At 71.2% G+C, this 44,518-nt stretch carries 43 protein-coding genes; 33 read left to right on the top strand and 10 right to left on the bottom strand.

Translation table 11 applies throughout. From position 1 onward, the window contains the following. The 3 genes from VHU88_01925 to VHU88_01915 all read left to right on the top strand — a co-directional run. Positions 1-280 (top strand): protein translocase subunit SecF (locus tag VHU88_01925; protein HEX3610422.1); only part of this gene is annotated, 280 nt, incomplete at its 5' end. 15 nt (positions 281-295) lie between these two features. Beyond that, positions 296-811: an adenine phosphoribosyltransferase gene (locus tag VHU88_01920; protein HEX3610421.1), complete on the top strand. Its 516-nt coding sequence runs from the start codon at positions 296-298 to the stop codon at positions 809-811. A gap of 94 nt (positions 812-905) precedes the next feature. Beyond that, complete coding sequence (locus VHU88_01915) at positions 906-3,254, top strand: bifunctional (p)ppGpp synthetase/guanosine-3',5'-bis(diphosphate) 3'-pyrophosphohydrolase (protein HEX3610420.1); 2,349 nt, start codon at positions 906-908, stop codon at positions 3,252-3,254. A gap of 28 nt (positions 3,255-3,282) precedes the next feature. On the opposite strand, the gene VHU88_01910 is transcribed toward VHU88_01915, so the two are convergent. From VHU88_01910 to VHU88_01895, 4 genes are all read right to left on the bottom strand, one after another. After that, positions 3,283-3,543: a hypothetical protein gene (locus tag VHU88_01910; GenBank protein ID HEX3610419.1), complete on the bottom strand. Its 261-nt coding sequence runs from the start codon at positions 3,541-3,543 to the stop codon at positions 3,283-3,285. Positions 3,544-3,614: 71 nt separating this feature from the next. Further along, on the bottom strand, positions 3,615-4,319 hold the full coding sequence (locus VHU88_01905) for a choice-of-anchor Q domain-containing protein (protein HEX3610418.1): 705 nt from the start codon (positions 4,317-4,319) through the stop codon (positions 3,615-3,617). Positions 4,320-4,717: 398 nt separating this feature from the next. Beyond that, positions 4,718-6,271 (bottom strand): DUF349 domain-containing protein, encoded by a 1,554-nt coding sequence (locus tag VHU88_01900; GenBank protein ID HEX3610417.1) that lies wholly within the window; start codon positions 6,269-6,271, stop codon positions 4,718-4,720. Positions 6,272-6,314: 43 nt separating this feature from the next. Continuing rightward, positions 6,315-7,313 carry a peptidylprolyl isomerase gene (locus VHU88_01895; protein HEX3610416.1) on the bottom strand — a complete coding sequence of 333 codons (999 nt, stop codon included), beginning with the start codon at positions 7,311-7,313 and terminating at the stop codon, positions 6,315-6,317. A 228-nt stretch (positions 7,314-7,541) separates the two neighbouring features. Here VHU88_01895 and VHU88_01890 point away from each other — a divergent pair, with 228 nt between their 5' ends. The 3 genes from VHU88_01890 (at position 7,542) to VHU88_01880 (ending at position 11,438) form a co-directional block, all read left to right on the top strand. Next, positions 7,542-8,240, top strand: coding sequence for an MBL fold metallo-hydrolase (locus tag VHU88_01890; GenBank protein HEX3610415.1), 699 nt, complete (start codon positions 7,542-7,544; stop codon positions 8,238-8,240). Positions 8,241-8,260: 20 nt separating this feature from the next. Beyond that, complete coding sequence (aspS, locus tag VHU88_01885; GenBank protein HEX3610414.1) at positions 8,261-9,994, top strand: aspartate--tRNA ligase; 1,734 nt, start codon at positions 8,261-8,263, stop codon at positions 9,992-9,994. Positions 9,995-10,094: 100 nt separating this feature from the next. After that, positions 10,095-11,438 (top strand): replication-associated recombination protein A, encoded by a 1,344-nt coding sequence (locus tag VHU88_01880; GenBank protein ID HEX3610413.1) that lies wholly within the window; start codon positions 10,095-10,097, stop codon positions 11,436-11,438. Between the two features lie 57 nt (positions 11,439-11,495). On the opposite strand, the gene VHU88_01875 is transcribed toward VHU88_01880, so the two are convergent. After that, positions 11,496-12,818, bottom strand: a complete 1,323-nt coding sequence (locus VHU88_01875) for a serine hydrolase (GenBank protein HEX3610412.1) — start codon at positions 12,816-12,818, stop codon at positions 11,496-11,498. Between the two features lie 371 nt (positions 12,819-13,189). Here VHU88_01875 and VHU88_01870 point away from each other — a divergent pair, with 371 nt between their 5' ends. The 9 genes from VHU88_01870 (at position 13,190) to VHU88_01830 (ending at position 22,387) form a co-directional block, all read left to right on the top strand. Continuing rightward, positions 13,190-14,332 carry an AAA family ATPase gene (locus VHU88_01870; protein HEX3610411.1) on the top strand — a complete coding sequence of 381 codons (1,143 nt, stop codon included), beginning with the start codon at positions 13,190-13,192 and terminating at the stop codon, positions 14,330-14,332. Further along, positions 14,236-15,888: a hypothetical protein gene (locus VHU88_01865; protein HEX3610410.1), complete on the top strand. Its 1,653-nt coding sequence runs from the start codon at positions 14,236-14,238 to the stop codon at positions 15,886-15,888. Before VHU88_01870 ends, VHU88_01865 begins: the two co-directional genes overlap by 97 nt. 33 nt (positions 15,889-15,921) lie before the next feature. Next, complete coding sequence (locus tag VHU88_01860; protein ID HEX3610409.1) at positions 15,922-16,251, top strand: hypothetical protein; 330 nt, start codon at positions 15,922-15,924, stop codon at positions 16,249-16,251. Positions 16,252-16,301: 50 nt separating this feature from the next. Then, positions 16,302-16,775 (top strand): DUF948 domain-containing protein, encoded by a 474-nt coding sequence (locus VHU88_01855; protein HEX3610408.1) that lies wholly within the window; start codon positions 16,302-16,304, stop codon positions 16,773-16,775. 73 nt (positions 16,776-16,848) lie between these two features. Then, positions 16,849-17,106, top strand: coding sequence for a hypothetical protein (locus VHU88_01850; GenBank protein ID HEX3610407.1), 258 nt, complete (start codon positions 16,849-16,851; stop codon positions 17,104-17,106). Between the two features lie 36 nt (positions 17,107-17,142). Beyond that, positions 17,143-19,815, top strand: coding sequence for an alanine--tRNA ligase (gene alaS / locus VHU88_01845; protein ID HEX3610406.1), 2,673 nt, complete (start codon positions 17,143-17,145; stop codon positions 19,813-19,815). Positions 19,816-19,915: 100 nt separating this feature from the next. After that, on the top strand, positions 19,916-20,359 hold the full coding sequence (ruvX, locus tag VHU88_01840; protein ID HEX3610405.1) for a Holliday junction resolvase RuvX: 444 nt from the start codon (positions 19,916-19,918) through the stop codon (positions 20,357-20,359). 46 nt (positions 20,360-20,405) lie between these two features. Then, positions 20,406-21,554, top strand: a complete 1,149-nt coding sequence (gene mltG, locus VHU88_01835) for an endolytic transglycosylase MltG (GenBank protein HEX3610404.1) — start codon at positions 20,406-20,408, stop codon at positions 21,552-21,554. Next, positions 21,551-22,387, top strand: a complete 837-nt coding sequence (locus VHU88_01830; GenBank protein ID HEX3610403.1) for a shikimate dehydrogenase — start codon at positions 21,551-21,553, stop codon at positions 22,385-22,387. The genes mltG and VHU88_01830 overlap by 4 nt, the downstream gene beginning before the upstream one ends. 6 nt (positions 22,388-22,393) lie before the next feature. On the opposite strand, the gene VHU88_01825 is transcribed toward VHU88_01830, so the two are convergent. Beyond that, on the bottom strand, positions 22,394-22,885 hold the full coding sequence (locus tag VHU88_01825; GenBank protein HEX3610402.1) for a metallophosphoesterase family protein: 492 nt from the start codon (positions 22,883-22,885) through the stop codon (positions 22,394-22,396). Between the two features lie 193 nt (positions 22,886-23,078). On the opposite strand from VHU88_01825, the gene VHU88_01820 reads away from it, so the two are divergent. From VHU88_01820 to VHU88_01775, 10 genes are all read left to right on the top strand, one after another. Further along, positions 23,079-23,477: an isoamylase early set domain-containing protein gene (locus VHU88_01820; GenBank protein ID HEX3610401.1), complete on the top strand. Its 399-nt coding sequence runs from the start codon at positions 23,079-23,081 to the stop codon at positions 23,475-23,477. 139 nt (positions 23,478-23,616) lie between these two features. After that, positions 23,617-24,606, top strand: a complete 990-nt coding sequence (gene ppk2 / locus VHU88_01815; protein HEX3610400.1) for a polyphosphate kinase 2 — start codon at positions 23,617-23,619, stop codon at positions 24,604-24,606. 222 nt (positions 24,607-24,828) lie between these two features. Next, positions 24,829-26,181 (top strand): MSMEG_0569 family flavin-dependent oxidoreductase, encoded by a 1,353-nt coding sequence (locus VHU88_01810; protein ID HEX3610399.1) that lies wholly within the window; start codon positions 24,829-24,831, stop codon positions 26,179-26,181. Then, entirely contained in the window at positions 26,182-27,027 is an 846-nt protein-coding gene (locus tag VHU88_01805; protein HEX3610398.1) for an amidohydrolase family protein, read from the top strand. It begins immediately after the preceding gene. A gap of 38 nt (positions 27,028-27,065) precedes the next feature. Continuing rightward, entirely contained in the window at positions 27,066-27,575 is a 510-nt protein-coding gene (locus tag VHU88_01800; GenBank protein ID HEX3610397.1) for an MSMEG_0572/Sll0783 family nitrogen starvation response protein, read from the top strand. 11 nt (positions 27,576-27,586) lie between these two features. After that, entirely contained in the window at positions 27,587-28,663 is a 1,077-nt protein-coding gene (locus tag VHU88_01795) for an MSMEG_0568 family radical SAM protein (protein HEX3610396.1), read from the top strand. A 2-nt stretch (positions 28,664-28,665) separates the two neighbouring features. Then, on the top strand, positions 28,666-30,126 hold the full coding sequence (locus VHU88_01790) for an MSMEG_0567/sll0787 family protein (GenBank protein HEX3610395.1): 1,461 nt from the start codon (positions 28,666-28,668) through the stop codon (positions 30,124-30,126). After that, on the top strand, positions 30,114-30,962 hold the full coding sequence (locus VHU88_01785; GenBank protein HEX3610394.1) for a carbon-nitrogen hydrolase family protein: 849 nt from the start codon (positions 30,114-30,116) through the stop codon (positions 30,960-30,962). The genes VHU88_01790 and VHU88_01785 overlap by 13 nt, the downstream gene beginning before the upstream one ends. Next, the gene (locus VHU88_01780) at positions 30,953-31,786 is read left to right on the top strand and encodes a carbon-nitrogen hydrolase family protein (protein HEX3610393.1); all 834 of its coding nucleotides are present in this window, start codon (positions 30,953-30,955) and stop codon (positions 31,784-31,786) included. Before VHU88_01785 ends, VHU88_01780 begins: the two co-directional genes overlap by 10 nt. Continuing rightward, a complete protein-coding gene (locus VHU88_01775) occupies positions 31,783-32,931 on the top strand; it encodes an MSMEG_0565 family glycosyltransferase (protein ID HEX3610392.1) in 1,149 nt (382 codons plus the stop codon). Before VHU88_01780 ends, VHU88_01775 begins: the two co-directional genes overlap by 4 nt. A gap of 12 nt (positions 32,932-32,943) precedes the next feature. Here the strand turns inward: VHU88_01775 and VHU88_01770 are convergent, their stop codons facing one another. Further along, on the bottom strand, positions 32,944-33,156 hold the full coding sequence (locus VHU88_01770) for a hypothetical protein (protein HEX3610391.1): 213 nt from the start codon (positions 33,154-33,156) through the stop codon (positions 32,944-32,946). 232 nt (positions 33,157-33,388) lie between these two features. Here VHU88_01770 and VHU88_01765 point away from each other — a divergent pair, with 232 nt between their 5' ends. Next, complete coding sequence (locus tag VHU88_01765) at positions 33,389-33,895, top strand: PadR family transcriptional regulator (GenBank protein ID HEX3610390.1); 507 nt, start codon at positions 33,389-33,391, stop codon at positions 33,893-33,895. Positions 33,896-33,947: 52 nt separating this feature from the next. Here VHU88_01765 and VHU88_01760 read toward each other — a convergent pair whose 3' ends face one another. Beyond that, positions 33,948-34,163, bottom strand: a complete 216-nt coding sequence (locus tag VHU88_01760) for a hypothetical protein (GenBank protein HEX3610389.1) — start codon at positions 34,161-34,163, stop codon at positions 33,948-33,950. A 208-nt stretch (positions 34,164-34,371) separates the two neighbouring features. Here VHU88_01760 and VHU88_01755 point away from each other — a divergent pair, with 208 nt between their 5' ends. The 5 genes from VHU88_01755 to VHU88_01735 all read left to right on the top strand — a co-directional run bounded on the left by VHU88_01755 (position 34,372) and on the right by VHU88_01735 (position 40,215). Continuing rightward, a complete protein-coding gene (locus VHU88_01755; protein HEX3610388.1) occupies positions 34,372-35,166 on the top strand; it encodes a methyltransferase in 795 nt (264 codons plus the stop codon). 141 nt (positions 35,167-35,307) lie between these two features. Continuing rightward, entirely contained in the window at positions 35,308-35,712 is a 405-nt protein-coding gene (locus VHU88_01750; protein ID HEX3610387.1) for a hypothetical protein, read from the top strand. A 2-nt stretch (positions 35,713-35,714) separates the two neighbouring features. After that, the gene (locus VHU88_01745) at positions 35,715-37,277 is read left to right on the top strand and encodes a hypothetical protein (GenBank protein ID HEX3610386.1); all 1,563 of its coding nucleotides are present in this window, start codon (positions 35,715-35,717) and stop codon (positions 37,275-37,277) included. A gap of 1 nt (position 37,278) precedes the next feature. Next, positions 37,279-37,620 (top strand): hypothetical protein, encoded by a 342-nt coding sequence (locus VHU88_01740; protein ID HEX3610385.1) that lies wholly within the window; start codon positions 37,279-37,281, stop codon positions 37,618-37,620. Between the two features lie 96 nt (positions 37,621-37,716). Beyond that, positions 37,717-40,215: an Hsp70 family protein gene (locus VHU88_01735; protein HEX3610384.1), complete on the top strand. Its 2,499-nt coding sequence runs from the start codon at positions 37,717-37,719 to the stop codon at positions 40,213-40,215. Between the two features lie 18 nt (positions 40,216-40,233). Here the strand turns inward: VHU88_01735 and VHU88_01730 are convergent, their stop codons facing one another. Both VHU88_01730 and VHU88_01725 read right to left on the bottom strand, forming a co-directional pair. Beyond that, on the bottom strand, positions 40,234-41,394 hold the full coding sequence (locus VHU88_01730) for an Ig-like domain-containing protein (GenBank protein ID HEX3610383.1): 1,161 nt from the start codon (positions 41,392-41,394) through the stop codon (positions 40,234-40,236). 232 nt (positions 41,395-41,626) lie between these two features. After that, positions 41,627-42,796 carry an Ig-like domain-containing protein gene (locus VHU88_01725; GenBank protein HEX3610382.1) on the bottom strand — a complete coding sequence of 390 codons (1,170 nt, stop codon included), beginning with the start codon at positions 42,794-42,796 and terminating at the stop codon, positions 41,627-41,629. A gap of 183 nt (positions 42,797-42,979) precedes the next feature. Between VHU88_01725 and aroC the strand changes: the two genes are divergently transcribed. Both aroC and VHU88_01715 read left to right on the top strand, forming a co-directional pair. Next, the gene (gene aroC / locus VHU88_01720; GenBank protein HEX3610381.1) at positions 42,980-44,161 is read left to right on the top strand and encodes a chorismate synthase; all 1,182 of its coding nucleotides are present in this window, start codon (positions 42,980-42,982) and stop codon (positions 44,159-44,161) included. 95 nt (positions 44,162-44,256) lie between these two features. Next, positions 44,257-44,518, top strand: a 262-nt coding sequence (locus VHU88_01715) for a shikimate kinase (GenBank protein ID HEX3610380.1), incomplete at its 3' end; no start/stop codon positions are given.

Here is a 44,518-nt window from a genome sequence, read left to right as displayed (position 1 = left end):
CCTGTTCGTCGGTATGGCCATCGGTGCCTACTCCTCGATCTTCATCGCGACCCCGCTGGTGGCCACGCTGAAGGAGCGCGAGCCGGACATGCAGGCCCTGGCCAAGCGGGTCGCGCAGCGCCAGGCGGCGGCTCGCCGGGAGGGGTCGACCACCGCGGCGGAGACCGCGGCCGAGCAACTTGCCCCGGCCACCTCGACGTTGCGCGAAAGCGCGAGCCCGGGCGAGCGGGTCCAGCCGAAGCGCACCGGCCCTCGCGCCTCCCGCCGCGGCGAGAAGTAGGCCGGTACGGCAACCATGGGCGACTGGCGGGAGCTGATCCGCGACATCCCGGACTTCCCGGTGCCGGGGGTCGTGTTCAAGGACATCGCGCCGGTCCTGGCCGATGCGCCTGCGCTGACCTCGATGGTGGGCGAGTTCATCGAGGTCTGTCGACCGTTCCGGCCGGACGCGGTCGTCGCCGTCGAGGCCCGCGGGTTCCTGCTCGGGGCGCCGGTCGCCTTGGCCCTCGGCGTCGGCCTGGTGCCGGTCCGCAAGCCCGGGAAGCTGCCTTACCTGACCCGCAGCGTCGCGTACGCCCTGGAGTACGGCGAGGCGGTCCTGCACATGCACCTGGACGCGCTCGAGCCCGGTGCCCGGGTCCTGCTGGTCGACGACGTGCTGGCCACCGGCGGCACGCTCGAGGCCGCCGCCCGGCTCGTCCGCGACGCCGACGCCGTCCCGGTGGGCGCGGCGGTGCTGCTGGAGATCGCTGCGTTGGAGGGCCGAACTCGGCTGGCCGACCTGCCGATGCGCGTGTTGACCACCGCCTGAGCTGCCGCTGCAGGCCGTGGGTACGGCCGGTGACCAGGTGGGTAGCCGTCGCGGCCGTTAACATGAGATTGCCGAAGGGCTGCGAGGGAGGGCGATGACCGACCAGATCGTACCGGCGACTGCGGCTGAAACGGCCGCCCAGCCGACCTCCAGCGCGGCCCGCCGGGTTGCGGCGCGGCTGGCGCGCCTCGCGCTGCAGCGTTCCCCCTCGGTCAACCCGGTGCTCGAGCCGCTGTACCGCAGCGTCCGGGCCACCCACCCCAAAGCCGACCTGCGGATCATCGAGCGGGCCTACGAGACCGCCGAGGAATGCCACCGCGGCCAGTTGCGGCGCAGCGGTGACCCGTACATCACCCACCCGCTGGCCGTGGCCACGATCCTGGCCGACCTCGGCATGGAGCCGGCCACGCTTTGCGCGGCGCTGCTGCACGACACCGTGGAGGACACCGACTACACGCTGGCCACCGTCGAGGAGGACTTCGGCGCCGAGATCGCCGGCCTGGTCGACGGGGTCACCAAGCTCGACAAGGTCACCTACGGCGACGCCACCCAGGCCGAGACCGTCCGCAAGATGGTCATCGCGATGGCCCGCGACATCCGGGTGCTGGTCATCAAGCTTGCCGACCGGCTGCACAACATGCGCACGCTGCGCTACATGCCGCCTGCCAAGCAGGACAAGATCGCCAAGGAGACCCTGGAGATCTTCGCCCCGCTGGCCCACCGGCTGGGCATGAACACCGTCAAGTGGGAACTCGAGGACCTGGCGTTCGCGACCCTGTACCCGAAGATGTACGACGAGATCGTCCGGATGGTTGCCGACCGCGCGCCCAGCCGTGACGAGTACCTCTCGAAGGTCGTCGACGACGTCTCCGACGACCTGCGCGGGGCCCGGATCAAGAGCCGGGTGACCGGGCGACCCAAGCACTACTACTCGATCTACCAGAAGATGATCGTCCGCGGCCGCGAGTTCGGCGACATCTTCGACCTGGTCGGCGTCCGCATCCTGGTCGACACCGTGCGCGACTGCTACGCGACGATCGGTGTGGTCCACGCCCGCTGGAACCCGGTTCCGGGGCGGTTCAAGGACTACATCGCCAAGCCGAAGTTCAACATGTACCAGTCGCTGCACACCACAGTGATCGGGCCGGACGGCAAGCCCGTCGAGCTGCAGATCCGCACCCACGCCCAGCACCGGCGGGCCGAGTACGGCGTCGCGGCGCACTGGAAGTACAAGTCCGAACTCAACGGCGAGACCACCACCGGGCCGACCCTCACCACCGGCGACAAGGCCGCCGGTGCGGACATGCCCTGGCTGCGGCAGCTGCTGGACTGGCAGAAGGAGACCTCCGACCCGGCAGAGTTCCTCGAGTCGCTGCGGTTCGACCTGTCCGGCACCGAGGTCTACGTGTTCACCCCGGCCGGCGACGCGATCGCGTTGCCGCACCACTCCACCCCGATCGACCTCGCCTACGCCGTGCACACCGAGGTCGGCCACCGCTGCATCGGCGCCCGGGTCAACGGCCGGCTGGTGCCGTTGGAGTCGCCGCTCGCCAACGGCGACGTCGTGGAGATCCTCACCGCCAAGGGTTCCGGCCCAGGCTCCGGTCCCAGCCGCGACTGGTTGGACTTCGCGGCCAGTCCCCGCGCCCGGAACAAGATCAAGGCCTTCTTCTCCAAGGAGCGTCGTGAGGAGGCGATCGAGCGAGGCAAGGAGGAACTCGCCCGCGCGATGCGCAAGCAGGGCCTGCCGCTGCAACGGTTGCTCACCGCCGAGACGCTCACCGCGATCGCGCACGACCTGCGCCTGGTCGACATCACCGCGCTGTACGCGGCGGTGGGGGAGAAACACGTCTCGGCGCAGAGCGTAGTATCCCGGTTGCTCATCTCGCTGGGCGGCACGGACTCCACCACCGAGGACGTCGCCGAGTCGGTGTCCCCGACCCGCTCGCGGGGCAAGTTCGCGCCGCACGGCGACCCCGGGGTCACCGTCAAGGGTGCCGACGACGTCTGGGTCAAGCTCGCCCGCTGCTGCACGCCGGTCCCGGGCGACCCGATCATGGGGTTCGTCACCCGGGGCAACGGGGTCTCGGTCCACCGGACCGACTGCACGAACTCTCAATCGCTGGCCGGCCAGCCGGAGCGGGTCGTCGAGATCGAGTGGACGCCGACCGCGTCCTCGGTGTTCCTGGTCGCGATCCAGGTCGAGGCGTTGGACCGGGCGCGGTTACTGGCCGACATCACCCGGGTGCTGTCAGACCAGCACGTCAACATCCTGTCCGCGACGGTGGCCACGACCCGGGACCGCGTCGCGGTCAGCCGGTTCACCTTCGAGATGGGCGACCCGAAGCACCTGGTCCACGTGCTCAAGCACGTCCGCGCCGTGCCCGGCGTCTTCGACGCCTACCGCACCACCGGATCCGCCGCGCAGGTCGAGCCGGTCTGACCCGGCCCGGCCGGGCGGCGCGCCGGGCTCAGGACTCGCGGTTCCGGGCCAGGTCGGTCCCGTCGTGGGCGCCGCCGCCCAGGCCGTCGCAGTTCGGGTCAAGGCTGGCCCGGCAGTCGTGACCGTGGCGGTGTGCAGGCGGTGCCGACGGCGCCGGTGCGTGCAGCTTCGTGAAGGTGACGGTCGCTATGACGGGCGCGGCGACACTGCGTCGGTTGGCCTGCGCGGATCTGACCGACCGGGCGGGAGCCTTGTGGTGGGAGGTGAGCAGGACCGGTCCGACGGTCACCGTGCAGACGTTGCCGGAGACGCTGTCGCACCCGGCCCAGGAGGTGAGCACCGAACCCGGGGCCGGGGTTGCTACCAGCTGTACCTGGTGCCCGAGGGGTAGGCGTGGCTGCAGGTGGATCCGCAGTTGATCGTGCCGCCTGGTGCGGTGTCGGTCACCGTTCCGGTCCCGGTGCCGGCGGGTATGACCTGGAGCGTCACGTTCGGGATCGGCTCGAAGTCCGCGTGCACGGTGCGCGGGGCGGTGATCGTGACCGTGCACTGCTTGCCGTCGGCGGAGATGCTGTCGCAGTCTGCCTGCGGCCAGCCGCTGAAGAACGAGCCCGCCGTGGCATGTTCCTGCACGGTGACCGTGGTGCCGGAGAGGAACGCCGGCGTGCAGGTGGGCTGGCAGGTGAACGCATTCGGGGCGAGGCCGGCCACCGTCCCCGATCCGCTCAGTGCGACGGTCAGGGCCATCAGCGGTGTCTCGTAGGCACCGATGTCACAGGCGGTCTTGCGGGTCGTCCCGCGTTGGTCGAAGCCCATGTCCGCGGCCGGGCAGGTTCCCCCGGCGGAGATGGCCGGGCTGCCGGACAGGAGCGCGATGGTCTTGGTCGGGCCGCCGTTGTCGGCCAAACCCCCGAGGTGCGGGTCGGGGGTGACCACATCGTTGTTGGCGGCGGTCAATCCGCAGGTGGAATCGTCGGCCAGGTTGTGTCCGAGGTCGGTGATCAGGCCTCCGCAGTCCCTGGAGGTGAACTCCGTCTCGGTGAGGATCGTGTCGACCAGCTTCACCGACCCGCCGGAGCCTACGGACCCGACGTTTCCACCGGCGCCGCCGCCGGCGCAGGTCTCAGGGCAGACGTAGTTGCTGTCCAGGGTCGCGCTTGTGATGGGCGTAGATCCCGCCGCCGCCGCCCGCGCAGTTGCTCGAGGTCACATCAGCAGCGCGCGCCAGGCGTGCCTGCGCAAGAGCTCGGATGCCCCCGCCAGGCGGCCGCGTACTGCACTCATGGTGCTCCCCCGGGGTCGGCGCAGGATCAGCCCGTGCCGGCTGGGCCTCAGGGGTCAATTGGCGGCGAACCACCTGATCGGGACAACCGGGTTACGCCGGATAACCGGCCGATCCGGGCGAACGCGGGCAAGTCCGCCCGACCGGCGTAAAGCCTTGAACGGGTCGCTCTGACGCAGCGTCAGCTGAGCTCGGCGAGCGTCCGTTCGGCCTCGGCCAGCCACTCGCGGCGAGCTGCCGCGCCCTCCTCGGCCTCCTTGGCTCGACGGTCGTCGCCCGCCGCGCGCGCCTTCTCGCCCTTGTTCTCCAAGGTCGCGATCGAGGCCCGCAGCGCGGCCACCGTCTCCTCGGCCCGGGCCCGGGCCGGCGAGTGTCGTCCGCTCGAGACTGATGACTCCGATCCACGGATCGAGTTCTCCACCGCGGTCAGCCGCGCCTCGAGGCCGGCGCGCACGCCGGCCGGCACCGGTCCGACTGCGTTCCACCGGTCCACGATCGAGCGCAGTGCGCCCCGCGCGGACTTCGGGTCGGTCACCGGCAGCAGTCGCTCGGCCTCGGCGAGGAGTTCCTCCTTGGCCGTGACGTTGCTCGACTGCTCGGCCTCCCGTGCCCCGAGGGCGGCGTTGCGGCCGGCGAAGAAGTTGTCCTGAGCACTGCGGAAGCGCGCCCACAGCTCGTCGTCGACCTCGCGGCCGGCCCGACCGGCGGCCTTCCACTCGGCCATCATCGACCGGTACGCGGCCGCGGTCCCGGCCCAATCCGTCGAGCTCGACAGCTGCTCGGCCCGGGCGACCAGCTCCTCCTTGACCGAGCGGGACGCTGTGCGACCGGCGTTGAGCTCGTTGTAGTGGGACTTGCGCCGCTTGGCGAACAACGACCGGGCGCTGGAGAAGCGTTTCCAGAGTTCGTCGTCGGTCTTGCGGTCCAGCCGGGCGCAGGACTTCCACTCCTCGAGCAGCACCGGCAGTCGTTCGCTGCCCACCCGCCACTGGTCGGAGGCGGCGATCTCCTCGGCCTCGGCGACGATCCGGGTCTTGGTCTCCCGGGCGGCCGCGGTCGCAGCCGCTCGGGCAGCCCGCTGCTCGGCGATGTGCTCGTTGAGCAGCTGTTCGGTCGCGGCCAACGCCTCGGTCAGCGCCTCCGGCGCGCCCGGGGCAGGCAGGGCCGCGACGGCGTTGCGCAACGTCTCCAGCCGCGAGCCGGCCTCCTTGCCGCCGATCGACTTGGCCGCGACGCGCTCCAGCAGCGCCGCCAGGTCGGTGGTCAATGCCTCGGCCGGCGCTCGGTGGAACGCCATCGCCTCGGCCGGGGACACCGCCGCAGATTCACTGTGCGCGGCTTCACCGTGCGGCGATTCGGTGGGGGCCGCTTCCGCCTCCGGAGCCGCGGGCTCCGCGGGCACCGCCGGCACCTGCGCGACCTGTTCCGGCGCTTCCTGCGCCTGGGGAGCCGGGGGGCTCTCGGCTGCAGCGGTCGGTTCCGTCGGGACCGCCTCGGCCGGGGACACCGCCGCAGATTCACTGTGCGGCGATTCGCCGGGGGCCGCTTCCGCCTCCGGAGCCGCGGGCTCCGCGGGCACCTGTTCGACCTGTTCCGGCGGCTCCTGCGCCTGGGGAGCCGGGGGGCTCTCGCCTGCAGCGGTCGGTTCCGTCGGGACCGCCTCGGCGGACTCGGCAGCTTCGTCGGTCAGCGGTGGGCTCGGCTCGGCCTGCGCGTTCGGTTCGACGTTGCTCACTGCTCACCTCCCAATGAGCCGGTGGCCGCGTGGGCCGGGATCATCAAGGTGTCGGCGTACTGGTGGGGGTCGGTGTCGGTGTCGGTGTCGCGGTACTGCTCTTGCTGCCCTTGGCCGCCTTCGTCGGGGTCGGCGACGGGGTCGGGTAGCTCGTCGGCTCCGCCGTGCTGACGCCCTTGGGCGGAGTGTTGCTGATCGTCACGGTCTTGATCGTCAGTGTGATGTTCGGCTTGTCGTTCTGCTGGGTCACCGGGTTCTGTGCCGCCCCGCCGGCCGCGATCTTCTCCAGCACGTCCATGCCGGTGAGGATGTGCGCGAACGGGGTGTACGAGGGGTCGAAGTCGGACTTCTTGAACATCATGAAGAACTGGCTGCCGTTGGTGTTCGGTCCCGCGTTCGCCATCGCCACCAGGCCCTGGGTGTAGATCGCGCCGTCCAGGTTCTCGTCGGCGAACTTGTAGCCCGGCCCGCCCTTGCCCGTCCCGGTCGGGTCGCCGCACTGCAGGGTCGCGTAGGTCAGGTTCTGCTCGGAGTCGTTGAGCAGGCGGTGGCAGATCGTGTTGTCGTAGAAGTGCTGGTTGGCCAGGCTGACGAACGAGTTCACCGAGCACGGGGCCTTGGCGGCGTCCAGCTCCCACACGATCTGGCCCTCGCTGGTGTCCAGCGTCGCGTAGGCCGGGGCGGTGTTCTCGGCCACCGAGGGTGGGAACGTCGGGTGCTTCGGGTTCACCGAGTCCGGCGCGGTGCTCGGGGGCGGCGGCTGCATCACGTAGTTGCAGTTGACCTTGCCGGCCGGGGCCCCGGCCTGGTTCGCCGAGGGCGCCGGGGAGGTCGACAGGTCCTTCGGAGGCTTGGCCGGGGTGTCGTCGCCCTTGAAGTGGACGACCGCACCGGCGACACCGCCGCCGACCACGGCGAGCGCCAGCACGCCTGCGGCGGCCTGGAGCCGGACCTTGCGGGCGCGTTTGGCTGCAGCCATCCGAGCCGCGGCCTGGCGTTCCCTGCGCCGCTCCGCACTGGTCTGCTTGCCCTTGCCCGCCACGCTCGCTCCCGCTCTGGCCACCCGGGCGGAGCCCGGATGTCTCAATCGCCGGGCACGGCCCGGGTGTCGATCAGTCCGGGCCTGGGCCCGGCAGCCGCAACAGTGTATGGATTCGTCCCGCCCCGGGGTGGGACCGGCCCGCCGCCGCGCGACCGGGTCGTGACTCTCCGCCGTCTCGCGCGCCGGTAGTCTCGCGGCGTCCGTGGTGCCCGTCGGAAGGGGAAGCTCGTGCTTGTCGTCGGTTTCCCGGCTGCGGCGTTCGAAACCAACTGTTATGTGGTCGCCCCCGCCGCGGGCGAGCAGTGCGTGGTGGTCGACCCCGGCGTCGACGTGGGCGAGATGCTCGACGAGGTGTTCCGCGAGCAAGGCCTGCAACCGGTCGCGGTGCTGCTCACGCATGGCCACCTGGACCACACGTTCTCGGTCGCGCCGGTCTGCGGTGCGCTGGGTATCCCCGCCTGGATCCATCCCGGAGACCGCAAGCTGCTCGAGGACCCGATGCTCGGCGTGAGCGACCAGAGCCGGACCGCATACGGCGGGCGGCTGGAGTGGACCGAGCCGGACGACATCCGGCTGCTGACCGACGGCGCGGTGATGGAGCTGGCCGGGTTGAAGATCACCGTCGATCACGCCCCGGGACACACGCAGGGCTCGGTGATGTTCCGGCTGCCGCCCGACGACGACGTCAGGTCGCAGGTGCTGATCTCCGGCGACGTGCTGTTCGCGGGCTCGATCGGGCGCACCGACCTGCCCGGCGGCAGCCACGAACAGATGCTGAACAGCCTGGCCACCAAGATCCTGACGCTGCCCGACGGCACGTTCGTGCTCCCGGGCCACGGCGGCGCCACGACGATCGGCAACGAGCGGAACACGAACCCGTACCTGGCCGAGGCCGCACCGTTGGCCGGCCCGCGTCGCGGACTGTAGCGAAGGCGAAGGGAACAAAGTTGATCCGGTCCCACAACGGCGGGACGTTGCGAGCCGGCGACGTCGGTTCCACCGTCGTCCTCGCCGGTTGGGTCGCCCACCGGCGCGACCACGGGGGCGTGACGTTCCTCGACCTGCGTGATGCCTCCGGTGTCGTCCAGGTCGTGGTCCGCGACGAGGCCGTCGCCCACGGGCTGCGCAACGAGTACTGCCTGAAGGTGACCGGCGAGGTGGCCACCCGGCCGGCGGGCAATGCCAACCCGAACCTGCCGTCGGGGGAGATCGAGGTCATTGCCACCGAGGTGGTCGTGCTCTCGGAGGCCGCCGCGCTGCCGTTCCCGATCGATGACCATGGCGTGGGCAACGTCAGCGAGGAAGCGCGCCTGCGCTACCGCTACCTGGATCTGCGTCGCACCACGATGGCCGCGAACATGCGGCTGCGCTCGAAGGTGACCCACATCGTCCGCGAGGTCATGGAGGCCGAGGGCTTCCTCGACGTCGAGACCCCCTATCTGACCCGGTCCACCCCGGAGGGTGCGCGCGACTTCCTGGTCCCGGTGCGGCTGCAGCCGGGCCACTGGTACGCGTTGCCGCAGTCGCCGCAGCTGTTCAAGCAGTTGCTGATGGTCGCCGGGCTCGAGCGGTACTACCAGATCGCTCGCTGCTTCCGGGACGAGGACTTCCGTGCCGACCGGCAGCCGGAGTTCACCCAGCTGGACGTCGAGATGTCGTTCTGCGAGCGGGCCGATGTGGTCGCGTTGATCGAGGCGGTGCTGCGCCGGTTGTGGGGCGAGGTGCTCGGGCACGAGATTGCGGACCCGATCCCGACGATGACCTGGCACGAGGCCGAGCAGCGATTCGGCTCGGACAAGCCGGATCTGCGGTTCGGCCAGGAACTCGTCGATCTGACCGACTACTTCAAGAGCACCGAGTTCCGGGTGTTCCAGGCCGAGCACGTCGGCGCCGTCGTGATGCCGGGCGGCGCTTCCCAGACCCGTCGCGAACTGGATGGCTGGCAGGACTGGGCGAAAGCCCGTGGCGCCAAGGGCCTGGCGTATGTGACGGTGAGCGAGGACGGCACGCTCGGTGGCGTGGCGAAGAACCTTCTCGACGCCGAGCGCGACGGTCTGCTCTCCGCGGTCGGTGCCGCGCCGGGGGACTGCATCTTCCTCGGCGCCGGTGAACGTGGCGCCACGCTGCAACTGCTGGGTGCCGCGCGGCTGGAGATCGGCCGCCGGTGCGGGCTGATCGAGCCGGGGCGCTGGGAGTTCGTCTGGATCGTCGATGCCCCGATGTTCGAGCGCAACGCGCACGGGGGCTGGACCGCGGTGCATCACCCGTTCACCTCGCCGACGCCGCAGTACGTCGAAAACTTCGACCTCGAACCGGCCGCGGCGCTGTCCGACGCCTACGACATCGTGCTGAACGGCTCGGAGATCGGCGGCGGGTCGATCCGTATCCACCGCAGTGACGTGCAGCAACGGGTGTTCGACCTGATCGGGCTGTCCAAGGACCAGGCGAGTGAGCAGTTCGGCTTCCTGCTCGAGGCCTTCGCTTACGGCCCGCCGCCGCACGGCGGTATCGCACTGGGCCTGGACCGGGTGTGCGCGCTGCTGGCCGGCGCGGAGACCATCCGCGACGTGATCGCGTTCCCCAAGACGGCCTCCGGCGGCGATCCGCTGACCGGTGCGCCCTCGCCGATCACCCCGGCGCAGCGCAAGGAAGCCGGCATCGACGCCGTTCCCCAGCCCTGAGGTCCGCCCCGGCGGGCCGACCCGGCACGATCCGGTCGACCGGGGCCTGCGTGCCGCTGATGATCGTCACCGCCTGAGCGCTCTGCCGTAGGTTCGCGGGGTGAGCGAAACCCTGTTCGAGGCGACGTCGGGCCGACGTGCGCCGCTTGCGGTACGGATGCGGCCGCGCACACTGGACGAGGTCGTCGGGCAGGACCACCTGCTGACTCCGGGTTCCCCGTTGCGGCGCCTGGTCGAGGCCGGTAGCGGCAACCTGGCCGCCGCGCCGCCGTCGGTGCTGTTGTGGGGCCCGCCAGGGACCGGCAAGACCACGTTGGCGCGGATCATCGCCGGGTCCACGGGACGGAAGTTCGTCGAGCTGTCCGCGGTCAGCGCAGGCGTCAAGGACGTCCGGGACGTGCTGATCGAGGCCCGCCGCAGCACGAGCGCCGGCGGCGCCGAGACCGTGCTGTTCCTGGACGAGGTGCACCGGTTCTCCAAGGCCCAGCAGGACTCGCTGCTGCACGGCGTGGAGGACCGGATCGTCACCCTGGTCGCGGCCACGACCGAGAACCCGCATTTCTCGGTGATCTCCCCGCTGCTGTCGCGTTCGCTGTTACTGACGCTGCGTCAGATCGACGACGCGGCGGTGGGGACGCTGATCGATCGCGGGCTGGCCGACGAACGCGGGCTCGGTGGGGCAGTCGGGCTGGACGCCGCGGCACGCGAACATCTGGTCCGGGTCGCCGGCGGCGACGCGCGCCGGGCACTGACCGCCCTGGAGGCCGCAGCCGGAGCCGCGTTGGACCTCGGCGAGGCGAGCGTCTCGCTCGAGCGCGTCGAGCAGGCGGTGGCGACCGCGGCGGCCCGTTATGACCGCGACGGCGACCAGCACTACGACGTGATCTCGGCGTTCATCAAGTCGATCCGCGGCAGCGACCCGGACGCCGCGCTGCACTACCTGGCCCGGATGATCGCGGCAGGCGAGGACCCCCGGTTCATCGCCCGCCGCCTGGTGATCCTGGCCAGCGAGGACATCGGCCTGGCCGACCCGTCCGCGCTGCCCACTGCGGTCGCCGCCGCGCAGGCTGTACAGCTGATCGGGCTGCCCGAGGCCCGACTGAACCTGGCCCAGGCCACGATCGCCCTGGCGGTGGCCCCGAAGTCCAACGCGGTGATCAGCGCGATCGACGCCGCCCAGGCCGACCTGGCCGCGGGCCTGGCCGGTTCGGTGCCCGCCCACCTGCGCGACGGGCATTACCCGGGCGCGGCGAAGCTCGGGCACGGCGTCGGCTACCGGTACGCGCACGACTTTCCGCACGGTGTGGTCGAGCAGCAGTACCCGCCGGATCCGCTGGTCGGCCGCGACTACTACCGGCCCGGCGGCACCGGCGCGGAGCGCGAGATCAGCGAGCGTCTCATTCGTCTACGCCGTGCGGTCCGTGGCGAGGCGGAAGGTAGTTGAGGCCTCGGGCGATGCCGGGAATCAGCGGAACTGACGGTTAGTCAGGTAAGACAGGCGTCAGTGTCGGATCGCGCCCCGGGCGGCGACGCCCTTGAAGTAGCCCGCCGCCTCGTCCTGCATCTGTTGGTAGCCGGAGAAGTCGGCCTTGCCGTCGCAGCCGATCAGGTTGCAGCCCCCGGCGCGTTCCCCGACCCCGACGCCGGCCAATGTCCCCTCGGGGTCGACCTGCGCCCGGGCATCTGGTGAAGCCAGCTCCAAGGGTCGGTACGGACCGGGGTCGGCCCAGTGGGTGTCGGTGACCGCCCGGTCGAGCAGCCGGAACAACTCCCAGTTGAATTCGCCGTCCGCCCGGCTGCCCTCGCCGGCGAAATGGTTGTCGCGGGACGGGTATTCGCCGGAGCGTTCGATGACCATGTCCGGACCGGGGAGCACGTAGAGGTACTCGCCGCCGAGCCCGGCGAACATGTACAGGTCCCGAGGAGCGGAGGGCACCAGCCGGCGCGGCACGTACTGGCGGCTGGGCAGCGAACTCGTCCAGTAGTTGTCGCCCGCATTCGTCCACAACAGGTAGCCGTAGCCGCCGTTGACCGGGTTGGGGGAGCGGGCGTCGCGGACGAAGGCGGCGGGGAGCAACCGCTCGCCGCCCCACACGCCCTCGTTGAGCATCAGATGGGCGAAGCGCGGCATCAGTCGCGGGGACAGGAAAAGCCCGTACCAACCGGGGGTCCAGCCGGCGCGGTCGCGGGCCCAGAACCACTCGTCGCGCTCGATGCCGAGCTTGCCGAACAACTCCCGCTGCATGAACCGCTGGACGTCGCCGCCCACCGCGCGTTGCACGCAGGCCAGCAGCAGCGTCAGGCCGTGCTGCTGGTACTCGAACCAGGTACCCGGTGGGTGCACCACCTCTTGATGCAGGGCGATGCGAACCCCGTCCGTACCTGCGTTGCCGTACGTGTCACCGGACGTGGAGAAGCGCAGGCCGCCGCTCTGGGTGATCAGGTGCCGCAGCAGGATCTTGCCGTGCGCCGCGTCGGCCTCCGGGAAGTACTTGCTGACCGGGTCGGACAGCGAGAGCAGACCCAACTGGAGGGCCCGACCTACGGTCAGCGCGACCACCGTCCTGCCGGCGCTCTGCCACTGCCTGGGCAGGTCCTGGGTCAACGGATCCAGGCGGCTGGACCCGATCAGGCAGCCGTGCTGGTAGACCCGCACCGAGGCGGAGTTGCGGGTCGGCGCCCAGTCGAGGAGCCCTTGGAGCGCACCGGCCTCGACGTTCATCGCGGCGGCGTCGGCCGAGCCGAAATCCGCCGGTCCGGCCCTGAGCGCGCACGACGGCACGGAGGTGAAAAACCTCGGCGACGGGCTGATGGCGTGGTTCACCAGCCCGGCCGCGGCGGTGCGCTGTGCGGGGACGATCCAGCAGGGCGCGGTTGGCGACGGCGGCGAGAAACCGCCGGCTGTGCGGGTCGGGATTCACGCCGGCGAGCCGATCGCCGAGGAGGACGATTTCTTCGGCAGCCCGGTGGTGGTGGCGCAGCGATTGTGCGCACGAGCCGAGGGTGGCCAGATCCTGGTCTCGACGCTCGTCCAGGGCCTGGTGGGTACCCGGGTGGGCTGCGCCTTCGAACCGCTCGGCCCGCTCCTGCTCAAGGGCTTGGCAGTGCCCGTCGAGGCCTGCGCGGTCCGTTGGGTCGCCCCCGAGGTCACGCCCGCCCTGCCGCTGCCGGGGAGCGCTCGCGAACCAGGACTCGTTGTTCGTCCGTCCCGAGGCCGACATGTCCCGGCTGGAGGCGGCCTGGGCCGCCGCCCGATCCGGTCGCCGCCAACTGGTGCTGCTCGCCGGCGAGCCCGGCATCGGCAAGACGCGACGATCCGCCGAGCTCGCCCGCACCGCCCACGCGGCGGGCGCGGTCGTGCTGCACGGTCGCTGCGACGACGGCCTCGCGCTGCCCTATCAGCCGGTCGTCGAAGCCCTGGGTACCTATCTGCGTCACACTGCCGCGCCGGTGCTCGGCCGTCTCGGTGGCGAACTGACCCGGCTGGTCCCCGAGCTGGCCACCCGGCTGCCCGAACTGCCCGCCCCGATGTCGGCGGACCCGGAGACCGAGCGATACCGGCTCTTCGACGCCGTGGCCGCCTGGTTGGCCGCGCTCGCCGAGGCAACGCCGACCGTGCTCGTGGTCGAGGACATCCACTGGGCCACCCCGCCGACGCTGGCCCTGCTCACCCACCTGGTCCGCTCCGGCGAGCCCGGCCGCCTGCTGCTGGTGGTCAACTACCGGGACACCGCTCTGGACGTCACCCCGGCGTTGGCCGACGCGGTGGCCGATCTGCTGCGGCAACCCGACGTCGACCGGCTGAGCCTGACCGGCTTCGACCGCGACGGGGTGTCCGCCTACCTGCAAGCGCGGGCCGGCGGTGAGTTCGACCGGGCGGGCCCGCAGTTGGCCGAGCGGCTGCATGCCGAGACGGCAGGGGATCCTTACTACCTGAGCGAATTGCTCCGCCACCTCGGGGAAACCGGTGCCCTGACCGAGGGCGGCTGGGCGGCTGCGGCGGACGGCGGCAGCGGGGTCCCCGAGAGCGTGCGCGACGTCATCGCCAGGCGAGTGTCCCGGCTGCCGGACGCGACCCGGGACGTCCTCGCCCTCGCGGCGATCCAGGGCGACCGCTTCGATCCGACGGTGCTCGCCGAGGCGTCCGATCTTCCTACGTCGACGTGCTGGCGGCCCTCGACGCTGCCTGCGCCGCCCGGCTGGTCGCCGAGACCGACGGGCCGCCGGCGGGATATCGCTTCGTGCACGCACTGGTCCGGCACACCGTGTCCGACGGGCTCGGTGCCGCCCGACGCATGCAGTTGCATCGAGCCACCGGCGCTGCCCTGGCCGCGGTGACCGGCGACCGCTGGCGCGAGCACGCCGCCGATCTCGCCCGGCACTGGCTCGCCGCCACCCCGCCGGCCGGAGCCGGTGCCGAGGAGGTCGGCCGGACCCTGGACTACGCCCAGGAGGCCGCCGGGCCCGCCGCCGCCGCCCTGGCCTACGAGGAGGGGGCCGCGATCCTGGGCCGATCCGTGCCGTTGCTGCGACAACTCGACGACCCGGCCCGACGGGCCGAGCTGTTGGTCAGTCTCGGCGAGGCCCAGCACCACGCCGGCGAGGCCGCGCACCGCGCCACCCTGCGCGAGGCGGCCGGCCTGGCCCTCGACCTGCGCCTCGGCGTCCTCGCGGAGCGCGCCGTCCTGGCCAATCTCCGCCCGGTCAACGTGCTGCTCGTGCTGGATCCCGAGCGAGTCGCGTTGCTGGAGGCGCTCCTGGACTGCCTCGGTCCGGGGGACACCGGGGGCCGTGCGCGGGTGCTTGCCGCGCTGGCGTCCGAGCTGCATCACACGGCCGATCCGCGCCGGCACGACCTCGCCCGGGAAGCGATCACAGTGGCCCGACGCCTCGACGACCCCGTCTGCCTGGCCCGGGTACTCGCCATGGCCGGATTCTGCCTGTGGGAGCCGGAGACCCTGGCCGAGCGCGTGGCGATCGCCGGCGAGTTGAATGCGTTGGCCGAACCCCTCGGCGAGCCGGCGACGCACATCGACGCCGGTCTGGCGCTGTACTACGCCGCGGCCCAGGACGGCGATTTCGACCGGGCTCGGGCCGGGTTGGAAGCAGCCACCCGGCTGGCGGACGACCTCGGGCAACCGGCGCTGCGCCTGCGCGCCCTGCTCGGACAGCAATCGTGCGCGATGCTCGACGGGCGCTTCGCCGACTTCAAACGCCATGCCGCCGCGGCAGTGTTGTTCGGGGAGTCGTTGGGCAACCCCGATGCGATCGGCATCCTGCACATCGACGGGGCCGTCGCGCGGCTGCTGCTGGGGCGGGTCGACGAGGCGATCGAGGGGTTCGCGGCCGGCCTGTCCACCGTGGCGATGCCTACCTGCCTCGCCAACCCGTTCTTGTCCTGGGCCTACACGGAGGTGGCCGGCAGGTCGAGGCCCGCGCCCTGCTCGCTGCGATCGGCTGCCCGGCGCTGGACCAGGTCCCCCGGAACTACGTACGGCTGGGCCTGCTCACCGTCCTGGCCGGAACCGCAGGTGCGCTCGGTGATCGCGACTTGTCCGCTGCGCTGTACCCGGAGCTGCTCCCGTTCCGTAACCAGCTGGCGTTGGCCCAGGTCAGCGCGCTGGGGCCGGTCGCGCACTACCTGGGCGCGCTCGCCGCGGTACTGGGGTGGGTGCAGGAGGCCGACGCTCACTTGCGTCACGCGGCCGAACTGGCGGAGCGCACCCGGGCCCGCGGCCTGCTGGTGCGGACCCGGCTGGAGTGGGCCCGCGTGTCACTCACTCGCGGCGACAGCACAGGCGCCGCAGCACTGGCGGGGGCGGCGCAGGAGCTGGCCACCGAACTTGATGCGCCGGAACTGGCCCTGCAGGCGGCCGAGATCCGGCACCGCATAGATCACGCGCGCAGGTCGGGCACGGCGTAGCGGCGTGATCCGGAGGCAGGGCTCGCACTGCCCGCGCATGGCCCAGATCAACAGGCACTACGTCGAACTGATGGCGCGTCAGTTGTTGGTCCAGGTCGTCCGGCATGTTCAACTTGCCGAGCGCCGCCACCGCTTCGCGCTGCATTTTCTGCCCGGACAGCCACCGGAGCAGGACGTGGGTGTCGAGCAGCAGCCTCATGGCCCCGCACCGCGGAACAGCGCGGCGATCACCTCGTCGGCCGCCTCGAAGCCTGCGGCGATCTCGACCCGGCCCTCCCAGCGGGCCCGGCTGCGACGGGCAGTGCGTGGGACGGCCCCTCAGCAGGCGGACTGACGGCGGTAAGGTCACCGGAGTTCACAGGCAGACGCAGGGAAGGTGGCGCCGTGTCGGCAGGCGAGGTCGCGGGACTTGTCGTGGCCGTGGCCTGGGCCGTCCTGGTCCTGTTCCTGGCCTACGTCCTGATCGCACTGGGCGGCACACTGCGGGCGCTGACCAAGGTGGTCGCCGACATCGGCGACTCGACCGTCCCGGTGCTGCACGAGGTCACCACCACCGTGGCGACCGCGAATCTGGCCCTGGACCGCGTCGAGACGATCACCACCAACGTCTCCACGATCACCAAGAACGCCAGCGCCCTGTCCTCGATCGCGGCGGTCTCCTTCGGCGGACCGTTGGTCAAGGTCGCCTCGTTCTCCTACGGCGTGCGCCGGGCGCTGGGCGGCAAGAAGCAGCGCGAGGTCGAGAAGCGGGTCAAGGACCAGATGCGCCGGGAGAAGCGCGGCGCGCAGTCCGAGCGACGCAAGGCCAGCGCCGCGGCGCGCAAGGCGGCGAAGCGGGCCGCCAAGGCCCGACGATGAGCGAGCGCAGCGAGTTCATCAATCAGCACAGCGCCGTTTTGTTCATCGGCGTTGCGAGGAACGAGCCACGCCGATGAACCGGCTGTTCTGGGCCGCGGCGGGCGTCACCGCCGGCGTCGTGCTCACCCGCAAGCTCACCGCGGCAGCCGCGGCGTTCACCCCGGAAGGCGCGGCCGACCGGCTTGCGGGGAGCCTGGGCACCCTCGGCGAGGCGGTCCGGGAGTTCGGCGAAAACCTGCGTGAAGCGATGTGGGACCGCGAGGAAGAATTGTACGACGCCCTCGGGCTGAACGAGGTCCCGCCGGAACCCGCCGGCCGCCGCGCCCACTGACGCAGCATCAGTTCCCGATCCCGAAGGCAACCCACCATGGATTCCGCTGACATCCGCGACCGCTTCCTGCGGTTCTTCGAGCGCCACGACCACACCGTCGTGCCGTCGGCGTCGCTGATCGCCGACGACCCGACGCTGCTGCTGGTGCCCGCGGGCATGGTGCCGTTCAAGCCGTACTTCCTCGGCGAGCAGACCCCGCCGTGGCGCCGCGCCACCAGCGTGCAGAAGTGCGTGCGCACCCCGGACATCGACGAGGTCGGCAAGACCACGCGGCACGCCACGTTCTTCCAGATGGCGGGCAACTTCTCCTTCGGCGACTACTTCAAGTCGCTAGCGATCCCGCTGGCCTGGGAACTGCTGACCTCCTCGGTGGAGTCCGGCGGCTACGGCTTCGACGGCGAGCGCCTGTGGTGCACGGTCTACCAGGACGACGAGGAGGCCATCGAGATCTGGCACGAGTCGGCCGGGGTCCCGCTGGAGCGCATCCAGCGCCGGGGCCTGGCCGACAACTATTGGCACATGGGCGTCCCCGGCCCCGGCGGTCCGTGCTCGGAGATCTACTTCGACCGCGGCCCGGAGTTCGGCAAACAGGGTGGCCCGGTCGCCGACGAGGACCGCTACCTCGAGGTCTGGAACCTCGTGTTCATGCAGTCCGAGCTCTCCGCCGTGCGCACGAAGGTCGACTTCGACATCCGCGGCGACCTGCCGGCGAAGAACATCGACACCGGCATGGGCTGCGAGCGGATGGCCGCGATCCTGCAGGGCGTCGACAACATCTACGAGATCGACACGACCCGGATGATCCTGGACCGGGCCACCGAGTTGACCGGGGTGAAGTACGGCTCCGACCATCGGCGCGACGTCTCCCTGCGAGTGGTGGCCGACCACACCCGGACCGCGGCGATGCTCATCGGCGACGGCGTCACGCCCGGCAACGAGGGCCGTGGCTACGTGCTGCGGCGCATCATGCGCCGGGTCACCCGCAACATGCGGCTGCTGGGTGGGCCCGAGGAGACCATGCATGCGCTGATCTCCGCGGCCATCGAGGCCATGGCCCCGCAGTACCCGGAACTGCGCGAGCAGGCCTCCCGGATCCACACCGTGGCCGATGCCGAGGAGGCCTCGTTCCTGCGTACTCTGCGGGCCGGCACGGCGATCCTGGACACCGCGGTCACCGAGACGAAGCGAGCCGGCGCCACCGTGCTGTCCGGGGACCGGGCGTTCACCCTGCACGACACCTACGGCTTCCCGATCGACCTGACCCTGGAGATGGCCGCCGAGCAGGGCATCGAGGTCGACCGGGTGGAGTTCCGTCGGCTCATGGACGAGCAGCGGGCCAAGGGCAAGGCCGACGCCAAGGCGAAGAAGACCGGACACGTCGACGTCACCACGTATCGCGACGCACTGGCGGCGGCGGGCAAGCCGGTCGAGTTCCTCGGCTACACCGACCTGGTGTCCGAGTCGACCGTGCTCGGGCTGATCGCCGGCGGCGCGCCGGTGCCGGTCGTCTCCGAGGGCGACGACGTCGAGGTCGTGCTCAACCGCACGCCGTTCTACGCCGAGGGCGGCGGGCAGTTGGCCGACTCCGGGCTGATCGTCAGCTCCACCGGGGCGCGGTTGGCCGTTCGCGACGTCCAGACCCCGGTACCCGGCTTGGTGGTACACCGGGCCACGGTCGTGGTCGGACAGTTGACCGTTGGCGAACAGGTGCGGGCCGAGGTCGACGTGGCCCGCCGGGCGGCCGTCTCCCGCTCGCACACCGCGACGCACCTGGTGCACCGGGGCCTGCGCGAGGCGCTGGGCGAGACCGCGGCCCAGGCCGGCTCGGAGAACGCCGCGGGCCGCTTCCGGTTCGACTTCTCCTCGCCCGGTGCCGTGCCCGCCTCGGTTCTGGACGACGTCGAGGCCCGGGTGAACGCCGTCCTGATCGAGGACCACCCGGTCATCGCCGAGCTGATGTCGCAGGAAGAGGCCAAGCGCTCCGGGGCGATCGCGATGTTCGGCGAGAAGTACGGAGACACCGTCCGGGTCGTGTCGGTCGGCGACTACTCGCGAGAGCTGTGCGGTGGCACGCACGTCGCCCGATCCGGTCAGCTGGGCCTGATCAAGCTGCTCGGCGAGTCCTCGATCGGTGCCGGCGTGCGCCGCGTCGAGGCATTGGTCGGCGTCGACGCGTACCACTTCCTGGCGCGGGAGCATGCGCTGGTCTCGCAGCTGTCGGACACGATCAAGGCGCGGCCGGAGGAACTGCCCGAGCGCATCGCCGGAATCCTGGCCAAGCTCAAGGAGACCGAGAAGGAACTCGCCGATCTGAGGGTGGGTCAGGTCCTTGCCGCCGCAGGTCAGTTGGCCGCCGGCGCCGAGGACGTCGGTGGGGTCGCCTGGGTCGGCGCGACGCTGCCCGAGGGCACGAAGGGCGACGATCTGCGGGCGCTGGCTCTTGACGTCCGAAGCCGGATCGCGGCCGACCGACCAGCGGTGGTGGCCACGATCGCCGAGGCCGGTGGGCGCCCAGCGATCGTGATCGCGACCAACGAGGCGGCCCGCGGCCGTGGGTTGAAGGCCGGCGCGTTGGTCAAGGTCGCCGCCGGGGTGCTCGGCGGTGGGGGTGGCGGCAAGGACGACTGCGCCCAGGGCGGCGGCACCGACCCGACCCGCATCGCCGAGGCGCTGACCGCCGTGGCCGCGGCGGTGTCCGCCGCGTCGTGACGCCCCCCAACCTCGCCACTTCTGCTGCCTGTCCCACGTATCGGTGGCCCTCGATAGGTGGGACAGGCAGCAGAAGTCGGGGGTTGGGGTGAGGTCGGGGGTGCGGGTTGGGCTCGATCTGGGCACGGTGCGGATCGGGGTGGCGGCCAGCGACGCCACCGGGGTGCTGGCCGTGCCGGTGGAGACCGTGCCGCGGGACGCCAAGGCGTTCGACCGCATCGCGGTGCTGCTCGCCGAGCGGGAGGCCGTCGAGGTCGTGGTCGGATTGCCCCGCTCCCTATCCGGCGGCGACGGCCCGGCGGCCACCACGGCTCGGGCCTGGGCGGCAGAATTGGCCACCCGGGTCGCCCCGGTGCTCGTCCGCCTGGTGGACGAACGCCTGAGCACCGCCACGGCCGCGCGGGACCTGCGGGCGGCCGGAATGTCCGGCCGCAAGGCGCGTGGGGTGGTCGACCAGGCCGCGGCAGTGGTCTTCCTGCAGGCCGCGCTCGACACCGAGCGATCCACCGGGAGCCCGCCCGGGGAAGCCGTGCCGGTGGGGTGATCGGACATATGGTTGAGCGTGTGACCGCGAAGCGAATGGGCATGCCGTGAGTGATTCCGCGTCCGGAACCGCCGTGCTGCCCGGACCGGACGGCGGACGCCGGGGCCCTCGGCGGCGGTCGAAGCGGCGCGCGCTGATCGCGGTGCTCGTCGCGGGGCTGGTCGTGATCGTGATCGGCGTCGCCTCGACGGTCGGCTTCACCCGCCTCGTGCACCACTTCACCCGCAGCACCGCGGACTACGCAGACCCGATCGGCGCCGAGCAGGAGGTGACGATCACGGCGGGTGAATCGCTCCGGGGGATCGGCGCGGCGCTGGCGACCGCCGGCGTGGTCAAGTCCGAGGGCGCGTTCGTCGACGCGGCCGGCGCGAACCCCAAGTCGGCGCAGGTCCACCCGGGGACCTTCAAGCTGGCCAAGCACATGCCCGCGAAGGAGGCGCTGTCCCGCCTGCTCGACCCGAGCTACCAGGTGCTCTCGCACGTCGTCATCCCCGAGGGCCGGACCAGCGCGGAGATCATCGCGGCGTTGTCGGCCGCCACCGGGGTCAGCGTCGCCCAGTTCACCACGGCGATGGAGAATCCGAGCAGCTACAACCTGCCGTCCTGGGACATCAACCCGGACGGGCACAAGTCCGAAGGCTTCCTGTTCCCTGCCACCTACGACTTCCAGCCCGGTGCCGGCGCCACCACCATCCTGCAGTCGCTGACGAAGGCGTTCGGCTTCGCCGCCGCCGCGACCGGCCTGAACACCACAGCCGGTCCGCAGAATCTGACGCCGTTTCAGGTGCTGACGGTGGCGAGCCTGGTGCAGGCCGAGGCCAAGCGGGCCGAGGACATGCCCAAGATCGCGGAGGTCATCTACAACCGGTTGAAGGCCGGGATGAAGCTGGAGCTCGACACCACCGTGATCTACGCCAACGGCGGGCAGCACGCGCTGACGACCACCGCGGCGCAGCGCGCCCTGAACTCCCCGTACAACACCTATGTCGCCAAGGGTCTGCCACCCGGCCCGATCGATTCGCCGGGCGAGGCCGCGATCAAGGCCGCGCTGGCTCCGGCCACCGGCTCGTACCTGTACTTCGTCGCGGTGAACCCGCAGACCGGCGAGACGCTGTTCGCGAACACCGCCGCCGAGCACGCCGCGAACGTCGCGCAGTTCCAGGCCTGGATGCGCGCCCACCCGAACTATTCATGACGCCCCGTCAGGCGGCGGTTCTCGGTTGCCCGGTGCGGCATTCGCTGTCCCCGGTTCTGCACGCCGCGGCGTACCGGGTACTGGGCATGGACTGGTCCTACGGCGCTCACGAGGTCGACGAGCCCGGCCTCGCGGGCTTCCTGGCCAGCCTCGACAGCTCCTGGGCCGGACTCTCGTTGACGATGCCGCTCAAGCGTGTCGCGGTCGGCCTGTGCACCGAGCTGGGCGAGACCGCCGCGCTGGTCGGGGCGGTCAACACGATCACGTTCTTCCCGGCCGGGCTTCGCGGCGACAACACGGATGTGCCGGGCATGGTCAACGCGTTGGCCGAGGTGGGGGTGGAACGTGAGTCGGCTGCCGCGGTGCTCGGTGGTGGTGCCACGGCCGCGTCCACGGTGGCCGCCCTGGCGCGCATCGGGGTCACGGACGTCGACCTGTTCGCGCGTTCGCCCGAGCGCGCGCAGCCGGTCCGGGCCCTGGCACGGCGACTCGGCGTCGATCTGGTCGTGCGGCCCTGGGACACCGCCGCCGGGGGTCTGAGCCGGCCGTTGGTGATCGCGACGACGCCGGGCGGGGCCGCCGACGCCTTGGCCGAGCAGGTCCGACCGCCGTGCGGCGTGCTGTTCGACGTCGCCTACGACCCGTGGCCGACGCCGTTGGGCGCCGCGTGGCAGGCTGCCGGCGGACCGGTGCTCAGCGGGCTGGACCTACTGGTGCACCAGGCCGTGATTCAGGTCGAGTTGATGACCGGCCGGACCGACCTGGGCGGGCAGCTGGTACCTGCCATGCGCAACGCTGGGTTCGCCGCGCTGGCCGCCCGCCACCGCAACTGAGCCGAGTCAGGTCACCGCGACGATCCGGGCCTCGGTCAGCCGGCCGTCATCGAGGCGCAGTAGGCCGATGGTGCCGCGCGGCTGGCGGCGCCGGTCGGTCGGCGATCCCGGGTTGAACAGCCGAACCCCGGCCTCGGCGACGTCCATCGGGATGTGCGAGTGCCCGAACACCACCAGGTGGGCGTCCGGGAAACGGCGCCGCATCCGGGCAGCCCGGCCGGTCGAGGCTCCGGAGTCGTGGATCATCGCGACCCGCACGCCTGCGAGTTCCAGGCTCAGGGTCTCCGGCACGCCGCGGGCCACCAGGTCGGGCCCGTCGTTGTTGCCCAGGACGGCCCGCACCGGCGCGAACTGCGCCAACTCGTCGAGCACGTCCGCGGTGCACACGTCGCCGGCGTGCAGGATCAAATCGACGTCGGTCAGGTGCGCCGCCACCGCGGGCGGACACGATCGCCACCGCCGCGGGGCGTGGGTGTCGGACAGGACGGCGACGCGCACGCCGACATCATCACCGGTGCCGGTCAGCCGCCGCGGCGCGGCGTCGAGACCTGGGTTGCCGCAGATCGTCCGGAATGCGAACCCCAGACCGCCGCACGGTGAATGCCGGTCGAATCAGGTGGGCCGGATCTGTCGGCTCGGACAGGCCTTCTGCATGCTTCACCCAGACGGGCAGCGCTGATCAGGAGGCCGGATGATCCGGAAGGAACCCGACGCCACCGGCGTCGGCGTTTGGGTGACGTTCGTGGCCCCGGAGTTCCTCCAGGCACCGGTGGCGTCCGTGGTCGGCGACTTCAACGGGTGGGACCCGCACGCGACCCCGTTCCAGGACGACAACGGCGAACGTTCCGCGCGGGTGCATCTGCCGGCGGGCGCCTACCGTTTCCGCTACCTGACCGGCGACGGCGAGTGGTTCGACGATCCCGACTCCGACAACTGGGCTCCCAACGACCACGGTGGCGCGGACGGGGTGCTGGAGATCGCGGCGGCGCCGCTGGGCCCGGACTGGGCGCCGGCCGTGGAAGCCGAGCCCGACGTGGCCGGCGAACTGTCCGTGCTCGCCCAGTTGCCCGCCGCACGACTGAACGTCTGACGCTTGACCTGTCCGACCCGAGTCGTACCCCGGCCCGCCGTCCCCGGTTGGTCGGGTGGCCGCCCAGGCCCGGTTGGCTCTGTCCGAATCGGCCGGGGCGTCGGCGGGCACCGGCCGTAAACGATCCAGGAGAGGGAACATGCCCGAGACGCGAACCCACAGCCACGCCCGACTGGTCCTGCCGGCCCAGTTGGCCGACCTCCCGGACGCGCTCGGCCAGCACCCGGACGACCTGCACGTGGAGTACGACGAGGACGGCGAACCCCTGCTGCTCTGCCGGGACGGCAGCGTCGTGGACACCTGGCGGGAGGGCTACCCCTACGCCGAGCGGATGAGCCGGCACCAGTACGAGCACAGCAAGCGGCTGCTGCAGATCGAGTTGCTCAAGCTCCAGTCGTGGATCAAGCAGTCGGGTCGTCGGTTGGTGATCGCCTTCGAGGGCCGCGACGCGGCGGGCAAAGGCGGCACGATCAAGCGGTTCACGGAGCACCTGAACCCGCGCGGGGCCCGGGTCGTGGCGCTGGAGAAGCCCACCGAGCGCGAGCGCACGCAGTGGTACTTCCAGCGCTACATCCACCACTTTCCGGCGGCCGGGGAGATCGTGCTGTTCGACCGATCCTGGTACAACCGCGCGGGCGTCGAACGCGTCATGGGCTTCGCCGGCCCGGAGGAGTACCAGGAGTTCATGCGGCAGGTCCCGGAGCTGGAACTCATGTGGATCCGGTCGGGGATCGACGTGGTGAAGTTCTGGTTCTCGGTCTCCCGCAACGAGCAGCGGACCCGGTTCCTGATCCGGCAGATCGACCCGGTCCGGCAGTGGAAGCTCTCGCCGATGGACCTGGCCTCGCTGGACAAGTGGGACGTGTACACGGACGCGAAGCAGGCGATCTTCCTGCACACCGACACCGCCGAGGCCCCGTGGACGGTCGTCAAGAGCAACGACAAGCGTCGCGCCCGGGTGGAGGCGATGCGCCACGTGCTGTCCCGCTTCGACTACCCGGACAAGGATCTGGTGATCGTCGGCGAGCCGGACCCGCGCATCATCGGGCGCGGCCACGAGGTGCCCGAGGCCGAGGAGGAGCACGACGGGTCGCTGCACCACCTGGTGGTGCCCTCCGGCCGGAGCTGAACGTCCCGACCTCCCACGGCACCTGGATTGTTTCCGACAGCCGACTGATTTCGCACAGCCGGCTCCGCAGGCACGGGTCGGAAGGTCTCTGAGACACCGTCACCGCTGAGGTCGGAGTGCGGTTTCACTCGTCCGCGCCGTTGTCCCCGAAGTGCGAAGGCTGGAACGCAGCAGCGTTCCGGAAGTAATCACGGCGAAATTGCGGCCGGCTTGACTTCCGTCATGTCGATCGATGGTTCGCATCACACCGTGGTCGTGGTCGGCGGCGGTCAGGCCGGTCTGGCGATGAGCGCCGCCCTGCTCCGCCGTGGGATCGACCATCTGGTGCTGGAACGCCACCGGGTCGCTCACGAGTGGAGCACTCGACGCTGGGACACATTCTGCCTGGTGACGCCGAACTGGCAATGCGACCTGCCGGATTTTCCCTACCCGGGCGACGATCCGCACGGCTTCATGGTGCGCGACCAGATCGTCGACTACCTCAGCGGTTACGCCGATTCACTGGGGCCCCGGGTGCGTGAGGGCGTCTCGGTGAGCCGGTTGCGGCGGCACGGCGACGACGGCTTCGAGCTGTGCACCTCGGCCGGGACGTTGACCGCCGACCAGGTCGTCGTGGCAACCGGGCCGTACCAGGTGCCACGGGTACCGCGCGCTGCCGAACGCCTGGCCGGTTCGGTGATGTCGCTGCACTCCAGCCAGTACCGCAACCCGGACCTGCTGCCGGACGGCGAGGTTCTGGTCGTCGGGACCGGCCAGTCCGGCTGCCAGATCGCCGAGGACCTGCATCTGAGTGGGCGTCAGGTTCACCTGGCGACCGGCACCGCGCCCCGGGTGGCACGGCGCTACCGCGGCCGCGACGTCGTCGACTGGCTGGCGGACATGGGCTACTACGCCAAGACGATCGAGGAGTTCGACGACGCGGACGCCATCCGGTTCCGGGTGAACCACTACGTGACCGGCCGCGACGGCGGACGAGACATCGACCTGCGCGCCTTCGCCCGCGAGGGGATGCGGCTCTACGGACGGCTGCAGGACATCGAGCCCGCCGGCCCGAAGGGTGGCCCGACGGCCACGTTCGGCACCGAGCTGCGCTCGAACCTCGACCACGCGGACTCGGTCTCCGAGTCGATCAAGGACTCGATCGACGCCTGGATCGCCGCGCGCGGCCTGGGCGTCGCCCCGGAGGCGCGGTACGTCCCGGTCTGGCAGCCGGACGACGACATCGCGGAGGTGGACCTGGAGGCCACGGGAATCTCCTCGGTCATCTGGAGCACCGGCTTCGGCCGCGACGACCGCTGGATCGAGGTGGCCGTGTTCGACGGACGTGGCTATCCGGCGCATCGGCGCGGGGTGACCAGTTGCCCGGGGCTCTACTTCCTCGGTCTGCCCTGGCAGTGGACCTGGGGCTCCGGTCGGTTCTGCGGGGTGGGTGAGGACGCCCTGCACCTCGCGACGCGGATCGAGGAGATGAAGCACAGCGGCGTCGGCACCGCCGTTCGGTGGATCACCGGTCCGCCCACGCGGTTCGCCGCGGACGCCGACGAGGACTGGGTCGCGCCGCGGACGGTGGCCTGAATGACCTCTGTCGTCGGTGCGCCGGGGTCGGGGCTGCGCGATGCGCACCGGCACCTGGGCGTGCTCCCGGCCTACCCGTTCTACGGCGGGCCGCCGGTCAACCCGGACACCACCGCCCGGGCCACGATCGCCGACCTGGTCGCGGACCTGGACTTCCAGGGCGTCGAGCGGGCGCTGGTCATGCCCAACTACGGCGTACCGGATGCCGCGCTGGCCTTCTCGTTCAACCCGTTGGTGCTGGAGGCGGCCGCCGCCGACGACCGGGTGCGCGCGGCCCTGTGGGTCTCGCCCAAGCCGGACGACGCGGAGATGACCGCGAAAACCCTTACCAACGCCGGGGAACTCGGGGTGCGGGCCCTGAAGATGAGCTTCCTGCTCGGCGGAGCACCGGACGACCCGGCCTGCCGACCCGGGTTGGACGCGATCTTCGACGTCGCCCGCGCGCACGGCCTGGTGGTCCACGTGCACACCTCGCCTGGTGCGGCCTCGGACATCGACCGGGTCGGTGCGTTGGTCGAACGCTACGCCGACGCCGTCGACCTGCACCTGGTGCACTTCGGCGGCGGCATGAGCGGCCACATCAAACTGGTGGGCTCCCGGTTCTTCGACTGGATCGACGCCGGGAAACGGGTCTACACCGACATGTCCTGGGCGATCGGCTTCGCGCCCCGCTGGTTGGCGGCCGAGATCGACCGCCGGGGCATCGGCGCCGACCGGGTCCTGTTCGCCAGCGACCAACCCTGGGGCGACCTGGAGGGCGAGTATGCCCGGCTGCGGGCCGCCGTGGGCGACGGCGAGTTGGCCCGGGCCGTGTTCCGCGACAACTTCGACCGCCTCTACTCCTGAGGCTGGGTCAGAAACCGACTATCGGAAGGAATCGCACGATGACATTGACCGACACCGAGAAGATCAGCCTCGACGAGATCCCGCACCCCGCGCTGCAGGAGGGGTCGAGTATCTACGGTTCGACCAAGGTCTTCCCGGACTACCAGGCCGAGAACGGCGAGACGTACTTCACCCTGGTGCACGGGATCGCGCACGAGTCCTCGGTCAGTTTCGTGGCGATCCTGCAGGCCACCCGCGCGCAACGGAAGGGCTTCGAGTCCGCGATCTACTTCTACGGTCCCGGTTCGCTGAACTGCCTGGCCACGCGTGGGTTCCCGACCACCGGCAACTCCGCGTTCCCCGGTGAGCACAACATCAACGACTCGCTGAAGACGTTCATCTCCGAGGGCGGCAAGGTCTACTGCTGCCGTTTCGGGCTGTCGCTGCACGGCGCCCGCGAGGAGGACCTCATCGAGGGCGTGATCCCCACGCACCCGTTGGACGTCCAGGATGCGCTGATCCACTACGCCCGCAAGGGCGCGATCATCAACTCCACCTACATGTTCTGACGATGAGGACCGTGAGCGTTGGCACCGAGCTGGAGATTCGGGCGAGGCTTGCCGTGGAGGGGGTCGACGGCGCGGTGCCCGTACGTCGGGGCGCCGGTGCCGGCCCGGCCGACGACGGCCACTTCACCATCGCCGGTGCCAACGCCGCGGTGCCGCGCAACCCGAACAGTCCTTACCTGCTGCACGACGGAGAGGTCCTGGAGCGCACGGGCAGCGGGTTGCGAAGTCTGGGCCTGAGCCTGGAACCGGTGCGCCGGCCCAAGTTCTACGACCTGGCCACCGCGGACGGGATCCCGTACCGCAAGATCGCCCTGCTGCACGGCCGGGACGTGCTGGCCACCACCGTCGTGCAGACCTGCATCCGCTACGCCGAGGACCAACGCTGCCGGTTCTGCGCCATCGAGGAGTCGCTGCGGACGCAGGCGACGATCGCCGCCAAGACGCCGGCGCAGCTGGCCGAGGTGGCGCAGGCTGCCGTGCGGTTGGACGGCATCAAGCAGATGGTCATGACCACCGGGACCACCGCCGGCCCGGATCGCGGGGCGCGCAACCTGGTCCGCTGCGTCCGCGCGGTTCTGGAGGCCGTGCCGGGACTGCCGATCCAGGTGCAGATCGAGCCTCCGGGTGATCTCGGCGTGCTGACCGAACTGAAGGACGCCGGCGCAACCTCGATCGGCATCCACGTCGAGTCGCTGGACGACGGCGTTCGGGCCCGGTGGATGCCCGGCAAGGGCTCGGTCCCGATGGCCGAGTACGAGGCGGCGTGGACGGAGGCCGTGCGGGTCTTCGGCCGCAACCGGGTGTCGACCTATCTGTTGGTCGGACTGGGTGAGGATCCCGAGGAGATGGTCGCCGGTGCGGCGCGCCTGATCGAACTCGGCGTCTACCCCTTCGTCGTCCCGCTGCGCCCGATGGCCGGGACGTTGGCGCACGCCGACGGGGCTCGGGCGCCGACCGCGGAACTCCTCGCCCGGGTCACCGCCGCGGTCGCGGAGCTCCTGCGGTCTGCCGGGATGACCGGTGCTGACCAGCAGGCCGGTTGCGCGGCCTGCGGGGCCTGTTCAGTGCTGTCGACGGCGGGAGCCTGATCATGTACCGCGTCACCTTCCGGGACTCCTCCGTCGAGTGCGACGGACGGGTGATCGCCGGGGCGCCTGCCCCGCGCCGTCGGCCGGGCCCGACCTGGACGCTCGAACGGGCCCGCGACCGGGCCGATGTGACGGCCTATCACCTGCTGCGCCGCGCGGTTTTCGTCGACCGGCAAAGGCTGTTCGAGCGCGACGACATCGATGATGTCGACCTCGACCCACGCACGGTCGTCCTGCTGGCCCGAGCCGACGACGGCGAAGTGCTCGGCGGGGTCCGACTCGGGCCGGTCACCCCGGACGTCGATCTGGGGTGGTGGCACGGCGGCCGGTTGGTCGCGCGGCCGGGTGGGCCGGTCGGTGTCGGGGCCGATCTGGTCAAGGCGGCCTGCCGGCACGCCGCGGCCGTCGGGGTCCTGCGCTTCGAGGCCGATGTGCAGATCCAGAACCAGCGCTTCTTCCAGCGCCTGGGCTGGCAGGTCGTGCCGGCGGCCGGGCCGCTGCGGCCGGGCCACGCCCGGATGCGCCACCGCGACGACCGGATCGCCGCGTTGGCGCGGGCGACCAAAGCCCCGCTCGGCGCGCTGCTGGCCGCGATCCGCCCCGGCGGAGCGGGCTTCCTCGGCGACGACGGGGCACCGGTTCCAGGCAGTGACCTGGTCGCGGCCTGCGACGCGATCCTGCCCACGATGGTCGAGCGCGACCCGCAGTGGGCCGGTTGGTGCTCGGTCCTGGTCAACCTCAACGACCTCGCCGCGATGGGCGCGGCTCCGGTCGGCCTGCTCGACGCCCTCGGTGCTCCGGACGCCGCCACAGCCGCGGCGGTGCTCTCCGGGCTGCGTGCGGCGTCCGACCGGTACGGCGTCCCGGTGCTCGGCGGGCACACGACCCTGGGGGTCCCGGGTTCGTTGGCCGTGACCGCCCTGGGCCGTGCCGAGCGGCCGGTTCCCGGCGGTGGCGGTCAGCCGGGTCATCGGGTGTGCCTCACCGTCGACACGGCCGGCAGTTGGCGCCCCGGCTACGTGGGCCGGCAGTGGGACTCGACCAGTGGCCGCTCGCGGCCGCAACTGCAGGCCATGCTCGGTTCGGTCGCGGCCGCGGCACCGGCGGCCGCCAAGGACGTCTCGATGGCCGGTCTGGTCGGCACCCTGGGAATGCTCGCCGAGGCCTCCGGCGTCGCCGCGGTGCTCGACGTGGCGAACGTCCCACGGCCGGCCGCGGCAAGCGTCGGGGACTGGTTCACCTGCTTCCCCGGCTTCGGCATGTTGACCACCGACGAACCCCGCCGACCGATGCCGGACGCAGGCCCGGCGAAGTCCACCGAGGTCGGACACCTGACCGCCGGCTCCGGCGTCCAGTTGCGTTGGCCCGACGGGGAATGCACCGTCGCGATCGAGTCCGGCGTGACCGGGCTGGGACCGTCCGGCGGCACCGGCCAGATGGGGAGCCCGTCGTGGCCGAGCTGACGATCGCGGCCGTGGCCGAGAACTTCGACCGCGACCTGGAAGCCTGCCTGCGACGGATCGAAGGCCTGGTCGAGGCGGCCCGGTCGCGGCGCGTGCAACTGCTCGCGTTGCCCGAGGCTGCGTTGGGTGGCTACCTCGCCGACCTGGGCGGCAGCCAGCCCCCGCCGCCGGCGTTCACGTTGGACGACCCGACGATCCGGCGCATCGTGGAGCTGGCCGGGGACATGGTGGTGACGTTCGGCTTCTGCGAGGCCGCCGGCGCGGCCCATTACAACAGCGCCGCCGCGGTTTGCGGCGACGGAGTGCTCGCCGTGCATCGCAAGGTTCACCAACCGTTGCGCGAGGACGCCACCTACGCCCGGGGCGAGAACTTCGCCGCGTTCGACACCCCGATCGGGCGCATGGGCATGATGATCTGCTACGACAAGGCATTCCCGGAGTCCGCGCGGACCCTGGCCCTGGACGGAGCCGAGATCATCGTGTGCATGTCCGCCTGGCCCGCCGCCAGCACCAACCCGGCACCGCGTGTCGAGGACGACCGATGGAAGCACCGGTTCGACATCTTCGACCAGGCTCGCGCGCTGGAGAACCAGGTCGTATGGGTCTCGGCCAACCAGGCCGGTGAGTTCGGTCGGCTGCGGTTCGTGGGCAACGCCAAGATCGTCGACCCGGGTGGTGAGGTCCTGGCCGAGACCGGCGTCGAGGCCGGCACGGCGGTCGCCACGATCGACGTCACCGAGGCGGTCACCGCCGCCCGGCGGGCGATGGGACATCTGCGAGACCGGCGTCCCGAGGCGTACTCGCTGCCCGTCGAGCGGCCCGTGGTGTGGGCCTGATCGGGATAGCCGCGGTCGCCGCCGCATTCGGCCGCGACCTGGACGCCGCCCTGGCGCGGATCACCACGATCGTCGAGCACGCCCGCGGCGCGGGCGCCGACCTCGTGGTGCTGCCCGACGCCGCGCTCGGTGGCTACCTCGGCGATCTGGCCGACCCGGATCCCGATTCGGTGCCGCCGGCCCTGGAGCCCGACCACCCGGTGCTGGCCGAGGTGGCGCGGCTGGCCGGACCGACGGTGGTCTGCGTCGGTTACTGCGAGGCGGCCGGCGGCCTGCGCTGGAACAGCGCGATCTGCGTGTCCGGCGACGGGGTGCTCGGTCGGCACCGCAAGGTGCACCTGCCGGCGGGGGAGAGCGCCGTCTACTCGGCCGGGGAGGGATTCGCCGCCTTCGACACCCCGATCGGCCGGATGGGGATGCTGATCGACTACGACAAGACCTTCCCGGAGTCGGCGCGAGCGCTGGCTCTGGACGGAGCTGACCTGATCGCATGTCTGTCCGCGTGGCCGACCAGCATCACCAATCGGGCGCCACGGATGTCGGAGGACCGGCAGTCGCAACTGTTCGACCTCTACGACCGTTCCCGCGCCGCCGAGAACCAGATCGTTCTCGCGTCGGCCAATCAGACCGGGGCGATGGGCCGGATGCGGTTCCTCGGCCAGGCCAAGGTGGTCTCGCCGGCGGGCGAGATCCTTGCTCGGACCTGGGGCAAGGCCGGACTGGCACTGGCTCAGGTGGACGTGGCCACCTCCGTCGAACAGGCGCGGCGGATGTTGAACCATCTCAAGGAGCGGCGCCCCGCCGCGTACCGGAACGACTCGTGAGCCCTGCGCCGGCGGTCGCGCGACTGTCCATCGCCCTGCTCACCTACTCCACCCGGCCCCGCGGTGGTGTCGTGCACACGCTGGCGTTGGCCGAGGCGCTGGCGCGGGCCGGGCAGGACGTGACGGTGTGGACCCTGGCTCGCGGAGGCGACAGCGGGTTCTTCCGACCGGTCCACCCTGCGGTCGAGGTGCGGCTGGTGCCAGTTGCGGACCTCGACGGTGAGCCGCTCGGGACGCGCGTCCGGCGATCCATAGAGGCGTTGGCCACGGCCTTCCGGGACGGCTACGACGTTGTGCACGCCCAGGACTGCATAACGGCCAACGCGGTCGTCGAGTGCATCCGGACCGTGCACCACCTGGACCACTTCACCACGCCCGAGTTGGTGGAATGCCACGAACGGGCGATCACTCGACCCAAGGCGCATGTGTGCGTCTCGCAGTCGGTGGCCGACGAATTGGCCGAAGGCTGGGGGATCGCGGCCGTCGTGATCCCGAACGGGGTCGACGCGGAGCGCTTCGCCCGAGCCGGCGCACCTGGTCCGGCGGCACTCGCGATCCGCGAGGCCTGGCGTCGCAGGCTCGGCCGCTACGTGCTGACGGTGGGTGGAATCGAGCCCCGCAAGGGTTCGATCGAACTGCTCGAGGCAATGGCCCTGCTGCGGCGGGTCAGACCGGGGCTACGACTGGTCATCGCGGGCGGGGAGACGCTCTTCGACTATCGCGACTATCGGGCAGGCTGGGAAGCTCGGGCCAAGGAGCTGGGGCTGGACCCGATCGTGCTTGGCCCGGTTGCCGATCAGGAGTTGCCCGGTCTCGTGGCCGCCGCGGAGGCCTTCGCGTTTCCCTCCGCCAAAGAGGGATTCGGGATGGCCGCCCTGGAAGCGCTGGCGGCCGGTGTACCTCTGGTCACTTCGGACCTGCCGGTCTTCCGGGCCCTCTTCGGCGATGTCGCGATCTTGGCGGACTCACCGGAGGGCCTGGCCCGGGGGTTGGCCGAGGCGATCGACCGACCGGACGCAGCCCGGCAGGCGGCGGGGCGGGACTTGGCTCGCTCGTACACCTGGGACGCAGCCGCGGCAGCCCACTTGGAGCTGTACCACCTGCTGCGGGCAGCCGCCGGACCGCGGGGCCACCGATCCGCCTGAGGCAACGGCGACTCAGGGTCTCTGCGGTCCGGTTCCTCGCACGGCACGTTCGAGTTCGTCGCGCAGGTGTTCGGTGTGCCGGGTAACGCCGTCGATCTGGCTCGGGGTTGCTCCGGTGAAGCTGGCGATCTCGGCGCTGGTGAGCCCGGCGGCGCGCATCTGTTCCACATTGTCGGACAGGAGCCACCACCGCTCGCTGAGGCTGAACGGTGTCGCGGAATGCATGAGTGTTCCCCCCTGGGCGGGACCGTCCGGCCGGTGGGATCCGACGGACACGGGCGTCGCTGCGGTGATCCTGCACCACGGGCGTTTCGGGATTGCTTCCCCGGCGTGAAATCCCGGTTCCGTTGCAAGTAGCGAGCTGTCGAGAACCAGTCGCAGAAGTATCTTGACACGCTAACGATATATCGCTAGAGTACAACCATCCAAGCCGATACAAACGAGAGGAATGGCACGGATGAGACCCATGCACGACGAGGGCCGCGGACGCGGCCCAGGTGGACCCCGGGGCCGCGGACGCCCGGGCGGCGGCCGGATGGGCCGCGGCGATGTCCGCAACCTGCTGCTGGCCGCGCTGCTGACCGGCCCGGGCCACGGGTACGAGTTGATGCAACGGCTCGAGGACACCAGCGACGGTCGCTGGCGCCCGAGCCCGGGCTCGGTCTACCCGAGCCTGCAGATGCTCGAGGAACAGGGATTGGTCCGGTCCGCGGAGAACGAAGGCCGCAAGGTGTACGAACTGACCGACGAGGGCCGCGCGCAGGCCGACGAGCATGCACTCGGCGGGCTGAGTCGCCCGGACGGGCGTGGCGGCCACAACCGGGCGCTGCGAGAGGCCCTGGAACAACTCCACCTAGCCGTCAGGCAGGTCGCCGCGGCCGGCACGCCGTCCCACGAGGAGCAGGCCCTGGAGATCCTCCAGGCAACCCGCCGGGCGCTGTACCAGCTGCTCGCGGCTGAGTGAACCGCGCCGGGAGGCGGGCCTGACACTGACCGCCCACTCAACTGATTGAGCGTCAGGTAACTCCGCCGGCTGCCCGGGGGCGCGGAAAGGCCAGTCGGGCGTGGAAATTGCGGGCGGTCCTGTCCAACAAGGCGTTGGTCGAGATCTGCTGATCCTGGATACGCCGGCGCAGCGCCGCCTGATGGGCGGGCTCGCGGGATGCGGCAGCCAGGTGCGCGCGGTCGCCCGCGCTGAGCACGAAAGCCGAGGTGGGCTCGAAGTCGTCCATGATCGGACCTCACAGTTGGCGGGCTTTGAGCGCTTCACAGCTGGGCGCCGGCGGCGGCCGGCGCGAAAGTCCCGCATCACCGAGGAACTTCCACGATCGTAACCAGTGCTCCCGTGCCGCGCGGCGAACTTCGACAAATCACCCCGAAGCACCGGAACCTCGCTCGGCGGCGGAATTCCGCGTGGTTCGCGCTTGGTAGCTTGGCGCGGTGGCCGAGGACATCTGGGCGAGCCTGGTCGACCGATTCGCAGACGGTGCTTACTCGACGGTCAAAGGGCTGGTGCGCACCTTCGTGATGCACCAGCACCTGGTTGAACATCTCCCGGCGCCGCCGGTGGCCGTGCTCGATGTCGGCGGCGGCGCCGGGCACCAGTCGTTCCCGTTGGCACAGGCCGGGTACGAGGTGACCCTGATCGACCGGTCCCCGGCGATGCTGGACAAGGCCCGCCAGCGACTGGTGCTGCTGCCGGTCGAGGCTCGAGCGCGGGTGAACTTGCTCGAGGGTCCGGGCGAGCAGGCCGCCGACGCGGTGGCCGGCAGACAGTTCGACGCCGTGCTGTGCCACGGCGTACTCGGCTATCTCGACTCGCCCGCCGCGATGATCGATCAGTTGTGCCGGTGCGTCGCGCCCGGCGGCTTGGTCTCGGTGATGACCGGCAATGCCGATGCCGCCGCGGTGCGTCCGGCCCTGGAACAGCGCTGGGTTGACGCGTTGGCCTCGTTCGACTCCAGGACCGAGATCGGTGTGCTGGGGGTGCCGGGGCGGGCCGACACCGTCGCGGAGATCGGCGCGCTGATGCAGGCCGGGGGGGTGGAACCCGTGCGCTGGTACGGCGTCTGGTTGTTCGTCGACTGGCTCGGGTTCGGCGGGACGGAGCTGGACCCCACCGATTCCGAGCAGGTTGCGGCCATCGCCGCGGTCGAACTCGAGGCAAGCCGCCGAGATCCGTACCGTCAGCTCAGCCGCGTGTTCCACCTGGTCGCGCGGAAACCCACCGCCTGATCGAGATCTGCATCCGACGGCCACCAGCGATCAACGTTGTGGCGCGTGTGGTCACCTGCGCGCCGGGAACCGCCACTGCCGTTGCGGCTGTGCTCATCAGCCGTCGGGGCCGGCGCCGGGCGCTACGGCATGCTTGGCCCTGTGGCACACGACAAGGGACTGCCCTACCCGGCGGCGCGACACTCGCTCGGTGCCGTGGTCGCGGCCGGCCGGATCGGCATCGGCCTCGGTGCGCTGGCGGCCCCGCGACTGCTGCTCTCGACCTGGATCGGTGCGGAGCCGGCGGCCGGACCTCCGCAGCAGGTCCTCGCCCGGGCCCTCGGCGGTCGAGACGTCGCCCTGGGTGTTTTGGCGTTGCAGGCGATCAGCGGCGGCAGTCGTCGTGCCCCGGCCCGCACCGCCGTGGCGCTCGGCGCATTCGCCGACGGTGTCGACATGGTCGCGACCGTGCGCGGGTGGAGTTCGCTGCCGCGCGGTCGTCGTTGGCTGACCCTCGGGCTCGCGCTCGGAGCGACCGCCGCCGGCGTGCTGGCCGTGCTGGACTGACGGTGCTCGCCGGAACGACGGGGGACGACGGGTACGCGCGGGAAGCCGGACGCGACGTCGACGCGGCGCTGCGTCGACTGCCGGTGCTGAGCACCTACTCCGCGAACATGTTCCGGATCAGCGGGCTGGCCGCCGACGTAGGCGCCACCGCGATCCGGCGCCGGCGCGAGGAGGTCGAGATGGCCGACCGGCTGAGCACCGCGACGCCGAGCCGGTTCGGTGACCTCGCCCCGGAACAGACGCCGGAGCCGGAGCAGTTCAAGGCCGCCTTCGAGGCGATGGCGGCCCCGGTGACCAGGCTGGTGCACGAGGCGTTCTGGCTGTCCGGTCTCGCTTCCCATGACGCCGCCGTCGGCGCCCACTGCCGGGCGCTGGCAGCCGAGGCCGCCGGCCGGGGCGCCGCGGACGAGAGCCTGTGGGGCGCCGCGTTGGACGCCTGGGCCAAGACGTTGGCCGAACCCGAGTTCGGAGCGTTGCTGGTGCGGCGCGCGGTTGACCTCGACGACCCGCGGGTCGACGCGGCGACCGTCGCCGCGTTGCGCGAGCGCCTGCCGCGTCGGGTGCTGGCTCCGAACGCGGTGCTCGCGGTGGCCGCGGCGACTGCCGACGACGGCGCCGCGGTGACACGCCATCTTCGGGCGTTGCGCGAGTCCCCGTTCCCGGCCACCGCGGTGGCCGAGGCACTGCGGGAGGCTTGCGCCCCGGTCGTGCGCGCGGTCTCCGACGGCTGCGCCGAACTGCTCCGGGTCGCTGCCGAGGAGCCTGCTGACGTACCGTCAGTTGCTGATCGGTTGGTCCGCGACATCGCGCCCCGGGTGCGGGTCGCCGACGCGGTCCTGCCCGAAGACCCATTGGCCGACGCCCTGCACGACGAGATCGCCGGCACCCTGACCCGGGCCTCGGTCGCGTGGACGAACTCCGGCGGCGCCCCGGCCGATGGGCTGGAACTGCTGGCTCGGGCGAGCGGGTTCGCCCGCGACGCCTCGACCCGGGAACTCGTTCAACGCAAGTCCCGGGAACTGTCGGACGCCTCGGTGCTGGCGGTCGTCGAGCCGTGGTGCTCGGCCGGGGACGCGGACGGCGCCGGTGAGGTGTTGCGGCTGTGGCGGCGGCGGCAGGCGGACCCGGCCCGCCGCGCCGATCTGGACCGGGTGCTGGCCGACCCGCGCGCCGTCCGGGCCGTGATGGCGCAGTCGCCGGTGCGGGCGACCTGGTTCGGCTGCGGGATGCGCCCGTACGGCCACCGCGCCTGGGCCGAGGAGACGTGGGTGGAGACCCGGTGCGTGACGGTGTTCTGGGTCCCGGTGTACCCGTTGGCCGCGTACCTGTCCGATGAGGAGTTCGTCTACGCCAAGGTGCCGCTGGCGCCGTGGGTCCGCCGCGCCCGGTACGAGGTTCCGATTTTGCTCGCCGTGCTGCTGGCGGCGGCCTTGCTCGGGTGGGTGTTCGCGGTCGGGCTGGTTGTGGTGGTGGAGGCCGTGCTGCTGGGCGCGGGGCTCCAGCGGCGGCGCACGATCGAGGGCTGGCTCGACGAGCAGGTCGGGCCGCGGTCGCGGGAGGGGTGACGTGAGCGAGGAAGTGCTTACCGAGGTCCTCACCAACCTGTGGCGGGCCCAACGCAAGATCGACTCCCCGGGCGAGGACCCGGCCCGCCGTGCGGCGGCCCGCCACCTGCGTGCCGCTCTCGACGCTCTGGCCCGGGTCGGGTGGACCGTCCAGGACCACGACGGCGCCCGCTTCGACCCCGGGCAGGCACTCGAGGTCATCGCCTACGAACCGAAGCCGGACGTCGAGGTGGAGACGGTGCTGGAGACGGTCCGGCCCTGCGTCTACCTGGGGACCCGCCGTCTGCAGATCGGCCAGGTCATCGTCGCTCGACCGGAGAAGACCGGCCGCCGCCGCGTATGAGAGTGCGCACTTCGCTCATCGATGATCGGGGCGCGCACTCTCATACGCGGGCGGGGCACTCTCATACGCGGGTGGCGCGTGAATAATGAACGCAGCATGAACGCGGAAACCATCGACGTCGGCATCGACCTCGGCACGACGAACAGCGCGATCGCGCTGGCCGGTGGCTCCGACGCGACCGTGGTCCGCAACACCTGGCAACGCGACTTCACGCCCTCGGCGGTCTACGTCTCCGAGTCCGGCAACGTCTACGTCGGGGAGGAGGCCAAGAGCCGCGTCGAGCGCGACCCGGCCAACGCCTGCGGCGAGTTCAAGCTGCAGATGGGTACCCCAGGCGAGTTCAAGCACTTCGAGTCCGCCGACCGGCGGATGACGCCGGAGGAGCTCTCGGCCGAGGTGCTCAAGTCGCTGCGCGCCGACGTGACCCGGGCCACCGGCGACCAGATCTCGGCGGCTGTGATCACGGTCCCGGCCGCGTTCGAACTCGACCAGTGCGACGCCACCCGGCGGGCCGCGCACCTGGCCGGGTTGGAGTACGCGCCGCTGATCCAGGAACCGACCGCGGCGGCCTGGGCCTACGCGGGCGTCGCCGGCGAGCACCGGGCGTTCTGGTTGGTCTACGACTTCGGCGGCGGCACGTTCGACGCCGCGGTGATCAACGTGCGCGACGGTGAGTTCGGCGTCGTCAACCACGCGGGCGACAACTTCCTCGGCGGCAAGCTCGTCGACTGGGCGCTGGTGGAGGAACTGTTGGCGCCGGCGGTCATGAAGGAACACGGCCTGGTCGATCTCAGCCGGGCCAACCGGCGGTGGGCGGGCAATATCGCCAAGCTCAAGCACGCCGCCGAGAGCGCGAAGATCGCGCTGTCGGCCGGTGAGGTCACCGAGGTCCGGGCCGAACTCACCGACGCCGACGGCCGGCCGTTCGAGTTCTGTCACGAGGTGCGTCGGGCCGACCTGGAACCGTTCACCGATCCGCTCTACACCCGCTCGGTGAATCTGTGCCGGCGCGCGCTGGCCGAGAAGGGCCTGGGTCCGGACGACATCGAGCGGGTCCTGCTGGTCGGCGGGGCGACCCTGTCCCCGGCGCTGCGGGAACGGCTGGCCGACCCGCGCGAAGGGTTGGGCATCGCGCTGGACCACAGCCTGGATCCGATCACGGTTGTCGCGCGTGGCGCGGCGATCTTCGCCGGCACCCAGCGACAGCCGCGGAAGGCGAGCGGGCAGCGGCAGGCCGGGATCGTCGACCTGGCGTTGGAGCACCGCGCGGCAGGCACCGACGACGAGCCGTTGGTCGGCGGCCGGGCGCTGGGTTCGGCGCCGGCGGCGGACTGGGCCGGGTGCACGGTCGAGTTCGTCAACGAGGCGGCACGTCCGCCGTGGCGGTCCGGACGGGTGGAACTGGCCGCTGACGGCACGTTCGTCACCCGGTTGCGGGCCGCCCATCGGGCCACGAACACCTATCGGATCGACCTGCGCGACCCGCGTGGGACTGAGTTGTCCTGTGAGCCAAGGGATCTGATGTACCGTCATGCGCCGCTGGTGGGCGGTGCGGCGGTGCTCACCCACTCGGTCGGGGTCGGCCTGGCAGGTAAGGAAGTCCGTTGGTTGCTGGAGAAGGGCACCGAACTTCCGGCTCGGCACCGGGTCATCCTGCACACCACCGTGGAGGTCCGGAAGGGCTCCGGCGCCGGCCTGATCCGCGTCCCACTGGTCGAGGGGGAGCGACCCCGGGCCGATCGCAACACCCTGATCGGGCGGCTGGACGTGCGCCCCACCGAGGTCCGGCGCGACGTCCCGGTGGGCAGTGAGATCGAGATCGCGGTGGAGATCGACGCCTCCCGCACCGTCCGCGCCGAGGCCTACGTGCCCGTGCTCGATGCCGATTTCGAGATAACCGTAGAACTCGGCCGCACGCAGACCCCGGCCGCGGCGGAACTGCGGGAGCATCTGGGCCGGGTCTCCGACCGGGCCCACGAGGTGCGCCGCCGGGTCGCCGAACTACCGGTGCCCGAAGCCACCCGCTCGCTGGACCGGTTGCACGCCGAGGCGGTGCTCGAGGAGGCCGGACGGCTGTTGCGGGCCGCCGAGGTAGACCCGGTCGCGGGCGCGACCTGCCAGTCCAGGCTGCTCGACGCCGAGACCTTGCTCGACGACGTCGAGGACGCGCTCGCGCTACCGGCACTGATGGAGCGGGTGCGCAACCTGCGCGAGGTGGTGGCCCGCAAGGTCACCGCCGGCGGATCCGAGTCCGACAAGGCCGACCTGGCCGCTGCCGATGCGGTGGCCGCCCAGGCCTTGGCCAACCGCGACCGGGCAGTGCTCAAGCGGCAGGCCGACGTGCTGCTGGAGATCGGGGCCCGGGTGCTACGGCGGACCGGCAAGCTCGAGGCGCTGGTGTTCGAGGACCTGCGTCGGGTTCTGGCACGCAACAAGAGCGAGGAGGTCCAGCGGCTGATCGCCCGGGGCCGGACCGCGATCAGTCACAAGGACCCGGCCGAACTGACTGCGGTGAACGCCTTGCTACGCAAGCGATTGCCGCGCGACCGGCCGACCACGAACCCGGCCTGGTTCAGCACCGTCGAGGACAACTGAGGCAGAACTGACCCAGCGTCAGCTGTAGGACAGGTCGTAGTTCCCGCCCAGCCAGGACGACCACGAGACGTTCCAGTCCGAGATCTGGTTGGTCAGTGCGCCGAAGGGCCGCGGTGATCCGGTCACGATGACCGCGTCGCCGACCATGGACTCGTCGAACAGGGTCTTCATGTTCGAGGTAAGCATGCCGACGCAGCCGTGGCTGGCGTTGACGCCCGAGGTGATGTTGCCGACGTTCCACGGGGCGTCGTGGATGAACTCGCCGGAGTCGGTGATCCGCATCGCGAAGTTCGACTCCAGGTGGTACGGCTCCGGGGCGTCGATCGCGGTGTTGGTCCAGATCTTGTCGGTGTCCTTCTCCATGATCGTCATGATGCCGTCGCGGGTCTGCCAGCCGGGCTTGCCGCCCGAGACGTCGTACGTGCCGATCGTCTTGCCGTCGCGGACCACGGTCATCTTGTCGGTCTTGAGGTTGACGTTGATGACCTCGCTGCGCCCGACCGTGAACGACGAGGTCGTGTTCGCCACGCCCCACAGGCCGTTGCCGGCGTCGACGCCGGCCAAGTTCGAGTTCAGGTTGACCACGGTGCCCGACGGCCAGAAGCCCTCCGGCCGGTAGTCGACGGTTGTGGTGTTGATCCAGAACCAGGAGCCGTCGACGTGCGGGGAGGTCTCGACGTCGAGGGCGTCGGAGACCGCCTGGCGGTTGTGCACCGGCTTGTTGAACGTGACCCGCAACGGGTACGCGACGCCGAAGGTCGCGCCGTTGCTGGGGGTCACGTAGGACACCTGCAGACGGTCGGCGGTCGGCACCGGCGCGGTGGTGAACGAGGACTTCGACTCGGTCGGCGCACCGGCTGCGCTCGTCGCGATGGCGTCGACCGAGTAGGTCTGGCCCGGGGCCACCTTGTCGGTCGGAGTCCACTCGGTGTGGTCGGCGTTGAAATCGCCCGGCAGGTAGGTGCCGCTGCCGTTGGTCAGGTCGACGTGGGAGAGAGTGCCGGCGGCCGCGGTCACGGTCACCGCAATGCCGGGCGCCAACTGCGCTGTCCCGTCGGTCGGGGTGATCGAGATCGTGGCCTTCGGCGGACCTTCGGCCGCCGCGGAGGACGCGCCGGACGCGGCGGGGTTCGCGCCGCAGCCGGCCAGCAGCAGCGGGCCCACGGCCGCGAGCGCCATCAGGCGCCGCCGGGCCGAGTTGGCTCTCGGTGTGTTGATGACGTCCCCCGTCGAGATCCTCACTGCTGCGTGCGGGCCGGGCGATCTCCGCATGGTCACGGCCGCCCCATCGACGCGTCAGTGATTGTCTGGCATACGTAACATTGACGCAGGTCAGGGCCCTGCGGTTCCGCTCGACACGCAGCGGCGGGCAATGTTCTCGCCGGCTGTTCGGAGCAGGTTGGGCGGAACGTCAGCCGTGGTCCGAGAGGTCCAGATTGTTCCCGATCCACTTGTCCCAGTCGACGTTCCAGTCCTGGATCCGGTTGTCGATCCCCACGTAGGGCCGCGGCGAGCCGGTGACGATCACCGGGTCGCCGATCAGGGTGTTGTCCCAGAGCCAGGACATGTCCTCGGTGAGCAGTCCGATGCAGCCGTGGCTGGCGTTGTCGGCACCCATGTGCCTGGCGTTCCACGGCGCGTCGTGGATGAACTCGCCGGAGTCGGTCATCCGCATCGCCCACTGCGAGTGCAGGACGAAATGCTCGGGGGCGTCGATGGCGTCGTTGGTCCACGTCTTGTCGGTGATCCGCTCGGAGATCACCTTGATCCCGTCGCGGGTCTCCCAGCCGGGCTTGCCGCTGGAGAACGAGAACGTGGCGACGGTGTCGCCGTCGCGCTCGACCCGCATCTCGTCGCCGGCCACGTCGGCATAGATGACCTGAGCGCGCCCGACCGTGAAGTGCGAGGTGTAGTTCTTCGTGCCCCACATGTTGTTGCCCACGTCGAGCCCGGCGAGGCTCGCGTGCAGCGACACCGAGGTGCCCGCCGGCCAGAAGTGCTCCGGCCGGTAGTCGACGGTGGCCGGGTCGATCCAGAACCAGGCGCCGTCGACGTGGGGGAAGGTCTCCACGGCCAACGCGTCGGTGACCGCCTTGCGGTCCTTGACCTGGTGGTTGAAGTTCACGATCAGCGGGTACGCGATACCGACCTGGGCGCCGTCGCCGGGCTGGACGTTGTCGACCAGCAGGGACTGGGTGCCGGCCATGTCGGCGGTCCGGAAGGTGCTCGTCCGGGTCCCCGTGCGGCCGCGGGAGTCGATGGCGGCGACCGACACGGTGTATTTGGTGGCCGGGGCCAACGGGGTGGTCGAACTCCAGCGCACGCGTCCGTCGGTGAACGAGCCGGACAGGTAGTTGCCGTCCGGGTCGGTGACGTCGACATGGGTGAGCGCGGTAGCGCCGGTGCTGACCGTCACGTGGGCGTCCGGCATCACCTCGGCGGTGTCGGCCGCCGGCGTGATGGTGATCGGCAGGTTCGGGCCGGACGCGACGGTTCCGGCGGAGTCCTTGCCGCAGCCGCCGACGGCGAGGGCGATCGCGAGCACGCCGAGGGCGGCGAGCGTGCCGCGTCGCCTGCTCACTGCATCGTTCGTGGTGATCCGAGCCTCTGCCAACCGGTGCGGGGACCTCTGGACCGTCAGTATGGGCAGCCGCCCGAGGCCCGTCAGGGGCTGATACGGACCGTTTGAGCAACCGTTACCGGTTTCCGGCTCCGGCGTCCCTGGGTCGGCGGTGCCATGCCCGCGACATGGGAGAATGTCCGAATGCTTCGTTGGTTGACCGCCGGTGAGTCGCACGGCCCGGCACTGGTGGCGATCCTGGAGGGGCTGCCTGCCGGCGTGCGCACCTCGACCAAGGAGGTCGGCGCGGAGCTGGCCCGACGCCGGTTGGGCTACGGCCGGGGCGCTCGGATGAAGTTCGAGCAGGACGAGATCGAGTTCCTCGGTGGGGTGCGCCACGGCGAGACCCTCGGCGGCCCGGTCGCGGTGCGGGTCGGCAACACCGAGTGGCCCAAGTGGGACCGCGTGATGGCGGCCGACCCGGTCGACCCGGACGAACTGGCCGGCATCGCCCGCAGCGCCCCGTTGACCCGACCTCGGCCCGGCCACGCCGACCTCGTCGGCATGCAGAAGTACGGCTTTGCCGACGCCCGCCCGGTGCTCGAGCGCGCCAGCGCCCGGGAGACCGCGGCACGGGTCGCCCTGGGTGCGGTGGCCAAGGCGTTCCTGGCCCAGGCGCTCGACGCGGTGGTGCTCAGTCATGTGGTCCGCATCGGCACCGTCGCCGTCCCACTGGGTGGCCCAGTGCCGGGCCGCGGAGCCGGCGAGGCGGTCGACGCCGACCCGGTTCGCTGCTTCGACCCCGCGGTGTCGCGGGCGATGGTTGCCGAGGTCGACGCGGCCAAGGACGCCGGCGACACCCTCGGTGGGGTCGTCGAGGTTGTCGTGCACGGCCTGCCGCCGGGCCTGGGCAGCCACGTCCACTGGGACCGGCGGTTGGACGCCAAGCTGGCCGCCGCGCTGATGGGCATCCAGGCGATCAAGGGCGTCGAGGTCGGCGACGGGTTCGAGTTGGCCGCCACCCGCGGATCGGCGGCGCACGACGAGATGGAGACTGCCGAGGGCGGCATCCGCCGCCGCACCGGCCGCTCCGGCGGCACCGAGGGCGGCATGAGCACCGGAGAGGTGCTGCGGGTGCGGGCGGCGATGAAACCGATCTCCACGGTGCCCCGCGCGTTGGACACCGTCGACGTGTCGACGCTGGAGCCCGCCAAGGCGATCGCGCAGCGCTCGGATGCGTGCGCGGTGCCCGCCGCGGCCGTGGTCGCCGAGGCGATGGTCGCGCTGGTGCTGGCCGACGCCGCGGCGGAGAAGTTCGGCGGCGACTCGCTGGCCGAGGTCTGCCGCAACGTCCGCGGCTACCTGAGCACCCTGGAGCGGCCGTGAGCGTCCCAGCCGCTGGACCGGGCCCCGCCGCCAGCCACCCCTCCGGCAACTCCAGTGACTCTGCCCCCTCTGACAGCAGCCGTAACACAGCTCCGGTGATCTTGATAGGCCCGCCTGGCTCGGGCAAGTCCACGGTCGGGCCGCTGCTCGCGGACCGGCTCGGCGTCGGCTTCCTGGACACCGACGACGAGGTGGCCTCGGTTGCCCGCAAGCCGGTCGGCGACATCTTCGTCGAAGACGGCGAGCCGGCCTTCCGGGCGCTCGAGCGCCCGGTGGTGGAGCGGGCACTGCGCTACCAGGGCGTGGTGGCGCTGGGCAGCGGCGCGGTCGCCGACGAACGGGCCCGGCAGCTGCTGG

The organism is Sporichthyaceae bacterium (assembly GCA_036269075.1).
In the GTDB taxonomy this organism is placed as follows: domain Bacteria; phylum Actinomycetota; class Actinomycetes; order Sporichthyales; family Sporichthyaceae; genus DASQPJ01.
Note: the sequence above shows the minus strand (reverse complement) of the source record. Positions and strands in the feature narration are given on the sequence as shown.

What these genes read in the sequence shown, in the direction of transcription:
- VHU88_01805 (HEX3610398.1), top strand. Translation starts at nt 26,182, where the DNA reads ATGACCTCTGTCGTCGGTGCGCCGGGGTCGGGGCTGCGCGATGCGCAC.
- VHU88_01810 (HEX3610399.1), top strand. Translation starts at nt 24,829, where the DNA reads ATGTCGATCGATGGTTCGCATCACACCGTGGTCGTGGTCGGCGGCGGT.
- VHU88_01765 (HEX3610390.1), top strand. Translation starts at nt 33,389, where the DNA reads ATGAGACCCATGCACGACGAGGGCCGCGGACGCGGCCCAGGTGGACCC.
- VHU88_01730 (HEX3610383.1), bottom strand. Translation starts at nt 41,394, where the DNA reads ATGGCGCTCGCGGCCGTGGGCCCGCTGCTGCTGGCCGGCTGCGGCGCG.
- VHU88_01920 (HEX3610421.1), top strand. Translation starts at nt 296, where the DNA reads ATGGGCGACTGGCGGGAGCTGATCCGCGACATCCCGGACTTCCCGGTG.
- alaS (HEX3610406.1), top strand. Translation starts at nt 17,143, where the DNA reads ATGGATTCCGCTGACATCCGCGACCGCTTCCTGCGGTTCTTCGAGCGC.
- VHU88_01820 (HEX3610401.1), top strand. Translation starts at nt 23,079, where the DNA reads ATGATCCGGAAGGAACCCGACGCCACCGGCGTCGGCGTTTGGGTGACG.
- VHU88_01735 (HEX3610384.1), top strand. Translation starts at nt 37,717, where the DNA reads ATGAACGCGGAAACCATCGACGTCGGCATCGACCTCGGCACGACGAAC.
- VHU88_01760 (HEX3610389.1), bottom strand. Translation starts at nt 34,163, where the DNA reads ATGGACGACTTCGAGCCCACCTCGGCTTTCGTGCTCAGCGCGGGCGAC.
- VHU88_01770 (HEX3610391.1), bottom strand. Translation starts at nt 33,156, where the DNA reads ATGCATTCCGCGACACCGTTCAGCCTCAGCGAGCGGTGGTGGCTCCTG.
- VHU88_01800 (HEX3610397.1), top strand. Translation starts at nt 27,066, where the DNA reads ATGACATTGACCGACACCGAGAAGATCAGCCTCGACGAGATCCCGCAC.
- aroC (HEX3610381.1), top strand. Translation starts at nt 42,980, where the DNA reads ATGCTTCGTTGGTTGACCGCCGGTGAGTCGCACGGCCCGGCACTGGTG.
- VHU88_01915 (HEX3610420.1), top strand. Translation starts at nt 906, where the DNA reads ATGACCGACCAGATCGTACCGGCGACTGCGGCTGAAACGGCCGCCCAG.
- VHU88_01830 (HEX3610403.1), top strand. Translation starts at nt 21,551, where the DNA reads ATGACGCCCCGTCAGGCGGCGGTTCTCGGTTGCCCGGTGCGGCATTCG.
- VHU88_01790 (HEX3610395.1), top strand. Translation starts at nt 28,666, where the DNA reads ATGTACCGCGTCACCTTCCGGGACTCCTCCGTCGAGTGCGACGGACGG.
- ppk2 (HEX3610400.1), top strand. Translation starts at nt 23,617, where the DNA reads ATGCCCGAGACGCGAACCCACAGCCACGCCCGACTGGTCCTGCCGGCC.
- VHU88_01850 (HEX3610407.1), top strand. Translation starts at nt 16,849, where the DNA reads ATGAACCGGCTGTTCTGGGCCGCGGCGGGCGTCACCGCCGGCGTCGTG.